The following is a 55,544-nucleotide window of genomic DNA, read 5'->3' on the forward strand; positions in this document are numbered from 1 at the left end:
CCCGGCACCGGTTGTGGATGCTCGTACGCTTGAACTGGTCCAGACAATGATCGTCGAGCCGATGCTGTCCGGCATGGCCGATGACGACATGCCATATCAGGGTGTTCTCTATGTCGGGATCATGGTGACGCCGTCCGGCCCGAAAGTGGTCGAGTTCAATGCGCGGTTCGGTGATCCGGAATGCCAAGTCCTGATGGCAGGGCTGCCCGGAGATATTGTACCGGCGCTTCTGGTCTGTGCGACGGGCGGGCTTGTCAGCAGCCATGCGGCTCTGTGTGAGATGATGGGCCTGTCGGAATTCAGGCCAAGCGCCACGGTGGTCATGGCCGCGAACGGGTATCCGGGCGCCGTGAAGAAGGGCTCCGTCATCGCCGGTGTCGACAATGCGGATGCGATCGACAGCGTTACAGTGTTCCATGCCGGCACGGACATGAATGAGAAAGGCGAGCTGATTGCAGCCGGTGGGCGCGTCCTCGGCGTGACGGCGACGGGCGACGATCTCAGGCAGGCGGTCGATCGCGCCTATCATGGAGTGGCCGCGATTGATTGGCCGGAAGGCTTCTATCGCAGGGACATCGCCCACCGGGCGCTTAAATAAATGTAATCTGTACAGGTTGCAGGCAACCGGCGGGCGGCAAGGTCGTTTCTGTTCCATCACCTGATATGATGGAGAAACCTCATGACCAATCACAATGTTGATGCCCTGAATGATGTTACGAAGACCCTGATCGATAGCCAGAAAGGCTATGAAAAGGTGTGCGAAATGTCCGATGACAGCCATGCTCTGCGCAACAAGTTTCAGACGCTTGCCGCTGAACGAGCCGATTTGATCCAGAGCTTTCAGACCCAGGTGCGCACTTATGGCGCCGAACCGGCCACATCAGGCGGGGTCGGCGGATCGCTGCACCGCGCCTGGGCCGACTTTACGTCGTTGTTCCAGGATGACGAAAAGGCGGCATTGGAAGCGGTGGAGGATGGCGAGGAATACCTGGCCAAACAAGTGGCGTCGAAACTTGATAGCAAGGATATCGACCTGCCGACACGCGAACTGCTTGAGCGCGCCCAGGCGTCTGCCCTACATGGGGAGCGATTTGCCGACATGACCGAAAAGGCAAGGTTCTAAAGCCCCGCATGATAAGATGAGAGCGACCGTCTCCCCGGAGGCGGTCGTTTCTTTTACCCAAGCAAACACATTGCTGGCCGAAGGCGGGATAGCAGGCTATCTCGATGTGGCGATTTGACCCTGCGATAAGCTTGTAGCCGCACCTGCAAGCGCTAGGGTACGCTTCAACAGATATCGCAGGGAGCAGAACATGGCAGAGGCCGAAAACGCGCAGGAAATGTTCACTGGTACGAAGGAAGTCGCCGAGAGCCACAGATTCGATGAAAGCAGACTGGCCGAGTGGATGGAGGCCAATGTCGAAGGCTATCAGGGACCGCTGACTGTCAAGCAGTTCAAGGGCGGACAGTCCAACCCGACCTACAAGCTTTTCACGCCAGACAAGGTCTATGTGATGCGTCGCAAGCCGCCCGGCAAGCTCCTGCCATCGGCGCATGCAGTGGACCGGGAATTCCGCGTGATCAATGCGCTCTACCCAACGGGCTTCCCGGTCGCGCGTCCTTATGGTCTGTGTGCGGATGAAGGCGTCATAGGCACCATGTTCTATGTGATGGATTGTGTCGACGGACGCATTCTCTGGGATGGCACGCTGCCGGACTATGAGCCAGCGATGCGTCGCCAGATCTATGAGGCCAAGGTCAAGACGTTTGCGGACCTGCACAATACGGACTGGAAGGCTGCAGGGCTGGAAGGATTCGGTAAGGAGGGCGATTATGTCGCCCGTCAGATCCATCGCTGGACAAAGCAGTACAAGGCGTCCGAAACCGAGCATATCGAGGATATGGAGAAGCTGATCGAATGGCTCCCGGAGAACATTCCTCCGGGCGATACGACGACGATCGTTCACGGCGATTACCGGCTGGACAATATGGTCCTGCACCCGACCGAGCCGAAAGTCATCGCGGTGCTGGACTGGGAGCTTTCAACGCTTGGTGATCCGCTTGCGGACTTTTCCTATCACCTCATGAACTGGGTGATGCCGAGCGGTGACGAGACGCGCGGGTCGCTCTCGTCAATTCCGGACCTGAAGGCGCATGGAATCCCCACCATGCAGGAGTATGTCGATATGTATTGTGAGCACACTGGCCGCGATGGTCTGCCGCAGCTCGACTATTATTTTGCCTACAACGCCTTCCGGCTGGCCGGCATCCTGCAGGGCATAGTCGGCCGGGTTCGCGATGGAACGGCATCAAACGCCAACGCTGCCAAGAATGCTGACCGTGTGCGCCCGCTCGCGGCGTTTGCAGCGGAACGTGCACGCATGGCCGGGATGAAGGATTAGCATCATGTCGAAGATCATCGAGGGGCCACTCCGCAAGCCGGCTCAGATGCTGGCCGACCAGTCCTATGACGGCCACAAGTCGCTGCATGATGACAGTGAAGCCGAAAAGCTCGGTATCAAGGCTGGACCTATTGAGGGGCCGACGCATTTCAGCCAGTTTTCGCCCTATTTGGTTGACCTGTTCGGAAAAGACTGGTTCGAACGCGGATGCTTTTCAGCGCACTTCCAGAACATGGTTGTCGAGGGCGAGGCGGTTCGCGTGTTCGTGGAGCCAAAGTCCGAAACCTCGGCCTACTGTCGGGCCGAGAAAGAAGACGGCACGCCAGTCCTCGAGGCCAGCGCAACACTCGGTCCGGACCATGGCCAGACGCTGTTGGAAGCGCGCCAGGCGAAGCTGCGCCCAGCGGGCGAGCTGGTCATCCTGGCCGACATGGAAGTCGGGATGAAAGGGCCGGACAATGAGATCGTCCGCATGGACCCCGATCAGCATATGGGCAATCTCTACCCCTTCTCCCTGAACGACAAGCTCCGCAAGATCACCGAGCCGATGGACTGGTACTCGGACGCGGCTGCCTCGCCATGGGGCCGGGCGATCATCCCGACAGAGATGGTATCCGTTATCGGAAACTATACGGGCGGCATGATCAAATGGCCAATCAAGCGCCCGTCAATCGGCCTGTTCGCCGATCTTGAAATCCGCATGGTCAGTGGTCCGCTCTTCGTGGGGGAGACCTATCGGCTTAAGCGCGAAGTCGTCGCGCTGTCCCAGAGCCGCCGCGTGGAAAACTACTGGGTGCTGACAAGCTTTTTCGATGAGAGTGGCAATGAGCTGAAAGCGCAGATGCTGCTCAATCACGGGATCATGAAGGCAAGCTATCCAGATTACCCGAAGGAGCTGCTGCCCAGCTAGCTAGTCTGATGCGGTGCAGACAGCGTCGTCATAGTCGCGTTCGAAAATGTAGGTCTGGTCTGCAATCGGGACAGTAACGCTTTTGTACACCTTGTTTGCCGGGTCGTCCCAGGTCTGGGCGAAGGCTTCCATGCGGGTGATCCGGTCGCCAAGAAAGGTCCTGAGGTGGGCGGCGTCGATCATGCCCCAATAGGCATTCGGGTCGACGCGGCAATCATGGTCGAGGGCATCGGATAGGATGCGGTCACTGATGGTCCGGATGTAATCGACGTCTACATCCTGTCCTTTCAGGTGCTCGACCATGTGGTCCTGACCGGATTTATGCAACGTGTACGGAAAATTGTAGCCGAGGCCCGCGACCAGCTTGTCGCGGCTCGATGCCTTGGCGCCAGTCTGTAGCCAACCAAACCACTGGTCAAAGCCCATCATAACAATGCCGTGCACGGATAGATGTGCGCTATGATGGATTGTGAGATCGTCAGCACCGGGAACCAGAACCATTGCGCAAGCCGACATGCACTGCCCGGCGATAATGATGGGCTCGTTACGCTGGTCGAGAATGCGGCTCATCATGCGCGCTGTAGCGACGTTTCCGCCAGGGCTCGTAATGATGATGCGGCTGGCCGGCGCCATGTCGGCGAGCTGCAGGAACTGTCCCGGAAAGATGGCGGCGTTGTAGCAGATTGTCTGCGTGTCCGGCAGGACGGACACTCCTCCGGCGGCGAGACAGGCCTCGACTTCGGCATCGAGGCTGGCGGATGGTGCGTCGAACGCGATCTCCTGCGCGTCGGCACTCAGAAACGTCGCCTCCATGAGAGCATAAACCAGGGCGGCGCTTGCCAGTCTGGAGCGAAATCTGTTGAACATCGCTGGACCTTCAGTGAAAATTGCACAGTTCCTGCATCGAAGCTTAGACTGGGTAAGGATACGGTAAAGAGAAGATTGGGCGGGCGGAGACAGACCATGCGGCATCAGGCGACAATTCATAAGTGTGCAGCAGCGCTGATCGTGTCGGCAATGCTCGGCGCGTGCGGATCGAACACGGCTGCACCCGAGACCAACATGGTCTCGACGAGCGCCTGTGTCGAGATTCCGGATGGCTATTATCTGTTTACTGATGGTCAATTCACGCCAACCAGCGAAGACATGGCAATCGACCTTCCGGCGCCGGTCAGCCAGATTGAGGTCGCATGGGTGGACGATGTTACCGATCATGTGAACGAGATGGGCTATGACTGGCTCGCGGTTCGCGTCGCAGGACGAGTGGCGACGCTTGTAGGCACAGCGCCGGATGAAGACACGAAGGAGGCGGCTTATTCGGCCGGCCGGAATGCGGTGCTGTCCAGCCCTGCCGGCGCGCAGAATATCGATCTCGTTGTCGACGGCATTTCAGTGCAGGGCGGAGACTCAGGCGTGGGCGCTGCCCTTGCGGGCCTGAATGACCGACCAACGCCGGAAGCGTGCCAGGCCACTTTGACGGCTGTGATGGACGGCCGCAATGTAGAGTTTGAAAGTGGGAATTCCAGCATTTCCGAGAATAGCACCCGCCTTCTGGATGCCGTGACGGGGGCTGCGCTGATCTGTTCGGCCTACACAATCGAGATTGGCGGGCATACGGATGCGCGCGGCGCAGATTCCTTCAATTTGCGCCTGTCGCAAGAGCGCGCGGATGCGGTCAAGCAGTATCTGGTCGACCACGGGGTCGCAGAATCAAAGCTGACCGCAGTGGGATATGGTGAAAGCCGGCCGCTCGATTATGCGCAGACGACTGAAGCCTATGCCCGCAACCGGCGTACGGAATTCACGGTGCACGGCTATTGATGATGGCGCGGTTTGGAGGGCGTGCGGCGCTGTCCGGCCCTCTGGCCGCCGCGTGCGCGCTTCTGGCTGGGTCTGCCAGTCGGTTTCCGTGCGGGCAGATAGGACCCGAGCAATTCGTTGAGCTGTGAGGGGAGGACTTCCTCGACCCCGCCCGGCGGGAGGTCGCCCAACTCGAATGGGCCATAATGGGTGCGGATCAGGCGGTTCACTTCCAGTCCCACTGCTTCAAGGGCGCGTCGGACTTCACGTTTCTTGCCCTCGGTAAGCGTAACGCGGATCCAGTTATTGGTGCCGGTTTCCCGTTCCAGTTCTGCAATGATGGGTGCGTAAGTGACCCTGTCGACCGTGATGCCGTCCGCCAACTCTTTCAGTTTCTCAGGCGTGACCTTGCCATGGGCGCGGGCCCGGTAGCTGCGCTGGAACTCGTTTCGCGGCAGTTCGAGCGTGCGAGCGAGTTCACCATCATTGGTGAGGAGGAGCAGGCCTTCAGTGGTCAAGTCGAGACGACCGACTGTCATCACGCGCGGCAGGTGTTTGGGCAGTTCGTCAAAAATAGTCCGGCGACCCGCAGGGTCGATGGTCGTGGTGATCAGTCCGGACGGCTTGTGATAGCGCCAGAGCCGTGTGGCCTCAGGCTGTTTCACCTTTTTGCCGCGGACCTGGATGGTTTCGTTCCCCGTCACCTTGAAGGCGGGAGATGTGAGTTTCTTGCCATTGACCGTGACAAGGCCCTTTTCGATCAACGCTTCGCTTTCGCGGCGTGAGGCGATGCCGGCGCGTGCGAGCCATTTGGCGATGCGCTCACCTTCGCTCCAGTCATCAGGTGCGGTGTGTTTCGATTTGGGCGAACTGGTCCGTCTTGCGGGCCGGGGCGTCTCACGACGATCCGTCATTTCTGGCTGTCCTTTAAGGGCGTCAGCCTATGTGAAGGACGGGGCAGGCGATTGCAAGGGCAAGAGCGAGTTCGAGCGGGATCCAGACCGGGATCATCCCGGCGGCGCGGTTCTCTTTCGTGTCGAGCAGCAATGACAGGGACCGTCCCAGCCCCGCGCCGAACCAGCCGGCGGCGACCGGCATGATTGCAAACAGGGAATAGAACCCGCCAACCTTGAGCAGGATCACCAGCGCGGTCATGTGCACCATGAACAGCAGGCCGCCATATGTGGCGCGGAATTCGGAATAGCCGCCGGGCCTCGCCGGGTCCGGATCGGGGACGAGGCGGACCACGCCCTGCGCCCATCCGGGGGCAAAGAGTGCGCCGAGGCCCATCAGGGCACCTGCGCCAAGGGCAAGGGCGGCAATGATTGTGAGAACGCTCATCTGGTCTCCTTCCGGGTGCGGCCTGACTTTTAGTGTAGATCGAGGCGCGTCACCGGCGAGTTAAGAGCGGATCAGACGCCGGCGGCCTTCCAGGCGGATTTTGGCCAGCGCCGATGCTGCCAGAACCATTGCTCTGGGTTAGCGCGGACCTCAGCCTCTATGAATTCTGTAATCTTGAAGACGCAGTCCTTGACCGCTTCGTCGCCTTCAAGACCCGGTTCAGGCCGGATCGGCTCATGAATGGTTACACGAAACCGGGCCGGGCCCGTGCGTAGCGTCGAGACCGGAATGATGGGGACATCATATTTGAGCGCGAGCCGGGCCGGGCCGGGTGCCGTCATGGCATCGTGCCCAAAGAAAGGGGCGGCGAGGCCCTTGTTGAACTTCTGATCGTTCATGAGCGCCACAGAGCGACCCGCCGAGAGCGCCCGCATCAGCTCACGCGTGCCGAGGCCCTTGGGTGTCAGAACGCCAATCCCGTATTCGTGGCGCACCTTGTTGATGCGCCGGTCAATGTGCGGATTGTTCAGCGCGCGATAGGTCACCAGGCAGTCGACCGGGCGGCGGCAGATGACGGCGGCCATGACTTCCCAATTCGCGAAATGGCCGGAGATGAAGACCGCGCCATTGTCGCTGTTCTCGACGGCGTCGAGGCGCTCTGGGTACACGGTTTCTACCCGGTTGCCTTCATAGGGATGGATCTTTGGCAGGTGAGGGAGTTCGCCCGCCGTGCGGCCGACGCTCTCCCAGCTGGCTTTCGCGACGCGATCAACTTCGGCTTCATCCCAGTCCGGAAAAGCCATGCGCAAATTGCGTTTCACGGTCTTGCTCTGGCTGAGCAGCGGCGCGATACGCTTGACGATCCAGCCAGCAGTATTGGATGCGCGGTCTGGCCCGAGCAGTTTCATCGGCCACCAGTAGACCAGGTCCCAGGCGATCGCTTCCAGCCGCCAGGCGACGCGCTGGCCGAAAGTGGAGCGCTCATCGATGTCCGTCGGGCGGATATATTGTTCGGTATCGCTCATTTGGCCTGTCTTGCCCGTTGGACCAGTGGTTCCAGCAGATGGTCCAACACGTCGTCATTTTCAAATTCTGCCCTCACCGGGAACGCTAGAATGCCTGTGCGTTGAGAAGCGCGCAGGCGAACAAAATCCTTCTCGGTGGTAATGAGCGTCGCTTCGCGCTTTTCTGCCAGCGCTTTGAGGTAAGTGATGTCGCTGTCGGTGTAGACGTGATGGTCCGGGAAGGGCACGGTTTCGGCGATGCTGGCGCCGCATTGCTCAAGTGTGCTGAAGAACTTTTCAGGGCGTCCTATGCCGGCAAAGGCGACATAAGTTCTGGGCAGGTTGGCGGAGCGTGGCACGAGATGGCTCTGGATGATGGGGAGGGGGCAGGCGTCCAACTCCTCGGGCATATCGCCGGATCCGGTCAGCACGATGGCATCGGCGCGTGACAGCCCGACGGCAACCGGTTCGCGCAGGGGGCCCTTGGGAATGACGTGGCCATTGCCGAAGACGGACTGGCGATCAACCACGATCAGCGAGAGGTCCTTGTGCAAGCCTGGGTTCTGGTGACCGTCATCCATGATGATGAGATCGACGCCGTCCTGTTCCATGGCTTGCCCGGCTAGCGCGCGGTCCGCACCGATCCAGGCTTCGCCGGAGCAGGAAAACATCAGGGCTTCGTCACCGACATCGCCGGCTGTGTGCACCGTGAAGTCGACCTTGAGAGGCCCCTTCGAAGAGCCGCCATAACCGCGTGACAGCGTTGCGATCCGGGCGCCCGGCAACTGCGCGGAAAGGCGGTCGCGGAGCGCGGCGGCGACGGGGGTCTTTCCGGTCCCGCCCACGCTGATGTTTCCGACACAAATGACAGGGATGGTGAGCGTGTGCGGGTCCGCCTGAGCGATCCGCCGCTTTGTCATGCCAGCATAGATCGCTGCCAGCGGCGTGAGGAGGATGCGCGTCAGCGACGCGGCCTCGCGCGATTTCGGGTCGACATCGCGGTCCCAGAAGCGAGGCGAACGCATCATGACTTTGCCGCCGGAAGAATGTTCAGTAGTGCCGCCACCGTCTCGTCCATTGGCTTGCGCGTGCGTTCATTAAGGAAGGCGCGCATGTCGTCGGTCGGTTGGGCGGCCGGGAAGTTGTCTGCGAGATCCTGTGGAGCTTCGACGATGTCAAAGCCGCCCTTGCCGGAGAGTTCTGCGGCAATGTCCTGGAAGTTGAAGAGGTCCGGGCCGGTCAGCACGGGCGTACCAGTCTGCAGGATTTCAATGGGATTGTGGCCACCTATGCCGCCTGCGTGTCCGCCGCCGAGGTAGACGGTGTCGGCAAGCGCCGCGAACAGGCCCACTTCGCCGAGCGTATCGGCGAGCAGCACATCGACAGGGCCGGAGGGGGGCTTGCCGGTTGAGCGCTGATGATAGGTGAAGCCGCGCTGTTCGAGCAGCGCGATGATGTCAGGTGCGCGTTCAGGGTGCCTCGGCACAATCACGCAGAAGGGGCGTTCGGGCATTCGGTCCATAGCGTCGAGAACAAAGGCCTCTTCTTCGGAATGAGTCGAGATCGCCGCAAGGCACTGGCGCATGCCTTTGAATTGGGACTGGAGCCGTGCCAACGCGTCTGGGTCGAAGGTGGGGGCGGGCAGGGAGGATTTGAGGTTGCCAGGCTCGAGAACCGATTGCGCGCCGAGTGTGGCAAGGCCGGAGGCTGTTTTCGCATCAGCGGCAAGGATGACATCAAACTTGCCGAACAGTTCGCGAGCAAAGCCCGGCCATTTCTGCCAGCCGGCTATGCTGCGCTCGGTCATGCGGGCGTTGACCAAGGCTGTCGGTATGTTTGCCGTGTGTAATTCAGTCAGAAGGTTTGCCCATACTTCGCCTTCGGCAAAGACTGCCGCCGCTGGTTGCCAATGGGCGACGAAACGCCTTGCAATCGAGGGCGCATCGATTGGCGCGAACTGATGGATGGCGCGGTCCTTCAGGGCGGTGCTGTTTTCGATGGATTTTGCGACCAACTGCGCCGAGGTGCGGGTCTGGCTCGTGCACAGGAAGCTGAACTCGGGCCGCTTTTCATGCAGGGCTTCGGCCAGGGCCAGCAACAGGCGGGTCTCGCCGATACTGGCGCCGTGCATCCAGATCACCGGCCCGGGACCAGGCTTGGCGTCAAACTTCGCGAAGCGTTCTGCGGTACGTTCGCCGTCTTCCTTGCCCGTGCGCACGCGGTGCGAAATCAGCAACCCTAGAAACGGGTGCACGGCGCGTGTCGCAGTTCGGTAGAGAGTTCGGCCCAGACTCATGGCGTGTCTTCTAACGGGAAAATTCCTGTCCGTCGCCCGTAACGGTCAGTCTTTACGACCAATCAATTCCGCCGCGCGTGTATAGGCGGCCTCCATGGCGTAACCGACCTGCTGGATGGAGGCTTCGCTTTCCTGCGACTTGTCGACGAAAATCGGGGCGCCGATGACCATCGCCCCTCGGGCGAACGGAACGGGTATCATGAAGCGATCCCAGGTGTTCAGCCGCTTTACGGGTGCGCAGTCGAGTGCGTATGGCACGATGGCCGCGCCCGTCCGCTGGGCCAGTACGATGGGGCCGGGCTGGACGGTCTCTGCAGGGCCGCGAGGTCCGTCCGGCGTGATGCACATTACGCTGCCTGCGCGAAGCCGTTTGCTGGCTTTGGCGAGCGCGGCCAGCCCGCCCTTGTCCTTTCGTTTGCGCTTGTGTGTGGACGAGCCGCGGACCGATTCCAGTCCAAGGTGCTCAATTGCCTTCGCGACCGCTTCACCATCTCGTGACAGCGATATCAACATGGCGGTGGGGTGGGCCTTTGAAGGGAGCTTGCGGGCGATCCTGCTCCAGATCGTTGGAAGCAACATGATCCGCGAATGCCAGGCTGCCACGATCAGGCCATTATCGGCCTTCCAGGCTTCACGGAACCTGTCTTCGCCTTCCACCGTCCAGCGGATCGTGCGGGCGCACAGGACCATATAGGCCCAGATCAGGCTGCCCAGCACGGACGAGACAATCGGATGGCGCAGGAGGGATTTCATCGAAGCCGTCCTTTTAGGAGGCGTTGTCGCAATAGGCAAAGGCCAAAAACAAGCCGCGCCCTGTTGAGCTGCGCTCAGGGCCTAGTGGCAGAACACCCTGACCGGGTTTTTCAAGACGGGAAAGGTTTCGAAGACGTAAGGGGCTACTTGCCGTATCCGCTGGACGAGATTGCGCCAATTGTGTGAGGCGGTGCCGAGGTGGACCGTGCATACTCGATACAGTTGATAGGTGACGAATAGCGAACCTGGGGAGCGCGCCTAGGCCTATTTGTGCAAAATATTGCAAGCCATCTGAAGGTGGTGGGCGATACTGGGATCGAACCAGTGACCCCTGCCGTGTGAAGGCAGTGCTCTACCGCTGAGCTAATCGCCCGATATCAGGAGGAGCGGTCATAGTGAGACAGGCTCAACACGTCAAACGAAGAATGCAGAGCGGCTGAGCAAGGGCCAATGTGTATCTTTAAGTGCAAAGCAGACATGCAAAGTAGCATGAGTTATTTTTCGAAAAGTTAGAGGTCAAATCTTTCGCGTCAAAGTGTCGCCCAATCAGGGGACGTGAGCTAAATGTTGCCACAATTTGATTATTGCATATGAAATCAACAGGCTGAAGGCGATCGACCGCAAGGCAGGCCTGAATGGCGCAAAATACCGCGCAAAGATGAACAGATATTCAGAATGAACAGCTGTTCATAAAAGTCGCTAAATCAAATTTCATCGAGATTAGCCCTTGAGATTTGCCCAAAGAGCCGTCATCTAAGCGTCACGAACGGCGGAACGTTATTGAGTCTGTCGTTATGAAAAAAAATAGCAAACAGAAGGGCAGGTTTGCTGGAGGTCCCCCTCCAAGCACCCCTCATTTAGCCTGGAGAGATTGAAATGAAAGACTGGTGTAACAATGAAGGTGCAAAACGCCTTCGCGAAAAGATCCGTGAGTACTGGGCAGAGCGTGGCTATGAAGTCGACGTCGACCTCGTAGATGCTGGCTTTGTGCCTGCGATGCGCAGCGCCCGTACCGACCTTCGCAGCAATATGGTGAACGGCATGCCGCGTCGCCGCGTTGCAAAGGCCCAGGAAGATGTTCGCACGTCGTATCGTCCAGCCGACGCCGCGACTGAAGCGGCCTAGGCTATGATCGCCCGGATCAGTCCGGGCAGTTCAGAGTAAGTCTCGCATATTCCTGAGACCTCTGACAGATCGGTCGGCGACGGCCCGTATCCAAACGGTACAAACACGAAAGGCAGTCCGGCATTCCGGGCTGCCTTTTCATCTGTCTGGCTGTCACCAATCATGATGGCGCAGTTCGTTGTGCCGCCCGCGCGCAGGACCGCCTGGATAATGTGGTCGCCATCCGGCTTCTTGCTGGGGACGGCATCAGCGCCGACAATGCTCGCGAACCGGTGAGAAATGCCAAGACCTAGCAGAACGGCCTCCGACAGGGCTTGCGTCTTGTTCGTGCAGACGGCGCAGATGGCGCCAGCATCCGCGAGCTGGGCAAGGGCGGCATCGGCGCCGGGGTAAAGCTCGCTGAGATTGCAGATATTGCGCCGGTAATGATCGAGAAAATCGTCCCAGAGTGAGTCAACGGCCGCGTCCGCATTGTCCACTTTCTGATAGGCCAGCCCCTTCCGGATCATGGCCTTTGCGCCTTCGCCAATCATTCCGCTGATCAGCTCGAAAGGGACGGGTCTGAAACCGGCGCGCATCAGGCAGTGATTGAGCGCTGCGTGGAGGTCTGGCGCGCTGTCGACGAGTGTTCCATCAAGGTCGAAGACAATCGTCCAGCCCTGCAGGTCGCGTGTTTCCATCAGTTTGCTCCAAATGGCTCGCATCAATTCGTCAGATGGTTTAGGCGAGAAGTCAAAGCAGAACGAGTTGGAAAGTCATGTCGGAAAGAGCCGCAATCATTCTGGCCGCAGGACAGGGGACGCGGATGAAATCCTCCCTGCCGAAGGTGCTGCATCCGGTTGGCGGACAATCCATGATCGACTGGTCGATACAACTGGCGAGACGGGTCGGCTGCGAGAAGATCATTACGGTTGTGAGCCCTAATTCTGATGCGCTCAAGTCGCATGTCACGGCGGCTCTCGGTGACAGTGCCATTGCCATTCAGGACCCTCCGCTGGGGACAGGGCATGCCGTGCGGGCTGCAGAGGCGGCACTGTCCGGGTTCACCGGCGATGTCATCGTCCTCTATGGCGATACGCCGCTCATTCCGTCGACGGCGGTTGAGGCGCTGTTCGGAGAACTTGAGCAGGGCACCGGCGTGGGCGTGCTCGGCTTTCATGCGCGCGAGCCCGGTGCCTATGGCCGCCTTGTGACAAATGGTAATGACGAGCTCGAAGCCATTGTCGAGGCCAAGGACGCCTCGCCCGAACAGCTAAAGATCGATATTTGCAATTCAGGCGTGATGGCTGTGCGGTCGGACCGGCTCTTCCGCCTGCTGTCCAGGGTCACCAATGACAACAAGAAGGGCGAGTATTATCTCACCGATATTGTCGGGCTGGCGCGGGACGAGGGCGCGACCTGCAAGGTTGTGACCTGCCAGGAAGCGGATGTGATGGGGGTGAATTCGCGGGTCGAGCTTGCCGTCGCCGAAGCCGCATTCCAGTCCCGCAGGCGCCAGGAACTGCTCGAATCAGGCGTCACCATGACGGCGCCGGACACTGTCTTTCTCGCCCACGACACCATCATCGAGAATGATGTGGTCATCGAGCCGCATGTCGTGTTCGCGCCGGGGGTGCATGTCCGCAGTGGCGCGGTCATTCGCGCGTTCAGCCATCTTGAGGGAGCGATCGTGGACGAAGGCGCGCAGATTGGGCCGTATGCGCGGCTTCGGCCGGGTGCGAGGATTGGAGAAGGTGCGCGGATCGGCAATTTCGTTGAAGTGAAGAAAACGCGCGTTGGCAAGGGCGCGAAGGCCAACCATCTTGCATATCTCGGCGATGGCGAGGTCGGCGCGAATGCCAATCTCGGCGCGGGAACCATTTTCTGCAATTATGATGGTTTCCTCAAATACACGACCAGGATCGGCGAAGGGGCGTTTGTCGGCTCCAACAGTGCGCTCGTTGCGCCGGTGTCGATCGGGAAGGGCGCCTATGTAGGGTCTGGCTCTGTGATCACCGAAGACGTGTCTGCGGATGCGTTGGCGATAGGTCGTGGTCGGCAGGTGGAGAAGGCCGGATGGGCGGCGCATTTCCGCGTTGAAATGGCCGAGAAAAAGAAACAGACACAGACATAAGGGTACCGGGCGATGGCATTCGAGAAAGAAAAGGAAAATGCGGCCGCAGCAGCGATCGAGTTTGTCGAGGACGGCATGACGGTCGGACTGGGAACGGGCTCGACGGCGAAGTTCTTCGTCGAAATGCTGGCCGAAGAGATTGCTGACGGGCTGATGGTGAAAGGTGTTCCGACCAGTGAGGATACGCGCCGGCTCGCCGAGTCGCTCGGAGTTCCGCTTCTGCCTATCGAACACGTCGACCGGATCCACCTGACCGTGGACGGAGCCGATGAGGTGGATGGCGACGCGCAACTGATTAAAGGCGGCGGCGCGGCGCTTCTGCGGGAAAAGATTATCGCAAATGCCAGCGATCTGATGGTTGTGATTGCCGACCCGTCGAAAGTGGTGGACGTGCTCGGCGCTTTTCCGTTGCCCGTTGAAGTGACGCCATTCGGCTACACCATCACCGCCAAGAAAGTCTTCGACGCGCTGAAAGCGGCAGGTGTTATTCGTCCGAAGATTGACGTTCGTACCGCTGGCGGCAGCAAGCCGCTCGTCACCGATGGTGGAAATTACATTCTTGATTGCCAGTGCGGGGTCATTCCCGATGCGCCGAAAGCAGCTGCGCTGCTATCGAACGTCCCCGGCGTCGTAGAGCATGGATTGTTCATCGGAATGGCACGTACTGTCATTGTCGGAGACGAAGATGGCGCTTCGGTGATTGAACACTGACCGTTACGGGCCATGTAAGGGCGCAACAACGACAACAGCACCCGAAGGACGCCCCGAATGGCCGATACGCAATACGATTATGATCTCTTTGTCATTGGAGCCGGCTCGGGCGGGGTGCGCGCAGCCCGGATCGCTGCCCAGGCGGGTGCGAAAGTGGCGATTGCCGAGGAGTACCGTATTGGTGGCACATGCGTGATCCGCGGCTGCGTGCCGAAGAAATTCATGGTCTATGCGAGCGACTACGGCAAGAAGATCAATGAAGCGGCGCAGTATGGCTGGAAGGTCGAGGAGGCCGGCTTTGATTTTCCGAGATTCATGTCGAACATGCATGCTGAGGTCGACCGCCTTTCGGCCATCTATATGCGCAATCTCGCCAATGCTGGCGTAGAGGTTTTTGAAGAGCGTGCCGAATTGGATGGACCGAACAAGGTGTTGCTGAAAGAGACAGGCAAATCCTTCACCGTCGACAAGATCCTGATCGCGACGGGAGGAGAGCCGTGGCGACCATCGCCTGATGAGCTTCCGGGCGTTGAACACACAATTACCTCGAACGAGATCTTCCAGTTGAAGGCGCTGCCGAAGCGTATCGTGATTGCCGGCGGCGGTTATATCGCGTGCGAATTTGCGCATGTATTTGCCGGTCTCGGAGTCGAGACCTGTCTCGTCTATCGCGGGGACACTGTCCTCAACGGGTTTGACTATGATGTTCGCACAGCCGTGCATGAGGGCCTCAAGGAGGCGGGCGTACGCGTCATCACCAATTGCATCTTCGACCGGATCGATGAGGTTGAAGGCGAAATTTGCCCCTATAAGGTGGCGTTGAGCGATGAGACGGAAATCATGGCGGACGTGATCGTCATGGCAGTTGGCCGTCGTCCCTCAACCCGTGGCCTTGGATGTGACAAGGCGGGGGTCGAACTCGAGCAGAAGGGCGCCGTCATCGTCGATGATGCCTCGCGCACGAGTGTGCCGAACATCTTTGCGGTTGGCGATGTTACTGACCGGATTGCGCTGACCCCGGTCGCCATCCGCGAAGGCCATGCCTTTTCTGACAGTCTGTTTGGGGACAATGAGTGGTCCTTTGACCATGACAATGTCGCCTCGGCCGTATTCGTCCAGCCGGAAGTTGGCACAGTGGGTATGACAGAGGCGCAGGCCCGCAAGGCATTCGGCGACGTGGACATCTACAAGACGCGTTTCAAGCCGATGAAGGGCGCACTTCTCGAAAAGACAGAGCGTGTCCTCATCAAGCTTGTCGTCAAGCAGGATGACCAGAAAGTGGTCGGCGTTCATATTGTCAGCCCGGATGCCGGCGAGATGATCCAGATGATCGGCGTTGCCGTGAAGATGGGGGCCACAAAGGCTGATTTTGATCGCACTTGCGCCGTCCATCCGACCATCGCCGAGGAGATTGTGACGCTTCGCCAGAAATGGGTGCCGGAAGTCGAACCGGCCTAAGGCGCAGCCACCAGATCATGGATCTCATTCGCTGAGGCCTTCAGGGCCTCGCGGACGGCTTTCAGGCCACCGCCGCGTCCCTTGTGGATGACCAGGCTTTTCCACGGCGCCTCATCCGGCTCTGGCGCGCGGACCGTGAGATGTCCACTTTTTGGCACTGCATGTTGAAGCAGAGCTTCGGACAGCTTGAAGCCTGCCCGCTGGTCGTGCGCGCCATTGCGGGCATCGGCCTCGAAGGATGACTGTTCGTTGCGGGCAACCCGGTTGAAGAGAACCGACAGGGCCGGGCGTACGTCCTCTGCAATCTGCTCGTTCAGGACCAGATTGAGCAGCTTTACGCCGCGCAGGGAATACATGTCCGGATGCATGGGCGCGATGACGCGGTCGCTGGCCTCAAGGGCGCATTTGGTGAGGAAGGTCGCATTGGGGTTGGTATCGAACACGATGAGATCATAGGCGCTGCGCAGGTGGTCGATCATGCGCAGGAAATTATCGCGAATGGCCGCAAGCGCAGCGGCGTCCGTCGCGAAGGCGTATTTGGATATTTCAAACTGGCCGGAAATCAGGTCCAGGACACCGCCCGGCGCGCCTTCCTCCATGAGCGGATGCGCAATCTCTTCAGGGGCGGGCGCCGGGAAAGGCTCGACAGAGAGGCTGCTCCACGTTTCGGCGGGAGAGGTAGCATCGCTCGCATGCAGGCGGCTTCTCTCGAACAGTGAAATGACGGACTTGTCGCTGATGGCGCTGCGGTCGGCCGCTTCCATGTCGAAGAAGGTCTGGGTGAGATTGTACTGGGGGTCGAGGTCGATCAGCAGAACGCGTCCGCCAAGCGTGGCCTGCCAGGCACCAAAGACCTGTGAGGATATGGTGGTCTTTCCGACGCCGCCTTTGAGGTTCATCACTGAAAGGACCGGGCATTTTCGGCGATATCGGCGGCGCACATCACTGACCAGCTTTTCGAGACCGCCTTCGTCCATCAGGCCGGTCGTCAGACTGCTGGCGAGCTCTTTCTTGAAGACACCTGATAGGCGGGCATTGTCGGTACGAAACGGGAAGATGGTGGTGCCGCGAGCAATGGCGCGCTCGATCTGGCCTTGTGCTTCGCGTGAACGCACGCTGCTTGCTGATACGAGCACAATCATGGCGAAGGCCTTGTCGATCGCCTCCGATATGGTGGCGCGACTTTCCTCGGTGTCCGCGCCAGGCGCGTCATACCAGACCGGCACGCCTGCCTGGCGCAGCGCTTCATGCACTTTCAGAAGGCTGTCGACATCTTTCAGACCGTGGACGATGAAGGCGTGCGACATGGGAGGTTCCGCTTTCTTTTGGCTCTCTGGGTACGGCAAAGGTGGTGATTCCGCCACACAAACTGCCCAAGAAATGTGGTAAAACTTGTGCGACAGCCGCCATTATGATTAAGACGCGCGCCTGAGGAGTAGAGACATGACCTGGACACCAAGCAGCTGGAGAGCAAAGCCTGCCAAACATATTCCGGAAGATTATCCGGATGTTGCGGCGCTTGCTGACGTGGAAACCCGCCTGAAAGCGTTTCCGCCGCTGGTGTTTGCTGGCGAGGTGCGCAAGCTCAAGCAACAATTGGCATCTGTTGCGGCGGGCGATGCCTTCCTGCTGCAGGGCGGCGACTGCGCTGAGAGCTTCAAGGAATTCAGTGCCGACAATATTCGCGACACGCTGCGCGTGATGCTGCAGATGGCGGTGGTGCTGACATTCGCGGCGTCCAAACCCGTCGTGAAGGTTGGACGCCTCGCGGGCCAGTTCGGGAAGCCGCGCTCGTCTCCGACCGAAACGATTGATGGTGTCACACTGCCATCCTATCGCGGTGACAATATCAATGGCATGGATTTCACTGAGGAAGCCCGGCTTCCAGACCCGGAGAGGCTGATCAAAAGCTATTCCCAGGCGGCCTCGACGCTGAACCTCGTTCGCGCCTTTTCGCAGGGTGGCTACGCTGACCTCGCCAACGTGCATCGCTGGATGCTCGGCTTTGTGGACCGCTCACCCCAGGGCGAGCGTTACGAGGCGCTGGCCGATCGCATTTCGGACGCGCTGTCCTTCATGAATGCATGTGGCGTGAACTCGAAGACGGTGCCGCAGATGGCGCAGGTCGATGTGTACACCTCGCATGAGGCGTTGCTGCTCGGCTTTGAAGAGGCCATGACGCGCGTCGATTCAACGTCTGGCGACTGGTATGACACCTCGGCGCACATGCTCTGGATCGGTCATCGCACGCGCCAGGTCGACCATGCGCATGTCGAGTTCTGCAAGGGCATCCGCAACCCGCTTGGTATCAAGTGCGGACCCGGCATGGAGACAGACGAACTTGTGCGCCTCATCGAGACGCTCAATCCAAAGGACGAGGCTGGGCGGATCACTCTGATCGCCCGTTTCGGGTCTGAAGGTGTCAAGGAAGGGCTTCCGCCGCTCGTGCGGGCGGTCAAGAAGAGCGGGCGGAATGTCGTCTGGTCTTGCGATCCGATGCACGGCAACACGCTGAAGACCGATAGCGGCTTCAAGACACGTCCGGTTGACCGGATCCTGTCCGAAGTGCGTCAGTTCATCGAAATCGTGTCATCGGAAGGTTGTTATCCGGGCGGTGTCCATTTCGAGATGACCGGACAGGATGTCACCGAATGTATTGGCGGAGCTCAGGCGATTTCCGAAGCGGACCTGTCGTCTCGATACCACACTCACTGCGATCCTCGTCTGAATGGCGAACAAGCGCTTGAGTTGGCCTTCCTGATCGCAGAGAAGCTCCAGCACATGAAAGCCGCCGTCAGCGCTGAGACGCGCGCCGCGAGCTAAGAGGGAGACGAGCCATGCGTCGCAGGCGGGTCTGGCCCGCCTGGGCGAGGCCATCCGACATTGCAGACCTATTGCGGCTGTCAGGGCCGATCGCTGTCTCGCGCGCCGCGATGATGCTGATGGGCCTGACGGACGTGATCGTACTTGGCCAGAACGCGCCGGGAGAGTTGCCCTTTGTCCTGAACTCGTGGCTGCCAATTGGTGTATCTCTGGGCCTGACCATGGGCCTGCTAATGGGCGTATCCGTCCTGACGGCAGAGCTGGCCGGTGTCGGCAACGCGCACAATAGCGGCCGCATTTTCAGGCGAGGGGTGAGGTTTTCGCTGTGGTTCGGAGCGGTCCTGACACTGCTCATCCTGCTGATTGCGGGGCCCATGTTCCGGATGTTCGGATTTGAAGCACATGTGGCAGAGGGCACTGCTTCCGTCACGCGCATTCTCGCCATCGGGCTGATCGGCCATATGCTGACGCATGTGGCCGGATCTTACCTTGAAGCCTTGCGGCGTCCCCTGATTGTCACGGCAATCATGTATGCCGGCGTGATCATAAATCTTGTCATCGACCTCGCTGTTGTCGCCGGCTGGTGGGGCATGCCCAAGATGGGCGCGGACGGTGTTGCCATTGCGACGACGGGTACGCGCTGGGTGCTGGTCATCTTCTTTCTCGTGGCTGTCTGGAAGCTGACGCCGGCATTCAGGCCGTCGGCTGATGGCCCTCCAAGGGAGGCGAAGCGGCAGTTTTCAGTCGGCTATGGCACGGCCGTGTCAAACGTGGCCGAGTGGGGCGGGTTCAATTCGACCTTTATTATCGCAACGCTGATCAGCACGGCTGTGAACACGATCTATGGCATGGCGGTGCATGTGATCGGCTTCTGCTTCATGGCGTTTCTCGGTCTTGGAACAGCGACCAGCGTGCGCGTGGCGGAGGCCTATGGCAGGAAGAATACCGATCAGGTGCGCGAAGCGTCGCGTCTGGGCGTCGTGGCGACGGTGATGATTGGTATTGCCCTCGGCGCGCTGGTCTGGATTTTCCAGGTGCCGCTCGCCTCGATCCTCATCAAATCGGATGCGGAGATTGCCGGCGTCGCCATCCATGAAGCGCTCGTTCCGATTATCGGGTTCACCTCGTTGGTGATCGTGTTTGACGGCTTGCAGAATGTCGCGTCCATGGCGATGCGGGCGCAGAATGTGATCTGGCCGCCGACTTTCATTCACCTCGGCTCGTATTTCGTCATTATGCTGCCACTGGCCTGGTATCTCGGTATGGTGCAGGACGGTGGAGCCATGGGCATGATGCAGGCTGTTCTGATTGCATCGCTCTTTGCAGGGCTGATGCAGACCATGCTGCTGGAAATGACAGCGGCGCGCCGGTTGAAACCGACGCGCCGCCAAGTGATCTAAGATTAGTCAGGAAGCTTAGATGTCTTTCAGAGCCGAAGCTGGCTTGAAAGCGCCTGATGTCTTCTCAGGAATCTGGATCGTTTCGCCCGTTGCTGGGTTACGACCCTCGCGTGCGCCACGGGTTTTTGCGTGGAACGTGCCGAAGCCGGCGATTGCCACCTGCTTCCGGCTCTTCACCGCACCTGAGATGGTGTCAAAAACTGCGTCTACCGCCTTGCCGGCGTCTGCTTGAGACATGCCAGCAGATTCTGCGACGGCTTTTGTAAGTTCACCCTTGTTCATTGGGCTCTCCTTTTAGCTTACGGCGATGTCTTGCCGCTTGTGTCTTCTACACGATTCGGAAGGGGTAAATAGCCCGAAAACCCAATAGCCACGGGCTATTTCAGCAGAATCCAGCCTTCTTCTGTGGTTATTTGCGCAATTTCCGTGCTTTCCAGCCCTGCGGGAGGACCAAATAGCGGGCCCAGTTTGCCAGCCTCGTCGAGACTGTAATAATGGTGGGCGAGTGCGCGAACCTGAGCCTGGTCGATCACTTCGCCTGCTTCCGGGCGAACCTCTACCAAGGATGGATAAATTTCCGCGAAGACGATATCGGTCCCATCAAGGGCCTCGCTGTCCAGCGGCTGAAGCCCGGTTTCGAATGGCCAGACCTTCGAATTCGGAAGCATTTCCGAGAGCGCGTTCACAGTCGGAATGCCCAAGAGCGACTGACTGCCGACCGAACCCGCCCCATAGAGTTGCCAGACCGATTTCGGCTTTGCCTTGAAGGTCTTTCGAACATAGGCCTCAGCAATGCGGTATTCGGCGAGAGGTAATTCTGCAAAATCACCCTTCTTGCCGGAAAGCGTCGTAATCTGGTCGCGAGCCGGAGCACCCCAGAAAGGCTGAGGCCCTTTCGAGATTGCGTAATTGATCCCGGCGGCAATCGCGAACCGCCGATTGGAGTTGTCTTCCTTGTCCTTCAGCTTGGAAGAAAGGTGATTGAACATGCTTTTCCAGGCGGGCTCACCCGCCTTTTCCAGCCCGGCTGCCTTAGCGGTGCCGGCGGGATAGCCAAGGCTGAAGTCAAAACCGACAAGCACCTTGTCGCCGCGCGCCGTAAAACGCTCGGCGAGGCTGGCAATCATGTCGCGCGCCTTGAGACGAGTGGAGGGGTTGGCCGCCTGAAACTGGAATTTCAGTCGAGCATCCCGCGCGAGGGCGCCAATCCAGATCGAATTGGCACCCTGCGCAGGTTTGCTGGCCGCGCTCCAGTCAACAATGATGTAGGCATCGAAAAGCCGTGCCATCCCCAACCTCAATCGTAATGTGCCGGCTAGCCCAGCTTGACGAGCATCTTGCCCTTGTTGCGACCCTGGAAGAGACCAAGGAAAGCTTCTGGAGCGGCTTCGATCCCCTCCATGACGGTTTCCTCGAATTTCATCTGGCCTGACTGGATCCAGCCTGCCATGTCTTGCAGGAATTGCGGCTGCATATCAGCATGGGTCGACACGATGAAGCCCCGAATCGACAGTTGCTTGCCAACCACCTGTATAATGTTTCGAGGCCCCGGCGTGGGTTCGGTCGCGTTATACTGGCTGATCATGCCGCATTCAGCAAAACGGGCCATGGGGCGAGCGCATTCGATGGCCGCTTCAAGGTGGTCGCCGCCGACATTGTCGAAGTAAACGTCAATCCCTTTTGGTGCTGCTGCTTTCAGCGCACCGAGGAGGGATTCGTAGGAATTATGCTGTTTGTAGTCGATGACAGCATCGGCGCCCAGTGACTTGACGAGATTGCATTTTTCCGTGCCGCCTGCCGATCCGATGACAGTGCACTTCTTGATCTTGGCGATCTGGACGACGGTGGAGCCGACAGCGCCTGCCGCGCCTGATACAAAGACCGTGTCGCCCTCCTTGAGCGCCGCGACGCGGAGAAGTCCGGCATAGGCGGTCAGTCCCGGCATCCCCGCGACGCCGAGAAGGGCGGAGTCGGGCAGCCCCGTTTGCGGAACCTTGTTCGCCATCATGGCATCTGGAGCCGCAGTCCACGCTTCGCGCCAGCCTGCCATGGACGTGACAAGGTCGCCGACGGCGTAGTCAGGGTGAGCAGAGGCGGTGACCTTGCCTACGGCGCCGCCTGTCAGCGTCTCTCCAATCTGGAACGGGGGCACGTAGCTTTCGCGGTCATACATGCGGCCTCGCATGTAAGGATCGACCGACATCCAGCTATTGCGAACCTGAATCTCGCCATCCTTCGGATCGGTTGCTTCGGCTTCGCTCATGGCGAAATCCGAAAGTTTCGGCATGCCGACCGGGCGCGCTGCGAGCGCCCATTGCTTTGATTTCTGTGTAGCCATTCAAGTGTCCTCCTGGTTTATCTATGGCCAGACACATGGGCTGCGGCGCGTATCCTGTGAAGGGTCCGGCGAAAGAATTCGCAAGACTCTTTGATCGGCTTGTATGTCCGGCAGGCTTGTTCTCGTGTGCAAACCGGTGCGAAGGGAAGCCCAGCAAGGTGGAGTATCCAATGTCATCTCTGAAAGTGGGGCTGGTCGGCGCAGGCGTATTCGGCGGATATCATGCCGGCAAGGCAGCTGCATCGGGACGTGCCGTATTTGCAGGCGTGTTTGATCCCGATACGGATCGCGCGACAGTACTGGCGGATAAACACGGCGTGCCCGCCTTCAAGAGCGAGGAAGACCTGCACGGCGCAAGCGATGCTCTGGTTGTCGCGTGCCCGGCGACCTATCATGCGGATGTCGTGCGCAAGGCGCTTACGGCCGGTCTGCATGTGCTGGTTGAAAAGCCGCTTGCGCTTACCGGAGAGGCTGCGCTCGAACTGGCCAGAATTGCCGACGACAAGTCGCTTGTGTTGCAGGTCGGCCATCAGGAGAGACTGGTTCTGGAGGCAATGGGATTCTTCGATATTGCCGAGGCGCCGCTCTCAATCGAGGCGGTGCGCGAGGGCCCGCCAGCACCGGATGGGCGGGCCGGGGACGTCTCGGTAATCTGGGACCTGATGACCCATGACCTTGATCTGGTCGCGCGCCTGATGGGAGGCGGTGCGACGGCGACGGGACGCGGGCAGATTCACCATACGGAACATATCGATCAGGCCGACGCGCGCCTGGTCTTCGACGATGCGAGAACGGCAAGAGTTTCGGCGAGCCGTGCCGCTCCGGAGCGACGCCGGAACATGACGGTGACCTATCCGTCCGGCTCGATCCATGTGGATTTCCTGACCCGCAAGGTCGAAAATTCCACGCGCCATGTTATCGAGGCTGACATTTCGGGCAGTCTGCCGGACCCGCTTGGCGCGGCCGATGAAGCCTTCTTCGCCGCATGTCTTGGCGAGCGTGAAACCCCTATACCCGGACGTGAAGCTGCCGAAGCGGTGCGGCTTGCCGAACAAGTCGAACAGTCCGCCCTAGAGAAGATTGGAGCCTGAACCATGGCCGCTGCCCTTAATGCACTTCCCGGCGATGCGCCGATCCAGTTCTTTGACCTCAAGGCCCAGCAGGCCTCGATCCGTCCGGCACTCGAGCAGCGCTGGCTGACCATCCTCGATCATGGCCGGTATATCGGCGGACCGGAAGTCGATGAGTGCGAACAGAAACTGTGCGAGTTTACAGGGGCTGCGGACGCTGTTGCTGTGGGCTCCGGGACGCAGGCGCTGGTCATGCCGCTGATCGCGCTTGGTTACGGTCATGGCGACGCGGTGTTCATTCCTGGCTTCACGTACAATGCGACGGCGAATGCTGTGTTGCTTGCCGGTGCGACCCCCGTCCTGGTCGATATCGATCCGAACACATTCAACATGGACGTTGAGGACCTGGAGCGGAAAATCCAGCGCGTGAAAGGCACGCGCAACCTTCGCGCGCGAGCTGTCATCCCTGTCGACCTTTATGGTCTCGCCGCTGACTACAAGGCCATTCAGGAGGTCGCTGATGCGCATGGGCTCGTCATTGTGGGCGACGGTGCGCAGGCCTTCGGTGCAAAGCAGGACGGCAAATGGCTCGGCACGCTCGCAGAGATTACCGCGACCAGCTTCTACCCGACCAAGACGCTTGGCGGTTATGGCGACGGCGGCGCGATCCTGGTGCGTGACAAGGAGATGGGCGATTTGCTTCGCTCGATCCGCTGGCACGGGACGGGTGACAATCGCAAGGAATCGATCCGGGTCGGGATCAATGGCCGTTGCGACTCGATCCAGTGTGCGGTCGTGGCGGAAAAGCTCGGCATCTTCGAGGGTGAGCGCCAACGCCGTATCACGGCCGCGTCGATCTATAATCAGCGCCTCGAGGGCAAGGTGGAGGGCCAGACTGCCTCGCAGGCCGATGAGCACGCATACGGGCTTTACACGGTGCGTGTACCAGACCGCGACGCGATTCGCGCGAAACTGCAGGACGCTGGCGTTCCGACCGCAATCTATTACGACACGCCGATCCACCAGATGCCGGCCTTTGAACAGTTCGCGCCTGCGCGCGGACTGCCGGAATGCGAGAAGGCGTCTCGGGAGGTTCTGAGCCTGCCGATGCACCCTTATCTGTCTGAAGATCAGGTCCATCGCGTCTGCGACGCACTTCTGGGGGCTTTGCAGCGCTGAAAACGCACCTTAAGTCAGCGCCATGGCAGACACGCTGAAGATACTGGTCGCGCAGCTCAATCCGATTGTCGGAGATATTGACGGCAATCTGGAAATGGCACGCGCGACGCTGAAGGAAGGCGCAGACAGAGGCGCTGATCTCGTCGTCTTTCCGGAGATGTTCCTGCTGGGATATCCGCCTGAAGACCTCGTGCTGAAGCCGAGCGCGGTTGAAGACTGCATGAAGGCGGTGAAACAGATCGCCGAAGAGAGCGCCGGTCTTCCTGACTTTGTAATTGGTTCGCCGTGGGCGGACGATGGCGGGCTGTACAATTCCGCTCTATTCTGTACCGGCGGCAAGATAGGCGCGCGCTACGACAAGCAGGAATTGCCGAATTACGGTGTCTTTGACGAGCAACGCCTCTTCACCAAGGGACGCTCACCGGCCGTCATCATCGAGGTGAAGGGGGTGAAGATCGGTCTCGCCATCTGCGAGGATGTCTGGTTCGAGCGGGTGCCGAATGCGGCGCGGGCAGCGGGCGCTGAACTCCTTGTCATTCCGAATGGGTCTCCCTGGCGCCGCAGCATTCATCAGCAGCGCGCTGAAGCCTTTGACCGGTGGAGCCGGCTTGGAATGCCCTACCTTTTCGTCAACCAGGTTGGCGGGCAGGATGAGCTTGTGTTCGATGGAGCGTCCTACGCGACCAATACAACGCATGCGGAACGCTGCGGGCTTGTCGGGCAATTCGTGACGGGCACGGAGATTGTCGAGTTCGATCTCGAGGCGCGAAAGCTGATCCTGAAGGATAAGGGCTGCCGGCTCGATCATGATGGCTGGCATATGGAATACCGCGCGGCGATGCTGGCGCTCGGCGACTATGTCAACAAGAACAGGTTTCCGGGCGTCGTTCTCGGCATGTCCGGCGGGATCGACAGCGCGCTGACGGCAGCGATTGCCGTGGATGCGCTGGGCGCGGACCGCGTCTGGTGCGTGATGCTGCCATCGAAATATACATCGTCCGATAGTCTTGAAGACGCGAAGGCCTGCGCCGAAGCCCTCGGCGCGCGTTATGACATCATCAATATCCGGCCGGGTGTGAATGCGCTGGATGAGATGCTGGCCGAGCAGTTTGCCGAAACTCAGCCGAACACGACAGAAGAGAACATCCAGTCGCGTCTTCGGGCCGTGACCTTGATGGCGCTGTCGAACAAGTTCGGCCACATGGTCGTCACGACCGGCAACAAGTCTGAAATGGCGGTCGGCTATGCGACGCTCTATGGCGACATGTGCGGCGGCTACAATGCGCTGAAGGATTTCTACAAGACGGAAGTCTTTGAGCTCTGCAAGTGGCGCAACCTCAACCATCCGTCTGGTGCGCTCGGGCCGAAAGGCGAAGTGATTCCGGAGCGGATCATTACGAAGCCGCCTTCTGCTGAACTGCGTGAGGACCAGAAGGACGAGGATTCGTTGCCGCCATATGACAAGCTCGACGATATACTGCGCGGGCTGGTCGATGAGGAAGAAGACATTCGCGATATCATGGCGCGCGGCCATGATGAGGCAACTGTAAAGCGGATCGAGCATCTCTTGTATCTTGCCGAATACAAGCGTAGGCAGGCGCCGCCCGGCGTGAAGGTCGGTGGCAAGAATTTTGGCCGCGACCGGCGCTATCCGATTACCAACCGTTTCAGGGATGATTGATGACTTCTCCCATCGTTAGATTCGCTCCATCGCCGACCGGCAAGCTGCATGTCGGCAATGTCCGCACGGCGTTGATCAACTGGCTGTTCGCGAAAGGGCAGGGTGGCAAGTTCATTCTGCGCGTCGACGATACGGATACTGAGCGTTCGACGAAGGCCTATGAGGATCAGATCAAGGCGGACCTCACATGGCTCGGGCTGGAATGGGATGACACGTTCAACCAGTCTGGCAAGTTTGCGCAGTATGATGCGGCGGCGGACAAGCTGCGCGAGATGGGCCTGCTTTATGCGGCGTATGAGACAGCAGACGAGCTGGACCGCAAGCGCAAGATTGCGCTCTCGCGGGGACGTCCGCCCGTCTATGACCGGTCGGCGCTGAACCTGTCCGACGAAGAAAAGGCGAAGCTGGAAGCCGAAGGCCGCAAGCCGCACTGGCGGTTCAAGCTGTCCGGCAATCGTGTCGAATGGAAGGACCTCGTCCGCGGGCCTCAGAGCATTGACACGTCGAGCGTTTCCGACCCGGTCCTCATCCGTGAGGACGGCTCCTATCTCTACACGCTGCCTTCCGTCGTCGATGATATCGACGCCGGCATCACGCATGTGGTGCGCGGCGAGGACCATGTGACCAATTCAGGCGCGCAGATCGAGATCTTCAGAGCGCTCGGCGGGACTGCACCCGAGATGGCGCACACACCGCTCCTGGTGGATGCTGAAGGTGGGGCGTTCTCGAAGCGTCTGGGGTCTCTGGACATGGGGACGCTGAATGGACGCGGTATCCTGCCGATGGCAATCCTGTCGCTGCTGGCCAAGCTCGGCACGTCTGACAATATTGAGGTGCGTGAGACGCTTGATGCGCTCGCCGCCGATTTCGACTTTTCGAAGATTGGCCGTGCGCCAGCCAAGTTTGATGAGCGCGACCTGCTTGCACTGAACGCAACACTGGTTCACGCCATGTCGTTCGATGCCGTAAAGGATCAGCTTGCGGCAATATCCCCAGAGGCTGCGAATGAGGCGTTCTGGATGGCTGTGCGTGAGAATTGTCAGACCGTGCAGGATGCAAAGCCCTTCGCCGACATCGCCTATGGCCGCATCGAATCCCTGATTGATGATGAAGATGCCGCCTTCATTGCCGAAGCGAAGATGCTGCTGCCGGCTGGTGAGGTGACGGGTGAGTCCTGGGGCGACTGGACTAGCGCGCTGAAAGAGAAGACCGGGCGTAAGGGGCGAGGGCTTTTCATGCCGTTGCGCAAGGCCCTGACCGGTCAGGAACACGGACCCGACATGGGCACGATCCTTCCACTAATCGGCCGGGAAGCAATTGAACGGCGTCTGTCGCGCGCCTAATCGTTCATCACCACGATCCGGTCATTGAGCGCCGCGATTGCTGCCTCTGGCGTACTCACATGGACAAGGCAGGACTTGAACTCTTCCGGTGTGAACTTGCCTTCGATGATGTGATCCATCAGTTCGAAGAAAGGTGACCAAAATCCGTCCTCGTCAAGGAAGGCCATCGGTTTGGCGTGAAGGCCCAGGCGTGCCCAGCTGAGCATCTCGACGGCTTCTTCAAGCGTGCCGATGCCACCGGGCAGGACAATGAACGCGTCCGATTCATCGAACATCATCTGTTTGCGGGTGTGCATGTCATCCACGATGACGTGCTCAACGTCTTCGAACACGCGCTCTTTCTGAAGCAGGAAGCGCGGCATGACACCGAGCACCTCGCCGCCGGCTTCGTGGACCGCGCGGGCGCAGGCCCCCATCAGGCCAACACCGCCACCACCATAGACGAGGCGCAGATCCTTCTGCGCCATCTGGCGTCCCAGTGCACGCGCAAGTTCCAGATAGCCCGGCTTCACTTCATTTGAAGAGCCGCAATAGACGCAGATCGATTTCAGCTTGGGCATTCAATTTCCTATCGTGTAATCCACCGGGCATTTAATGGCTTGGGCAGATTCGCACCAGAGCTGCCCTGTTCGAAACTGGTTTCCTCCCCATATGGCGCAAATGAGTGACACACACACGACGCAGTCGGACAAGGACCAGATCGAAAGCGCGGATGGCGGCCTCGGCGGTGCCATAGTGCGGATCCTGAAACTGCTGGCGCGCCCGGAACTGTCAAAATGGCGGCCAGTCATGCTTGTCGCAATCATACTCACGCTGGCGGCTGCGGTTCTTGAAGTGGTCTCTCCGATCATTCTCGGCGATGCGATCAACAAGGTTGCGGCTGAAGGGACTGGCGCGGCGACGCTCACGGTTGCCGTCTTGTGGATCGCACTGGCTATCGGCCTGCGCTTTCTTGCAGCGGCGCTGCCTCAGGCGCGAGATGCACTGTTCAGTCCTGTCAGCCAGGATGCGCAACGAATCGCGTGCGTGGACGCTTTTGGGCACGCGCAATCGCTCTCGCTCGGCTTTCATCAGACGCGGCGGTCCGGCGCGCTCAATCGCGTCATCGAGCGCGGTGCCAGCGCGATTGACTACCTGATCCGGTTCCTGGCCTTCAATATCGGGCCGACATTCGTCCGGTTGGCGCTGGCGTCGATTGCGCTCGGTGTCGCTTACGATTATCGTCTGTCGCTGATCGCAGTGGTTACAATCGTCATCTACGTCATCGCGACCGTGGTGATTACAGAGTGGCGCGTGCGCCAGCGGCGGCGGATGAACAAGGCGGACACAGAGCTGCGCGCCGTTTCCATCGACACGCTGACGAACTTCGAAACCGTGAAGGCGTTTGCCGCCGAAGAGCGCGAGACGCTTCGGTATGATGGCGCGATGCAACGCTACAACAAGCGCTATGTTGAGGCGGTTCGCAGCATGTACCTGCTCAATGGTGTCCAGGCTTTCGTGATGAATGCTGGGCTGCTGGCCGTGCTCGCGCTGTCGGCCTGGAACTACAAGCAGGGCACGATGGAGATCGGTGACCTCACCGCCGTGATGATGGTGCTGCTGAGCCTTTATGCGCCGCTGAATATTCTTGGCTGGGCATGGCGGGAAATCAAACAGGGCGCGGTGGACCTTGAAAAGCTGCACGGCCTTCTGAACATGAAGCCGGAAGTTGCCGACGCACCGAATGCGCGCGAGCTCGAGCAGCCAGAGGGGCGGGTCGTATTCGACAAGGTTTCCTTCACGCACGATGGCCGGGCTGTCGGTGTACAGGACATCTCGTTCACAGTGGAGCCCGGTCGCAAGATTGCGTTCGTGGGTACATCCGGCGCCGGCAAGTCGACGCTGCTGAAGCTGCTTTTCCGCTTCTACGACGTCGAAGGCGGGGCGGTGAAGGTTGACGGCATTGATGTGCGCGGCCTGAAACAGGCATCGCTGCGCGGCGCGCTGGGACTCGTGCCGCAGGATGTCGTCCTTTTCAATGACACGATCCGCGCCAACCTCTCCTATGCACGACCGGATGCGACGCTCGATGATCTTCGCGATGCGGCGAGACGCGCACAGCTCCTGCCTTTCATAGAGGCACTGCCGGAAGGTTGGGACACGCGTGTCGGCGAACGGGGGCTGAAGCTTTCAGGCGGTGAGAAACAGCGCGTCGGTATCGCGCGGGTGATCCTCGCCGACCCTGCTGTTCTGGTGCTGGACGAAGCGACGTCTGCGCTGGACAGTGCGACCGAAGCTGCGGTGCAGGAGGCACTGGACGAAGCATCTCGGGGGCGCACCACGCTGATGGTCGCGCACCGGCTGTCGACCGTGCAGAACGCTGATGAAATCATCGTGCTGGAAGCTGGACGTATCGTTGAACGTGGCTCTCATGCTAAGTTGATGCAACAGGATGGCGCCTATGCCCGTATGTGGGAGCGCCAGATTGCGCGCGATGAACTCGCCGCCGTCGCCGAATAGAAAGGGGTTCGCATGGCTAAACGTGGAAAACCGATGACTGAGCGCTCGCTGCCCTGGTTGCAGAGTGGGTTCGATCTTGAAGGGATTGTGGGTTTTCTCGCTGGCTGGCTTATCGGCATCCTGCTCGGCATGTTGTGGGGGCCGCTATTCTGGATCGGCTTCATTCCAGGCGTCGTAATTCTCTTCGCGACGCGGACGGCAGAACGGGTCAGCCCTGAAGACGGGGCCTTGATCCTGGCGCCCTGCGACGGCGCAGTGGTCTCGATTGAAGAGGCGGACCCGCCGGAGCCACTCGGCCTGGTCGGGCCACACAGACGAATCCGGATTTCTTCGTCTCCGTTTGCAGCGAACAATATTCACGCGGTGACTGAAGGGGCGATCGAACACACGGAGCGGGAGATGGGCGCCGCGGAAAACTTTGCAGCGCTGCGGCCGGACACGCCGGGCCTTGAAGTGTTGTATTTCAGCCTGACCGGAGCCATCGGAAAGGTCGGCATGCGGGTCGCGACGGGCGGTCTGGGCCCGCGACTGGTATCAAAGGCGGATGCCGGAGACCACGTGCCTGCTGGCAAGACCATAGCGACGCGACGCTTGGGCGGATGGTGTGATGTTTATGTTCCATTGGGCGGGGCGCCGCAGGTCGAGCCCGGTCGGACACTCGTTGGCGGCGAGACAGCCATCTGGCGATATGGAGCAGTAGCGGCAGTGCCGGAACCTGACGTCGTCGAAGAAGAGGAACCGACCGAACTCGATGCTGACTATTTGGCGACGCCGGATACCACACCGCCGGAGGTGGCCGAGGACGTCGAAGAGGAAGTGAAGGCAAAATCGGCCAAGCCAGAGGACCCGGCTGAAATGTTTGCTCGCCTGCGCCGCGAAGCCAGCAAGTTATCCGGCGAGGACGATCAGACCTGATCGGATGGAGGCTCTGCCCGGTTCATCCAGCGCAGCAGGGGACGAAGCGGAATGATCCACGCCACGCCGGCGAAGATGTAGAAGCCAAGCTGCAGCCAGTCATTCTTTGTGGCGAGCCATGAGCCGATCGTGCCGGCAAGGAAGATCCAGAGTGCGATGAAAGCGAGCAACACCAGGCCGGTGACAATCTTTCTCATGGTCGATAGTCCTTTGCAGCTGCACATGCGACGCCATGGCGGCTTGCCTGTCAGGCGTCTGCAGTCAGATAGAGAGCCATGAGACAAATGGCAAAGACCGAAACTGCGACGCTTTGGGTGCGCCGCTGGCTGATCCTGATAGGGCTCATGGTGTACGCCATGATCCTGATTGGCGGGATGACGCGGTTGACCGATTCCGGTCTGTCGATTACCGAATGGGACCTGATCAGCGGCGCGCTTCCCCCGTTCGGCGCGGACGCCTGGGCGAGCGAATTTTCCAAGTACAAGCAGACTGCGGAGTTCCAGCAGCAGAACTACAATATGACGCTGGCCGAGTTTCAGTACATTTACTGGTGGGAATGGGGGCATCGCCTGTTCGGGCGACTGATCGGGCTGATCGCCGTTGGCGGATTTACGGTCTTTGCCATCCGGAAATGGATCGGGGGCACGCTGGCGATGCATCTTCTCGCGCTGATCGCGCTGGGCGGGCTTCAGGGAGCAATCGGCTGGTGGATGGTGTCGAGCGGCATCGGCGAGACAGACCGGCTTGATGTCGCGCCATACCGTCTGGCGACACATTTCGTGCTGGCGCTGGTAATTATCGGCTACACGGCGTGGCTGTGGCTGGATATCGGCAAGAAGGAACGTCTCTCGATTGGGCCTGCTGGTCGATGGCTCGCGATAGTTCTTCTCGTGCTGATTTCAGTGCAGATGGCGAGCGGCGCCCTTGTGGCCGGGCTCGATGCGGGGCGGACCTATAATGACTGGCCGCTTATGTCGGGTGAGTTTATTCCGTCATCCTACATGCCCGCCGAACTGGGCATTCGCAGCCTTTTTGAGGGGCGAGCCGCAACCCAGTTCAACCATCGCATGATCGCCTATCTGATCTGGTTTGTCGCATTGGCGGGAATCGCCCTGATGCGCGGCAAGGACGGGTGGCGGGAAACGGGCACGATGGCCGTCCTGGTGACGGCTCAGGCCGCGTGGGGCATTCTGACGTTGGTCAGCAGCGCCCCACTTGGCCTGGCTATCATCCATCAGGCGCTCGGCGTTGTGCTCTTTGTTGCCGCCGTGCGCTTCGTCTGGCTTACCGGCCGCCCGGCGGGATCGGGATTGAGGATGCCGTGATCCGCTTTGGATCTACAAGGATGGCGCGATGGTCGCTATTGCCGATAGTGCCGCCCAGAATGATCAGTCCATCCGGGTAACCTCCGCCTCGCGGATCACCCGTTGCGGCCAGCGAGGTGAACATGTCGGGGACCCGGACCGTAATGCCCGGAGTGATGTCGAAGGCCTGCTCCTCCCCGTCGCCGAACAGAACGCTGAGCCCGCCGGCCTCAGACAATGTGAGAAGCGTTTCGCGGCCCCTATGGCGCAGGTTCGACGACTCCGCGATGGAGTCGCCATAAACCTCTATGCCGGCAAAAGTGAAGGTGCAGGCCCCGATCAATTGTCCGGTTTCGATGTCTTCGACAGAAGACCAGGCGAGTTCGCCATCACTCTCATTGATTTCTCCGACCAGCAGTGTGGTTGATCCGGCCGTCCAGTAGGCCAGCCTGTGCAGCGCTTCTGATCCGGGAGCAGGGGGCGCGGCACAGAGCCCTTCAGCGCGGCCGGACTGACTGATCTGCAACTCGTATGGAATGGCCTCGCGCAGATTGCCGCCGTGGATCCAGACGGTGATATCGCCGTCGCTGTCAATGCCGGGGAAGAACGTGACCGGCGTGCCGGACAGCATGGCATATCGGCCCTCCGCCAGCGCCACGACATCCGTATCGGTTACATTGGTGACGCGGTCGGCATTGAAGTCGAAAATCTGCAAGCCACCCCCTTCATAGGCGACTGCAAAGGTCGAGCTCGCGCCGCCCGCAATGCCCAGACTTCGAACCGGGAAATCCAGCGCATCCGTGGACCAGACGGCGGGAAGCGTATCCGCGGCGGACTCAGGCTCAACCGGCTGTTCGGAGCTGCTGTTTTCCTCTATGGCTGGCTGTTCCGGTTCTGGCTCTTGCGGTCCACTGCAGGACGCGGCATAGAAAAGCAGGAAACCGGCGATCCCTGCGTTGACAGGGAAGGTCTGCGCGCTTAAACGCGGGCGCTTGAACATATTCCAACACTCCGATTGAGAGGCTCCCGAGGAGCAATGAAGACTTATAACGCACCAGCTGACGTGGAGAACAAGTGGATCGTTATCGATGCGACGGATGTCGTTGTCGGTCGCCTTGCTTCATATGTCGCCAAACGCCTGCGGGGCAAGCACCGTGCTGATTACACGCCGCACATCGACACCGGCGACCATGTCGTCGTGATCAATGCTGAAAAGGCTCGTTTCACCGGAAACAAGCTCCGCGACAAGACCTATTACCGCCATACGGGCTATCCGGGCGGGATCAAGGAAACCACTGCCGGGAAGATCCTGTCGGGCCGTTTCCCAGAGCGTGCCATCGAGCTTGCTGTAAAGCGCATGATGCCGGGCGAGAGCCCGCTTGCGAAAGCGCAGTACTCGAAGCTTCGCGTCTATGCCGGCGCCGAGCATCCGCACGAAGCCCAGAAGCCTGAAGCCGTCGACTTCGCGTCGATGAATGCCAAGAATCAGAGAGCCGACTAAGTATCATGTCTGACACTGCAAATTCTCTTGAAGACCTGAAAACCGTGACCGGCGGTGAAGCAGCAGAGACGGAAGTCGTTGCCGCTGAACCGAAGATCGACGATCTCGGCCGCGCCTACGGCACCGGTCGCCGCAAGTCGGCTACAGCTCGCGTCTGGATCAAGCCGGGCACTGGCAAGATCACTGTGAACGGCAAGGATCAGGAGCAGTATTTTGCTCGTCCGGTTCTGCGCATGGTCATCGAACAGCCGCTCGTCGAAGCTGACCGCCGCACCCAGTTTGACGTGATCTGCACCGTCAAGGGCTCTGGCCTGTCTGGTCAGGCCGGCGCTGTGCGTCACGGCATTGCCCGCGCGCTTGTCAACTATGAGCCAGGCCTGCGCAGCGTGCTGAAGCCGTTCGGCTTCATGACCCGCGACCCGCGTACCGTCGAGCGCAAGAAGTATGGCCGTGCAAAAGCACGCCGCAGCTTCCAGTTCTCGAAGCGCTAAGACGCGATTTCAAAACAGAATTTTGGAACGGGGCGCTTCTTTTCGGGGAGCGCCCTTTTTCTTTGCGCCGAGGCGTGAGAGGAGAGCCCCATGACACAGAAAACTTTGAAAGCCGCCGTTCTTGGCGCGTCGGGCTATACCGGCGCGGAAACGGTCCGCCTCCTGCGGAACCATCCTCATGTTGAGGCTGTTGCCGCCACCGGAAATGCGCTGGCTGGGCAGAAGCTCTCCAGCATTTTTCCGCACCTTGGCGGACGCGGTGACCTCGACGTCATCAAGGCAGAAGATGTTCGCTGGGATGAGATAGATGTTGCGTTCGGCTGTCTGCCACACGGTACCAGCCAGGATCTGATCGAGACATTGCCGTCCAATGTGAAAATTGTAGACCTGTCATCGGATTATCGTTTTCGTGACCCGGTTGCCTATTCAAAGGCCTATGGCCGCGAGCACATTGCGCCGGAGCGGACCGCCAGTGCCATATACGGGTTGAGCGAGCACGCAGCCGAATCATTGAAGGGGGCCGACCTCGTCGCCTGCCCGGGGTGCTATCCGACGGCGATCCTGATGGTCTTACTGCCGCTCATGTCACCGCTGATCATCGATACCGATTCGATCATCATCGATGCAAAGTCCGGCGCGTCCGGTGCGGGAAGGGGCCTTAAGGAAGGTAATCTCTTCTGCGAAGTGACAGAGGGCACCCATGCCTATGGTGTCGGGACGCACCGCCATACGCCGGAAATCGAGCAGGAGCTGAACCTTCGCGCTGGGAAGAGTGACATCGAAGTGACGTTCACGCCGCACCTTCTTCCGATGGCGCGGGGCGAACATGTGACCTGCCATCTGCGCGGGGATGTCCACGACGTCCAGGCCGCGCTGGAGGCGGCCTATGCGAATCAGCCATTCGTCACAGTGCTGCCACTCGGCTCCCCACCCCCGGACACACGTCATGTGCGCGGGACAAACGATTGCCGCATCGCTGTCTATCCGGACCGCGTAAAGGGCCGCGTGATCGTGATCGGCGTGATCGACAATCTGGTCAAAGGCTCAAGCGGTCAGGCGATCCAGAATCTCAATCTCATGATGGGATGGGATCAGGCTTTAGGCCTCGACGTGCTGGTGCCGCTCTTTCCCTGACGCTTGGTCGAAGTCTTCCTGGCGGCCGAAGACTTTGATGGTGTTTTTGATTTCGCCGCCGCTGGTTTCCTGGCGGTGGCTGACTTCGTGGATGCCGTCTTCTTTGTCGCAGACGTCGACTTGCTCGAGGCAGCCGTCTTCGGCTTCGCCGCACCATTGGCTTTCGCCTTGGATTTAGTGCGGGTAGCCGGTGTCTTCTTGGCCGCCGCAGCGCGCTTCGCTGGTGTTTTTTTCGGCGCCGCGCTGGTCGTCTTCGCAGACTGGGTGGCAGTTGGCTTTTTCGGCTCTGGCACCGATGCAGGTTTTGACGTGATCGCCGAAGGTCTGGAGTATTGATCCGACGGCTTTTCACCGGCTGCAATCGCATCAAGGCGCATCTTTACATAGCTGCCGGGGGCATTGCCGAGGCCAGCATCTGCGACGGGCTCTGCGGCCTTCAATGGGCCGGATTTCGGCTTGAGCCAGGTCCACCAGGTTGGCCACCAAGAGCCTTTGGTTTCTTTCGCGTCGGCCAGCCATGCTTCGGGTGTGCCGGGGAGCGAATTGTTGGTCCAGTGTTGGTATTTCTCCGCATTCGGATGATTTACCACGCCAGCGATATGTCCGGATCCGGCGAGAATGAAATTCACGTCTCCGCCATAGCGCTGGGCACCGCGATAGATGGAGTGCCAGGGGCAGATATGGTCTTCGCGGCTTGCCTGAATGGTCACCGGAATCTCGATATCCTTCATGGATATGTTCTCTCCCAGCACCTTGAAAAGGCCGTTGCTCAGCTTGTTCTCGCCGTAAAGGTCATTCAGGTAGGTATGGTGAGTCCTGCCGGGAATGTTTGTCTGATCAGCATTCCAGTACAGAAGGTCGAATGGGCGCGGCTTCTTGCCTAGCATGTAATTGTCAACGACATAGCGCCAGACAAGGTCTACCGGCCGAAGCCAGTTGAAAGTGTCGCCCATCATTTCGCCGGGCATGATGCCATTATTGACCTTGATGACTTCGTCAATGTTGCGCCGGGACTCTTCATCGGTGAACACCATGAGGTCACCGGCGTCGGAAAAGTCAGACTGGGACGCGAAGAATGTGGCCGAGGCGATGCGCCTGTCATTCTTCTTGGCCATGTGAGCGAGGGCACCTGTGAGGAGAGTGCCGCCAATGCAATAGCCCACAGCGTTGAGATCATCGCTTCCGGTACGAGCGAGGACTTCATGCGTCGCCGCCATGACGCCCTGTTCGATATAATCATCCCAGGTGTAGTCGCGCGTGACCTCATCGGCGGACCGCCACGATACAACGAAGACAGTCAGTCCCTGGCTGACCAGCCAGCGGATCATCGAGTTCTCTTCGCGAAGGTCGAGAATGTAATATTTGTTGATCCATGGCGGGAAGATCAGAAGCGGGCGGGCGTGCACCTTCTCGGTGGTCGGTTCGAACTGGAGGAGTTCGATCAGCTTGTTGCGGAAGACGACTTTGCCGGGTGCAGTGGCGACGTTCACGCCCACCTCGAAAGGTGTCTCGTCTGTCTGGCTGATGGACAGCCGGCCGTGGCCTTTCTTGATGTCGGCACGTGCATTGCGCAGCCCATCGACCAGGCTCTGGCCGCCGGATTCCACCATGGCCTTCAATGCTGCGGGATTGGTCGCAAAGAAATTGCTGGGCGAAAGCGCATCAATGGTCTGGCGAGTGTAGAATTGTGCCTTGCGCTTCTCGGCCGTGGTCAGTTCGCTGGCGGAGTCGAGCAGGGAGAGCATCCAGCTTGAATTCAGCTCATAGGCCTTGCGCATGAACTCAAAGGCGGGGTTTGCCGACCAATCAGGATCGGAGAAGCGGCGATCGCGAGATTCGCTGACCTCGCCGAGCGTGAAATCCTTCCAGAGGTTCACCCAGCCCATCCATAATTCGATGTTGGCGTTGATCAGGGCCTGAGGGTTCGTGGCAAGGGACTGGCCGAGACGCCCATAGGCGCCCATCATGCCGAACGGATCACTTTTCTCGGACGACTTGATTCGCGGACGGCTGCTGGACATCACTTCAGTGAGAAGCGCCTGCGATTCAGCGGCGGCTTCTGCAAGCGAAATTCCAATCGCCTGCAACTGGGCTGGCGACTGCTCCGCCAGGATTTCGTTCAGACTGCGATTTTCTCTATCTGCCATGTGTTTAGGCTTTTCATCACCTTATTCTCGCCATTCTACACGAACACGTATAGGGAAGAAACGTTTCGAGAATCATGAAGACGTGCGGTAATTTCACGGTATGCGGCCTTTTTTGCTCTTTTTCGGTGTCCTTCTGACCGGTTGTGCCGGTTCGATGGACAAAATCTCCGATATTCGAGAGGTCGCGCCCGATTGGTATGAGGCGCGCAAGACGGAGCTCGCCGGCGAAGGCTATCCGAGTCTTGCGAACATTCCGCAGAATACCACCTATCGTCGTCAGCAGGCCGCCATGGTGCTTTCCCGAGAAGAGCAGAACGCGCTGCTTACTGCATTCGAGGAAGACCCGCGCTCAGCGCCTGCCGACCAGACGCCTGAGGAGATCCTCGCCTGGAGCCGGCAGCTGCGTGCACGCGTGGATCAGCAGCTCACGCAGGCCAGCTTTCTGTCCGATGCGGACATTGCGCGCTTGAAATCGCTATTTGACCGGCCGCGAGCGCGCCGTTAGGCGTCTTCCCTTTAGGCAATTCCAAGCAGGAGTAGAGGCCCATGTCGGGCGAGTTTTACAAGATCAGACGACTTCCTCCTTACGTGTTCGAACAGGTGAACCGCAAGAAGGCGGCCCTGCGAGCGCAAGGCGCGGATATCATTGATCTTGGCATGGGAAACCCCGACTTGCCGACGCCCAAACATATCGTCGACAAACTCTGCGAAACGGCCCGCAAACCTGACGTAAACGGATATTCGGCCTCCAGAGGAATTCCGGGGCTGCGTCGTTCGCTCGTCAATTATTACAAGCGCCGCTTTGATGTGGAGCTCGACAAGGACCGGGAAGTCATCGTGACGCTGGGCTCCAAGGAGGGATTTGCCAACCTTGCGCAGGCGATATCCGCGCCGGGTGATGTGATCCTCGCGCCGGATCCGTCCTATCCACTACACTCATTTGGCTTCATCATTGCTGGAGCGTCCATTCGCGGCGTACCTGCCCAGACACCTGAGCAGTACCTCCAGAACATTGCCAACGCGATTCAGTACAGCGTCCCGCCGCCAACGGCGATGGTGCTCTGCTATCCGTCAAATCCGACCGCGGCTGTTGCTGATCTCGACTTCTACAAGGAGGCCGTGAAGATCGCGAAAAAGCATGGCCTGTGGGTGCTGTCGGATCTGGCTTATAACGAGATCTATTTCGACGATCCGCCGCCCTCGATCCTTCAGGTCAATGGCGCAAAGGATATTGCCGTCGAGACGACGACCATGTCCAAGACCTATTCCATGGCAGGCTGGAGGATCGGGTTTGCCGCAGGCAATGAACGGCTGATTGGCGCGCTTGGCCGGGTCAAGTCGTATCTCGATTATGGCGCCTACACACCAATCCAGGTAGCGGCCTGCGCCGCACTCGACGGCCCGCAGGATTGCGTGGAAGAGATGCGGCAGATTTATCGGTCGCGGCGTGACACGCTTATCGAGAGCTTTGGCCGTGCGGGCTGGAAAATTCCCGTGCCGTCGGCTTCCATGTTCTGCTGGGCGCCCATTCCGGAATCGTGCAGGCACATGGGAAGCCTTGAGTTTTCATTGCAGCTGATCAATGAGGCCAGCGTCGCGGTGGCGCCGGGGGCAGGATTTGGGGAACGTGGTGACGGATTTGTCAGAATTGCCCTGGTTGAGAACGAACAGCGCATTCGACAGGCCGCTCGCAACATCAAACGGTTTCTTCTCACGAAGGAAGCTGATAGCAGGTGCGCCGTCTAGTTAAGTCGCACCGGAGGGTCTGGGTTTGAAAACACTAAAGCTCGGTATCGCCGGCCTGGGCCATGTTGGGTGCGGGCTGATCGATCTCGTTCAGCGCCAGGACTCTCTTCGGCTGCCTGGAAGGGTAGAGGTCGCCGGCGTGACGGCGCGCAATCGCTCTCGCAACCGGCCGGTTTCGACCGATGGCTATGAATGGTTCGATGACGCCGCCAAGCTCGCTGCAGACGATGGCATCAATGTGTTCGTTGAGCTGATTGGCGGCTCGGATGGCCCCGCAAAGGTGGCGGTTGAAACGGCGCTGAAATCAGGCAAGGCCGTGATCACGGCCAATAAGGCGCTGATAGCGATGCATGGTCAGGAACTCGCCGAGCTAGCGCGTGAGAACGGCGTAGACCTTTTGTTCGAGGCCGCCGTTGCTGGCGGCGTACCGGTCGTCCGTGTGCTCAGAGATTCGCTGGCCGGTGTTGATGTCCGGCGGGTGACGGGCATCCTGAACGGGACCTGTAACTTCCTCACCACTGAAATGCTGACAACGCGGCGGCCGTATGAAGTGGTGCTGGCCGAAGCGCAGCGGCTTGGATATGCGGAGTCTGATCCGACATTAGATGTGTCCGGCATGGACGCGGCGCACAAGGCAGCCATTCTCGCCGCGATAGCGTTCTCGGCTGATCTAGATTTCTCCAAGGTGTCCGTGCGGGGCGTCGATGAGGTCGAATTGCTGGATCTCGATCTTGCCGACCGGCTTGGCCTGCGCATCAAGCTGATCACTGAAGGCAAGATCACGAATGATGGTGTTGTCTGCCGGGTCGAACCCATGGCACTGCCTGTCGGTCATCCGTTGGCGCGAGTGAACGGTAGCCTGAATACGGTCAGGGTAGAGGGTGAGCCGCTGGGCGCGGTCACACTCACCGGTCCGGGCGCCGGACCTGGGCCAACCGCAAGTGCGGTGATGGGGGACGTCGCCAAACTCTTCAATCCGATTGCGCGTCCGGCATTTGGCCGCGCTGACCACCATGATGTGCGCGCATTCGTTTATGCAGAGAGCGACGAGAAATCGGCATTCTTCTTGCGTGTCCGGCTGGCTGACCGGGCTGGGGCGCTTGCGGAGCTGACTGAAGCGCTCGCCGAGAGTGGCGTGTCCGTCGACAAGTTGCTGCAAGATTCTGCAGATGAAAACGGTGCCGCGCCGGTCGCAATCGTGACGCATGTGTGCGCGCGCAGTGAGATTGAGCAAGCCAGGGAGCGCCTGCGTGCTCTGGATTCGAATATAGGGCAGCCGCAGATCATGGCGATCGAGGCTTCAACTGACTAGAAGGGCCGGCCGTCTGCATGGCCGAGTAAGAAGATAGATGTCTGATAGTGTTCTGGTACCGCACCTTTCCGACGCAATGGTTCGCGTCACCGAGATCGCTGCAATTGCGGCTCACAAAATGGTTGGCCGAGGCGATGAGAAGGCCGCTGACCAAGCGGCGGTCGATGCCATGCGGCGGGCCTTCAACTCTGTCGACTTCCAGGGACGAATCGTCATCGGTGAGGGCGAACGTGATGAAGCGCCGATGCTGTATATCGGTGAAGAGGTCGGCACAGGTAATGGTCCAGCAATCGACATTGCCCTCGACCCGCTTGAGGGCACTACGCTGACCGCCAAGGCGATGGCAAATGCGCTCGCTGTCCTTGCGATTTCGCCGCGCGGCGGCCTGCTGCATGCGCCGGACACCTATATGGACAAGATTGCGATTGGTCCGGGCTATCCCGAAGGCGTCGTTGACCTTGATGAGACGCCTGCCGCCAACATCACGGCCATGGCGAAGGTCGCTGGGAAACCGGTTGAAGACATGACGGCGTGTGTGCTCGACCGTCCTCGCCATGCTGATATCATTGAAAGCCTGCGGAGTGTCGGTGCACGTATCTGCCTGATCTCTGACGGCGACGTCGCAGGCGTCATCAACACGACCAACTCCGATACCGGAATCGACCTGTATGTCGGTCAGGGCGGTGCGCCTGAGGGTGTGCTTGCGGCTGCGGCGCTGAAGTGCGTTGGCGGACAGATGCAGGGGCGTCTTGTCTTCCGCAATGAAGACGAACGTGGCCGTGCCAGCCGGGTCGGCATTACTGATTTCGACAAGAAGTACGCACTGAGCGAGCTGGCAAGCGGCGAAACCGTGTTCTGCGCGACAGGCGTGACGAAGGGCGGCCTGGTTGACGGTGTCGTCGTCGGCAAGGGCGTAACAGTTACCGACACTTTGGTCATGAGCTCGGCTGACGGCATGGTCCGCAAGATTACGTCCCGCCACCGCTCGGCCTGACGGCATGGGGGAGGACTGCCTCTACAGCGTTTCGGACTCGCTGTCCGGACGCTTCTGGACGCTCCAGCCCACCGATGAAGCTGCGGTCCGAAGAATGTCGCAGAGTGCTGGGGTGCCCGACATTCTGGCCCGTCTTCTGGTCAGCCGGAATGTGACACCCGAAACGGTCAGCTCGTTTCTGGAGCCGACGCTGAAAGACCTGTTTCCGGACCCGTCGACATTCCAGGACATGGAGAAAGCGGCGACGCTGATTGTCGATGCTCTGCTGGATGGCCGCAAGGTTACGGTCTTTGCCGATTATGATGTGGATGGCGGAACGTCCTCTGCGCTCCTGGCGCGGTATTTCCGTTCCTGGGGGCGGGAGCTTGGCCTCTATGTGCCGGACCGTCTGACAGAGGGCTATGGGCCGTCTCCGGCGGCATTTCGATACCTGAAGGATCAGGGCGCAGACCTCGTCATCACGGTTGATTGCGGCGCGGCGGCAACGCCCGCACTCCAAGAAGCGGCGCGGATTGGCCTGCCGGTGATTGTCGTCGACCACCACCTGATGGGCAAGGAACTGCCGGTGACGGCGGCGCTGGTCAATCCGAATCGGCCTGACGACCGTTCGGGCTATGGGCACCTTGCTGCAGCTGGTGTCGTGTTTGTCCTGCTGGCTGCGCTGAACAGGGTGGCCAGGGAAAGAGGTGTAGCCCCCGAGGGCGGATTGCCGAATATCATTCCGTGGCTCGACCTGTGCGCGCTCGGCACGCTTTGCGACATGTCACCGCTTCGCGATGCCAACCGGGCCTTCGTGCGCCAGGGGCTCAAGATCATGGCCCGCAGCACGAATACGGGACTGAGAGCGCTCGCAGATGTGGCTGGGATCGGCGCGATCGAGTCGGTGTATCATGCCACCTTCGTACTCGGGCCGCGGCTGAACGCTGGCGGCCGGATTGGCGATCCGTGGCTGGCTGCAAAGCTGCTGGCGACGGATGACCGCCAGGAGGCGATTGAGCTGGCCGAACGGTTGCACGGCCTCAATGACGAACGCAAGGCCGTCGAGGCGGCGATTCTCGAAGCCGCGACGAACCAGGCTGAAAAGCAGATTGAAGCGAATCCGGATCGCGGCGTGATCATCGCTTCGGGAGAGGGCTGGCATCCCGGCGTGATCGGTATCGTTGCAGGCCGGATCAAGGACCGCTTCCATCTGCCGACGATCGTGATTGGCTGGGGCGATGATCTCGGACCGGTCGCGAAGGGATCAGCCCGGTCGGTCAAGGGCGTGAATATCGGCGACGCGATATCCATGGCGGCGAGGGAAGGGGTGTTGCTGTCAGGTGGTGGGCACGCGATGGCTGGAGGGCTCAGCGTCGACCCTGAAGGGATCGACGCCTTCGACCGGTGGATAGTGGAGCATATGGACCAGTTTGCTGAGGAACGTGCCGAGGCGCGACGGCTGGACATTGATGCGGTGGTTTCGCCGGGAGCGGTCACGCCGGAATTTTTCGATCAGCTTGAGACGCTCGGGCCGTTCGGGCAGGGGGCTCCGCAGCCGGTCTTCGCAATGCAGAGGATCAAACCTGTGTCGGCGCGCCGGATCGGACAGAATCATGTCCGCTTTTATGCGGAGGATCCGACCGGCAGGGTCGAATGCGTATCCTGGCGCACAGCGGACATGGAAATTGGCCAGGCGCTGTTCGCCGGAAGGATGTTGCACGTGGCCGGGCGTTTGAAGGCGGATGAATGGAATGGCCGTCGGCGGGCCCAGTTTGAGCTGATTGATGCTGCTGAAACGGGAGATAACTGACAAAAACTGGTCTTGGTGCTGAAAGGCGACTTGAACAGCCCGTAAAGCCCCGCTATACGCACGCCTTCCAACCGAGCGCTCCCTTCGTCTATCGGTTAGGACGCCAGGTTTTCAACCTGGAAAGAGGGGTTCGATTCCCCTAGGGAGTGCCAGTTTCGCAACATTCTCGCTTTTATAGTGAATAAGTCTCCCAAAAAGGGATGACTTTGGAAGGTTGCTTACCTACTCTTTGTCATTGGGGTTGATAATAAATGACGGCTGTAAATTCAAAACATGAGACACCGGAACCTTCTGCGATGGTCAGGGTAATTGGCCACGTCAAATGGTTCGATGTTGCCAAGGGCTATGGTTTCATCGTTCCCGCCTCTGTGAGCGAAGCTTCGCTCAATGCTGATGTCATGCTGCACATTTCCTGTCTGCGCACATTTGGTGAGCCTTATGCCGATGAGGGCGCGCGCATTGTATGCGACGCTGTCCGCGGTGACCGGGGATGGCAGGTCGAGCACATCCTGGAGATGGATCGTCCCAAGGCCGTTATAGCCAAGGAACAGGGGATTGCTCCTGAGCCAGAGACGGTCATTGTCAAATGGTTCAACAACACGAAGGGATTCGGGTTTGTGAACCGGCCGAATGATCCCGATGATATATTCCTGCACATCTCCGTCCTGCGGCGTGCGGGTATCGAGACCACGGAGACAGGAACGATTCTCGATGCGACGGTAGAAGTGGGCCCCAAAGGGGCCCATGTAACCAGTGTGCAGGCGAAGTAGGCATCGCACCAATTGTGTTGCGGCGCCAGGCGCGAGGCGCTAGATGACCTTCATGAGAAACAGACTGTCTTATCTGATTGCGGCGGCTGCAGCGCTGCCGCTGTGCGCCCTTTCACAGTCCCTCGAGACCGGCAATCTGACTATTGATACTGGCGAGCAAACGCATGCCTTTTCGATAGAGATTGCTGACGAACCAGAAGAAATCTCTTTCGGCCTCATGGAGCGCGAATCGCTGGATCCGGATGCAGGAATGCTGTTCGACTTCGGCAATCCTCGCGAGCCTTCGATGTGGATGAAGAATACGCTTATTCCACTCGACATGCTGTTTGTTTCGAGTGACGGCACCATCCAGATGATCGCACGTAACACTGTTCCAGGATCGCGGCGCACGATCAGTCCTGGCATGCCGGTGAAAGGCGTGCTCGAGATCAATGGTGGCAGGGCGGCGGAGCTGGGTATAGAGCCCGGCGATACGGTCAATCACCCGATCTTCCAGACTGATGCCGGCTGAGTCCGCTGTCGAGGCGGACGTTCCCGCGGGGTTTGAACGGTCCAAGTCGCGCGGACCCTTCACCACTCATAACGGACCAGTCTACCGCGCTACCGCGCCCGGTGACCTGCGGAGCGGTATTCGTGTCCTTGAACGCCACTGCAACAGCATGGGCTTCATGCATGGCGGCATGGTGAGTTCCTTTGCAGATGGGGCGTTGGCGTGGGCAGTATGGGATGCCACCCGCAAGATGTCCGTGACGTTGAAACTGACAATCAGTTACTTCGATACGATTCGTCCCGGTACCTGGCTGGAGGCACATCCCGTGGTCGTGTCTTCCGAGGACGGAATCGTCCATGTCTGCGCAGATCTGCTCATTGATGGGGAAAAGTTGGGCGCCCGCGCAGACGCAACATTCAGATCACTGCGCCGCACAGCCAAATAGGGCTTGCTCAACGCGAAAGCCCTGCATAGAAGGGGCGTCCGATGTCGGAGCGTGGCGCAGCCTGGTAGCGCACCTGATTTGGGATCAGGGGGTCGGAGGTTCGAATCCTCTCGCTCCGACCATCGGTTAACCGGACAAGCCGGAGGCTTTTAATGGACGCTCGCATCTTCAAGCCCAGAAAATCTGCCATGCAGTCCGGCCGCGCAAAGACCCAGGAATGGGTTCTGGAATTCCGCTCCGAAGACGCGCGCTTCTCTGATCCTCTGATGGGCTGGACGAGCATCAACGACACGACGGGGCAGGTGCGCCTGCATTTCGAGACACGCGAGCAGGCGATCGACTATGCCAAACGCGAGAAGATCACCTTCACAGTCGAAGAGCCGAGAGAACCCAAGCGCCTCGTGAAATCCTATTCGGAAAACTTTTCCGCCAATCGCAAACAACCCTGGACCCACTAGGCGTCCGCTTCCGGCCCCTTAGCTCAACTGGATAGAGCACCGGACTTCTAATCCGACGGTTACAGGTTCAAGTCCTGTAGGGGTCGCCATTGCCGGTTGTTTGGTTATCCTCCGAGGCAGGAGGAGTGACGCATGAAATTGCCAGAACGAGGACGGCCGTGGCCCGACATCGAAGCAGAGATGCTGTCGCGTGGCTCAAAGGATGCCAAATGGCGTGACGGAAAGACGGCGGTGTACGTCTTCAATGCGGGTGAAGACATCGCCGAGGTGCAGAAGCAGGCCTATGCGGCCTTCATGTCGGAAAATGGGCTTGGTCCGCTGGCGTTTCCGTCGCTGGCGCAGATGGAGAAGGACGTCATTTCCATGGCGCTCGGCCTGCTGCATGGGCCTGAGGGCGCGACCGGCGCGATTACATCGGGCGGGACTGATTCGATAACGATGGCGCTGAAAGCGGCGCGTGATTGCGCTCGTGCGTGCGGCAAGCTGGACGGGGCGGGGAATATCGTGCTGCCCCAATCGGCGCACCTTGCCTTCGACAAGGCCGCGCACCTCATGGACATCGAGGTCCGCAGGATTGCGTTGAAGCAGGACGGTTCCTATGAAGCAGACGCATCCGCCATGGGAGAGGCCTGTGATTCCTCGACCGTGATGGTGGTCGGTTCAGCGCCCAACTTTCCTCACGGAATCATCGACCCGATTGAAGAGCTCGCAGCGGTGGCTGAAAAGCGCGGTGTCTGGCTTCATGTCGATGCGTGCGTTGGCGGTTATTTCGCGCCCTTCGCGCGGATGAATGGCCTGCCGGTGCCTGCTTTTGACTTCGAGCTCCCGGCCGTTCATTCGATGAGCGCGGACCTGCATAAATATGGCTACGCCGCCAAAGGTGCGTCGACGGTCCTGTTCCGGTCAGAAGAGCTCTACTCCCACATGCCGTTTGATCTTGCGGGCTGGTCGGGGGCGCCGATGAAGACACCGACGCTGGCCGGCACGCGCCCCGGGGGGGCCATTTCGGCAGCGTGGGCGGTTATGAATTATCTCGGCGAAGAGGGGTATTGCCATCTTCAGGGCAGGGTTTGCGCAACGCGTGAAAAGATCGAGGACGGCGTAAAGGCGCTTGGCTTTGAAGTGCTCGGCAACCCGATGCTGGGCTTGATGGCGTTTCGGCATCCCGAACTGCACGCATTCGCGATTTATGGTGAAATCTACCGGCGCGGCTGGTTTACCTCAGTCACAAAGGAACCGCCGAGCCTTCATCTCATGCTCTCACCCAAGCATGCAGACGTTGCCGATGACTATCTTGCCGATTTGGGCCAGGCTTGCAACGCGGTTCGGAACGGCGAAGCGGCAAAGAAAAAGCCGGTGGACGCGCGCTATAGCTGAGGACTGGCGGGGCTTGCTGCAAAAACTTCAAAAAGGGGATTGGACAAGGCCTCTCAGCAGGGCTATGACGCCGTTTCCCCACGGCCCGCCCGGGTAGCTCAGGGGTAGAGCAGCGGATTGAAAATCCGCGTGTCGGTGGTTCAAATCCGCCCCCGGGCACCATTTTCCTTTCGACATCTGTGTTGCTGGTCAGGTTAGCGGCAGGCGCCGGGGCATGCGTGTCACCACGCCGCATGCTGCAGACGCGAAATCCTGTGTTGAAACCGTTATAAAGGGTGAAGCTGGCCTGTTGCCATTCCGGTGAAAGCGTCCTAGTCCGGCGCTTTCAGCCGCTAGCTCTCGGGAGTTGATCTGAGATGACAGAAATCGAACGGTTCGCACTCGACTATCTGCCCGTCATTCTGTTTCTGGGGCTGGGCGTGATCCTGTCGCTGCTTTTCATCATCGGTGCAGCAATACTTGCGCCGTCGAATCCCGACCCTGAGAAGAATTCGGCATATGAGTGCGGTTTCAACGCATTCGACGACGCGCGCATGAAATTCGATGTTCGATTTTACCTGGTCTCGATCCTGTTCATCATCTTCGACCTGGAAGTCGCCTTTCTGTTCCCTTGGGCTGTCAGCCTCGGAACGATCGGGGTCTTTGGCTTCTGGTCGATGGTCGTGTTCCTCGGGGTCCTGACTGTAGGCTTTATTTATGAATGGCGCCGCGGCGCGCTGGAGTGGGAATAATGGCCGACGATTACAAGCCATATGCACTAGGCGCAGGCCGCGCCGGCGTTGAGGGCGGTCATCAGGTTCGCGCCGATGATCCGTTTTTCGCTGGTCTGTCCGACCACCTCGCCGACAAGGGCTATTTTACCGCCGCGGCGGATGACCTGATCGCATGGGCGCGCACCGGCTCGCTGATGTGGATGACGTTCGGTCTGGCCTGCTGCGCTGTCGAGATGATGCAGGCGGGCAATCCGCGCTATGATCTTGAGCGGTTTGGCATGGCGCCGCGTGGGTCACCCCGCCAGTCCGATGTGATGATCGTGGCGGGAACGCTGACCAACAAGATGGCGCCGGCGCTTCGCAAGGTCTACGACCAGATGCCTGAGCCGCGTTACGTCGTGTCGATGGGCTCGTGTGCGAATGGTGGCGGCTACTACCATTATTCGTATTCGGTCGTGCGCGGCTGTGACCGGATCGTGCCGGTGGATATCTATGTTCCCGGCTGTCCTCCGACAGCTGAAGCATTGGTCTACGGCATGCTGCAATTGCAGAAGAAGATCCGCCGCGAAGGCTCGATCGAGCGATAGGCGAGAGGGATGAAAGACATGTCTGAAGCCCTGAAAGATCTCGGCGCCCATATCGGTGGCGAATGCGCTGATTCCGTGAAGGAATTTTATGTGCGGCATGGCGAGCTGACCATTATTGCCGAGCGCGATTCGATCCTGAAACTCGCGAAGTTCCTGAAGGATGACAATCAGTGCGTCTTCGAGACCCTGATTGATATTTGCGGGGTCGACTGGCCGGAGCGCAATCAGCGCTTTGACGTCGTCTATCACTTCCTCTCCATGCGGTTGAATCAGCGTATCCGGGTGAAGATTGCGACGAATGAGGCGACGCCTGTTCCAAGCCTGATCGACCTGCATCCGAGTGCGGACTGGTTTGAGCGCGAAGCGTTCGACATGTACGGTATCCGCTTTTCTGGTCATCCAGACCTGCGCCGTATTCTCACCGATTATGGTTTTGAGGGCTATCCGCTGCGCAAGGATTTCCCGCTCACCGGCTTCACCGAAGTCCGCTATGACGACCTTGAAAAGCGCGTCGTGAACGAGCCTGTAACGCTGGTGCAGGAATACCGGAATTTCGATTTCCTCTCGCCATGGGAAGGCATGACCAAAGAACTTCCCGGCGACGAGAAGGCTGAGAAGGAGCAGGCAGATGGCTGATGACGCAACGCCTGTTGACGAGCGCAAGTTCACACTGAATTTCGGGCCGCAGCATCCTGCGGCTCACGGTGTGCTGCGCATGATCATGGACCTGGATGGCGAGGTCGTGGACCGGATCGACAGCCATATCGGTCTCTTGCACCGCGGCACTGAAAAGCTGCTGGAATACAAGACCTACCTGCAGGGCCTGCCTTATTTCGATCGGCTCGATTATGTGGCGCCGATGAACCAGGAGCATGCCTGGTGCCTTGCGATCGAACGCCTGCTGGGCCTTGAAGTGCCACGCCGTGCAAAGTTCATCCGGGTTTTGTACTCGGAGATGGGCCGCATCCTTTCTCACATGCTGAACATCACCACGCAGGCCATGGACTGCGGTGCGCTCGCTCCGATTACCTGGGGCTTTGAGGAGCGCGAAAAGCTGATGGGATTCTATGAGCGCGCGTCCGGCTCACGCATGCACTCGGCCTATTTCCGGCCGGGCGGTGTACACCAGGACCTGCCTCAGGATCTGATTGATGACATCATGACCTTCTGTGATGAGTTCCCGATAGCGATTGCGCATATTGAAGGCCTGATCACCGAGAACCGCATCTTCAAGCAGCGCAATGTCGATATCGGCGTCGTTGACGAGAAGACGATCATGGAATGGGGATTTTCCGGCGTGATGGTTCGCGGCTCCGGTCTCCCATGGGACCTGCGCCGCTCGCAGCCCTATGAAATCTATGACGAAATTCCGGGCGATGTCTTCAAGGTCGTGGTCGGCAATAATGGCGACAATTACGACCGTTATGTCTGCCGCATGGATGAGATGCTCATCGCCAATGACATTATGAAATGGTGCATTGAAAACATGCCGACAGGCGAGGTCCTGCTTGCGGGATCGAAGGTTTCACCGCCGCGCCGCGGCGACATGAAGCGCTCCATGGAAGCGCTGATCCATCATTTCAAGCTCTACACCGAAGGCTTCCACGTGCCGGAAGGTGAAGTATACGCGGCCGTGGAAGCGCCGAAGGGCGAGTTCGGCGTCTATCTGGTCTCTGATGGGACCAATCGGCCTTACCGCGCCAAGATTCGCGCGCCAGGCTATCCGCATCTAGCGGCCATGGACCACCTCTGCAAAGGCCACATGCTCGCAGACGTTTCGGCCATTCTGGGCTCGCTGGATATCGTGTTTGGGGAGATTGACCGCTAATGGCCCTGCGCCGATTTGATATTGAAGCCGGCGGCGACAGCTTTGCCTTCAAGCCGGAAACTGAGCCGACCATTGCGTTCTGGCTCGGCAAGTATCCCGAGGACAAGAAGCGTTCGGCGGTGATCCCGCTGCTCTGGCTGGCCCAGAAGGACAATGCTGGCTGGCTGTCCGAACCTGCCATGCGCGAAGTCGCGGACCGGCTCGAAATGCCGTATATCCGCGTCTACGAAGTCGCGACCTTCTATACGATGTTCCGCCTCCAGCCGGTCGGAAAACACCATATCCAGCTTTGCGGGACGACGCCCTGCATGCTGCGCGGGGCGAATGACCTCAAGAAAGTCTGCGAGAAGAAGATCGGCAAGAAGATGGCGGTTACCGATGATGGCCGCCTGTCCTGGGAAGAAGTTGAGTGCCTCGGCGCGTGCGTGAATGCACCCATGGTCCAGATCAACGACTATTATTACGAAGATCTCACGCCAGAAAGCTTCGAGGAGATCCTCGGCAAGCTCTCCAACGGGGTTGACGTGGCGCCCGGAACATTTGTCGACCGGATCAATAGCGCGCCGGAAGGCGGCGTGACGTCCCTGAAGGACGATGCCTGCTATGACGGCAGCCGCAACAGTATCGCCAGAATTCCGAACCTGCCCGAAGCGACCAAAAGCGAAGAGCCGCCTGCCGAAGCTGCTGGCAAGCCCGACCGGCCCGCGCCGACAAATGTCGACCGCGAAGAGCCGACCAAGCAAGAGGTCAAGGCCGACAGCAAGGTGGTTGAGCAGGACAACGCTGAAAAGGCTGGCTCCGCTGAGGTGCCCGAAATCGAAGGTGACCGGCCTGAAGCGGCGTCCGTGACGGCCGGCGAAGAAGACAATCTCAAGCGCATCAAGGGTATCGGCCCCAAGAATGAGGACCAGCTCAACGAGCTTGGCATCTACAAGTTCGCGCAGATTGCAGCCTGGAGCGACGAGAACGTCAAATGGGTCGAGGGCTACCTCGCATTTCGCGGCCGTATTTCGCGCGAGGACTGGATTGGTCAGGCCAAGGCGCTGGCCGCTGGCGAGGACACCGAGTTCTCCAGACGCGTCGATGCGGGCGATGTTGAATCGAGCCAGGAAGAGGGCGGGAACTGATGCTACAGGACAAGGATCGGATCTTTACCAATCTCTACGGCGTGCATTCGCCCGGCCTTGAAGAGGCAAAGAAGCGGGGCGCGTGGCACCTGACGCGGGAAATGCTTCAGCAGACGCCGGAATGGATCTGCGACCAGATCAAGGCATCCGGTCTTCGCGGGCGCGGCGGTGCTGGCTTCCCGACAGGCCTGAAGTGGACCTTCATGCCGAAAGAGGTGCGCGATCGCCCGCATTACCTCGTCGTGAACGCCGACGAATCGGAACCGGGCACCTGCAAGGACCGTGAAATTATGCGCCACGATCCGCACCTGCTGATCGAAGGCTGCATGATCGCATCCTATGCGATGCGGGCACATGCCTGCTACGTTTATCTGCGCGGCGAATACATCGCGGAGCGCGAGGCGCTCGAGAAGGCCGTCAGGGAAGCCTATGAGGCTGGCCTGATCGGCAAGAACAACAAGAATGGCTGGGATTTCGATCTCTACGTCCATCACGGGGCAGGGGCCTATATCTGCGGCGAAGAAACAGCGCTGCTCGAAAGCCTCGAAGGCAAGAAAGGCCAGCCGCGCCTGAAGCCGCCATTTCCGGCAAATGCGGGTCTCTATGGCTGCCCGACAACGGTCAACAACGTTGAATCTATTGCGGTCGCACCGACCATCCTGCGCCGCGGCGCCGAATGGTTTGCCGGCTTTGGCCGTCCGAACAATACGGGCACCAAACTGTTCTGCATCTCCGGCCATGTGAACAAGCCGTGCAATGTCGAAGAAGAGATGTCGATCACGTTCAAGGATCTGATCGATACCCATTGCGGCGGCATTCGCGGTGGCTGGGACAATCTCAAGGCTGTCATCCCGGGTGGTTCATCGGTGCCAATGGTGCCGGCCGAACAGATCATGGACGCTTATATGGATTTCGACACGCTGCGAGACCTGAAGTCAGGCCTTGGTACTGCGGCCGTGATCGTGATGGACAAGTCGACCGACCTGATCAAGGCAATTGCTCGCATCTCATACTTCTACAAGCATGAAAGCTGCGGTCAGTGCACGCCGTGCCGTGAAGGTACGGGCTGGATGTGGCGTGTGCTGGAACGCATGGCCAAAGGCGAAGCTGAGCACAATGAAATCGACATGCTGCTGGATGTCTCAACGCAGATTGAGGGACACACGATTTGTGCGCTTGGCGATGCGGCGGCCTGGCCGGTGCAGGGCCTCATCCGCCACTTCCGCCACGAAATCGAAGACCGCATCACCCAGTACCGGGCGCCGCGTGCGCTGGTTCAGGGCGCTGTTGTGGCGGCTGAGTAGAGGGAAACAGGGCTGGGCATGAACCTTTTGCGCAACATACTGACTGCGATCTGGTGCGCGGTGATCATTGGGCTGAACGTGTTCGGCCTGATCACGCTCATTCAGGTAGTGGGTCTGGACGGCGCGATCTCGGCTGGTGCCTGGCTGTGGACGGCGAAACTCGCACTGATGGCGGTTCTGGGTGTCATGTCACTCGCCTCCACCAAGTTTCTCTGGGCGGTTCTCGCTGTTGCTGTGCTCTGGATGTTGCTGGGTGTGTCTTTCGACCTGTTGGCGCAGCGAACCTGGCGCTCCGGCGGCCTGCAGGGTGCGCTTTTCACTATCATCCCGACCTATTTGCTGGCGCGCTGGAACTCCGCTGTGCGCAAAGCCGAATTCAATCCCGTGAAAGAGTTCTGATTCATGGCTGACGATCTATTCAAGCTCAACATTGATGGCAGGGACATTGAGGTTCCAAAGTCCTACACGCTGATGCAGGCGTGTGAGGAGGCCGGCGCCGAAATCCCGCGCTTCTGTTACCATGAGCGCCTGTCGATCGCTGGTAATTGCCGCATGTGTCTCGTCCAGTGGAAGGGCGCGCCGAAGCCGATTGCGAGCTGCGCGCAGACCGTGGGCGAGATGCGGATGAATCCGGATGGCACGCCGCCGAACATTCTCACCAAGGGTGACTATGTAGAAAAGGCGCGCAATGGCGTCATGGAATTCCTGCTCATCAACCACCCGCTGGATTGCCCGATCTGCGACCAGGGGGGCGAATGCGACCTGCAGGACCAGGCGATGGCCTATGGCCGTTCTGGTTCGCGCTATGACCTCAACAAGCGCGCGGTCGAAAACAAGAATATGGGTCCGCTGGTCAAGACGATCATGACGCGCTGTATCCAGTGCACGCGCTGTGTCCGTTTTGCGGCGGAAGTCGCGGGCGTTGAAGAAATCGGTATGATCTCGCGCGGCGAAGACGCCGAAATCACAACCTATCTTGAAGAGTCGCTGACGTCGGAGCTGTCTGGCAATGTCATCGATCTCTGCCCGGTCGGCGCGTTGACCTCCAAGCCTTATGCGTACAATGCGCGCCCCTGGGAGCTGCGCAAGACCGAGTCGATCGATGTGATGGATGCACTCGGCTCGGCGATCCGCATCGATGCCAAGGGCGATGCCGTCATGCGCATTATGCCGGTCATCAATGAAGAGGTGAACGAGGAGTGGCTGTCAGACAAGTCGCGCTTCATCTGGGACGGCCTTGGCCGCCAGCGCCTCGATAAGCCGTACATTCGCGAGAATGGAAAACTCCGTCCTGCAAGCTGGGGTGAAGCGCTGTCTGCCACTGCAGAGCTGCTGAAAGGCGACGCGTCCAGAATGGGCATCATTGCTGGAAACCTGGTTGAAGTCGAACAGGCGAAGGCCGCGCTCGACCTAGCGCGCAGCCTTGGCATCCAGTCCACGGACTGTCGGCCGGCAGGGGCGAAATACGGTCTGGACGGTGTGCGTGAGCGCTACATACTCAACCCGACCCTTATGGGTGTGGAAGAGGCCGATGCGCTGCTCTTGATCGGGGTAAACCCGCGCGTGGAAGCTGCCGTCTGGAATGCCCGCATCCGCAAGGCGTGGCTCTGGAATGATCTCAAGGTGGGGGTCGTCGGTGAGCCGGTCGATCTCACTTACGACTATGAGCATCTCGGTATTGGAGCAGACAGCCTTGCCGGACTCTTCAGCCGCGACAGCGTCTTCATGGAGGCGTTCCGCAATGCAAAACGGCCGATGGTCGTTGTCGGTGAACAAGCACTGCTCGGTGATGCCGGTCTAGATGTGCTGAATGCTGCGCACGATCTCGCGCTTGAGGCTTCTGCGATCAGCGAAGACTGGACTGGCTTTGGTGTTCTTCACAATGCGGCAGGTCGGGTTGGCGCACTGGATGTCGGCTTTGTGCCGGGTGAAGGCGGGGCCGATACGGCTGAAATGTTAAGTGGCGGCGTCGATACGCTGGTCCTGCTTGGCGCCGATGAGCTTGACCTCTCCGGTCTTGGAAGCACCAAGACGATCTATGTCGGCCATCACGGCGATGCCGGTGCTTCGAAGGCAGACATCATCCTGCCATGCGCAGCCTATTCGGAACTGGATGCGACCTATGTAAACACGGAGGGGCGCGTGCAGATGACGACCCAGGCCGTTCAGCCCAAGGGAGAAGCGAAAGATGGCTGGGCCATCTTCCGGGCGCTGTCCGACGTTCTCGGCAAGACGTTGAGCTACGATTCGGACGCTGAGCTTCGTCAGGTGCTTCGCGAGCAGAATGAAGTGTTTGCAGGACTGGGATTTGCGCCCGGTGCGTCTGGCCACGCTGCGCTGAAGGAAGCGCCAGCGAAGCCGCAAGGCCTTGTTAAGGCGCGGCCTTTTGAAGCGCCATTTGCAGATTTCTACCTGACCAACCCGATTGCCCGGGCATCGAAGACAATGGCTGAGTGCTCGCTGATGAAGCGTGGCCTTGAAACGCCGGTAGCAGCGGAGTAGGCGAGCGCCATGAGTGCATTCATCCAGGAACACGGACTGTTGTTTGGCTGGCTGACCGTGATCGGTCAGATCCTGCTGTTCACCATTGTCCTGCTATTGTCGCTGGCCTTCCTGCTGCTGATGGACCGGAAGGTCTGGGCGGCTGTGATGATGCGCAAGGGGCCGAACGTTGTTGGCCCATTTGGCCTGATGCAAAGCTTTGCCGATTTCGGAAAGTTCCTGCTGAAAGAGATCATCATTCCGGCGGGTGCCAACAAGACGGTGTTCCTGCTCGCGCCGATTTTGTCTCTGACACTGGCTTTCGCGTCATGGGCCGTCATTCCGGTCGCACCGGGCTGGGTCGTGTCTGATCTCAATGTCGGCA

At 59.5% G+C, this 55,544-nt stretch carries 56 protein-coding genes and 5 tRNA genes (2 of these 61 running past the window's edge); 44 read left to right on the forward strand and 17 right to left on the reverse strand.

Annotated elements, in window-relative coordinates; genetic code table 11:
• The 4 genes from purD to B8746_RS10595 form a co-directional block, all read left to right on the forward strand.
• Positions 1-598: the 3' portion of a phosphoribosylamine--glycine ligase gene (gene purD / locus B8746_RS10580; protein WP_084393651.1), read on the forward strand. It extends 692 nt beyond the left edge of the window; only the last 598 of its 1,290 coding nucleotides appear in the window; the start codon falls outside the window, past its left edge; the stop codon is at positions 596-598.
• 81 nt (positions 599-679) lie between these two features.
• The gene (locus tag B8746_RS10585; protein ID WP_084393652.1) at positions 680-1,123 is read left to right on the forward strand and encodes a PA2169 family four-helix-bundle protein; all 444 of its coding nucleotides are present in this window, start codon (positions 680-682) and stop codon (positions 1,121-1,123) included.
• Positions 1,124-1,313: 190 nt separating this feature from the next.
• Complete coding sequence (locus B8746_RS10590; protein ID WP_084393653.1) at positions 1,314-2,402, forward strand: phosphotransferase family protein; 1,089 nt, start codon at positions 1,314-1,316, stop codon at positions 2,400-2,402.
• 4 nt (positions 2,403-2,406) lie between these two features.
• Entirely contained in the window at positions 2,407-3,312 is a 906-nt protein-coding gene (locus B8746_RS10595; protein ID WP_084393654.1) for a hypothetical protein, read from the forward strand.
• On the opposite strand, the gene B8746_RS17140 is transcribed toward B8746_RS10595, so the two are convergent.
• Positions 3,313-4,179 carry a hypothetical protein gene (locus B8746_RS17140; RefSeq protein WP_158084602.1) on the reverse strand — a complete coding sequence of 289 codons (867 nt, stop codon included), beginning with the start codon at positions 4,177-4,179 and terminating at the stop codon, positions 3,313-3,315. It lies immediately after the preceding gene.
• 96 nt (positions 4,180-4,275) lie between these two features.
• Here B8746_RS17140 and B8746_RS17145 point away from each other — a divergent pair, with 96 nt between their 5' ends.
• Positions 4,276-5,133, forward strand: coding sequence for an OmpA family protein (locus B8746_RS17145; RefSeq protein WP_158084603.1), 858 nt, complete (start codon positions 4,276-4,278; stop codon positions 5,131-5,133).
• Here the strand turns inward: B8746_RS17145 and B8746_RS10610 are convergent.
• The 7 genes from B8746_RS10610 to B8746_RS10640 form a co-directional block, all read right to left on the reverse strand.
• On the reverse strand, positions 5,127-6,026 hold the full coding sequence (locus tag B8746_RS10610) for a pseudouridine synthase (protein ID WP_084393657.1): 900 nt from the start codon (positions 6,024-6,026) through the stop codon (positions 5,127-5,129). The two genes, B8746_RS17145 and B8746_RS10610, sit on opposite strands and share 7 nt — an antisense overlap.
• A gap of 22 nt (positions 6,027-6,048) precedes the next feature.
• Positions 6,049-6,453 carry a hypothetical protein gene (locus tag B8746_RS10615; protein WP_084393658.1) on the reverse strand — a complete coding sequence of 135 codons (405 nt, stop codon included), beginning with the start codon at positions 6,451-6,453 and terminating at the stop codon, positions 6,049-6,051.
• Between the two features lie 71 nt (positions 6,454-6,524).
• Positions 6,525-7,478 carry a lysophospholipid acyltransferase family protein gene (locus tag B8746_RS10620; protein ID WP_084393659.1) on the reverse strand — a complete coding sequence of 318 codons (954 nt, stop codon included), beginning with the start codon at positions 7,476-7,478 and terminating at the stop codon, positions 6,525-6,527.
• Positions 7,475-8,485 carry a tetraacyldisaccharide 4'-kinase gene (gene lpxK, locus B8746_RS10625; RefSeq protein WP_095380869.1) on the reverse strand — a complete coding sequence of 337 codons (1,011 nt, stop codon included), beginning with the start codon at positions 8,483-8,485 and terminating at the stop codon, positions 7,475-7,477. The genes B8746_RS10620 and lpxK overlap by 4 nt, the downstream gene beginning before the upstream one ends.
• Positions 8,482-9,753 (reverse strand): 3-deoxy-D-manno-octulosonic acid transferase, encoded by a 1,272-nt coding sequence (locus tag B8746_RS10630; protein ID WP_084393660.1) that lies wholly within the window; start codon positions 9,751-9,753, stop codon positions 8,482-8,484. The genes lpxK and B8746_RS10630 overlap by 4 nt, the downstream gene beginning before the upstream one ends.
• 45 nt (positions 9,754-9,798) lie before the next feature.
• Positions 9,799-10,506, reverse strand: coding sequence for a lysophospholipid acyltransferase family protein (locus tag B8746_RS10635; RefSeq protein ID WP_084393661.1), 708 nt, complete (start codon positions 10,504-10,506; stop codon positions 9,799-9,801).
• A 298-nt stretch (positions 10,507-10,804) separates the two neighbouring features.
• Positions 10,805-10,879, reverse strand: a tRNA-Val gene (locus B8746_RS10640).
• 503 nt (positions 10,880-11,382) lie between these two features.
• Here B8746_RS10640 and B8746_RS10645 point away from each other — a divergent pair.
• Positions 11,383-11,631: a hypothetical protein gene (locus B8746_RS10645; RefSeq protein ID WP_084393662.1), complete on the forward strand. Its 249-nt coding sequence runs from the start codon at positions 11,383-11,385 to the stop codon at positions 11,629-11,631.
• On the opposite strand, the gene B8746_RS10650 is transcribed toward B8746_RS10645, so the two are convergent.
• On the reverse strand, positions 11,628-12,311 hold the full coding sequence (locus B8746_RS10650) for an HAD hydrolase-like protein (protein WP_084393663.1): 684 nt from the start codon (positions 12,309-12,311) through the stop codon (positions 11,628-11,630). The genes B8746_RS10645 and B8746_RS10650 overlap by 4 nt on opposite strands.
• A gap of 77 nt (positions 12,312-12,388) precedes the next feature.
• Here B8746_RS10650 and glmU point away from each other — a divergent pair, with 77 nt between their 5' ends.
• Genes glmU through gor form a run of 3 tightly spaced genes read left to right on the forward strand, consistent with a single transcriptional unit; the run spans position 12,389 to position 15,913 of the window.
• A complete protein-coding gene (gene glmU / locus B8746_RS10655; protein ID WP_084393664.1) occupies positions 12,389-13,744 on the forward strand; it encodes a bifunctional UDP-N-acetylglucosamine diphosphorylase/glucosamine-1-phosphate N-acetyltransferase GlmU in 1,356 nt (451 codons plus the stop codon).
• 12 nt (positions 13,745-13,756) lie between these two features.
• Positions 13,757-14,455 (forward strand): ribose-5-phosphate isomerase RpiA, encoded by a 699-nt coding sequence (gene rpiA, locus B8746_RS10660; protein WP_084393665.1) that lies wholly within the window; start codon positions 13,757-13,759, stop codon positions 14,453-14,455.
• A 57-nt stretch (positions 14,456-14,512) separates the two neighbouring features.
• Entirely contained in the window at positions 14,513-15,913 is a 1,401-nt protein-coding gene (gor, locus tag B8746_RS10665) for a glutathione-disulfide reductase (protein WP_084393666.1), read from the forward strand.
• Here gor and B8746_RS10670 read toward each other — a convergent pair.
• Positions 15,910-17,220 (reverse strand): AAA family ATPase, encoded by a 1,311-nt coding sequence (locus B8746_RS10670; RefSeq protein WP_084393667.1) that lies wholly within the window; start codon positions 17,218-17,220, stop codon positions 15,910-15,912. The two genes, gor and B8746_RS10670, sit on opposite strands and share 4 nt — an antisense overlap.
• Before the next feature lie 136 nt (positions 17,221-17,356).
• On the opposite strand from B8746_RS10670, the gene B8746_RS10675 reads away from it, so the two are divergent.
• Both B8746_RS10675 and B8746_RS10680 read left to right on the forward strand, forming a co-directional pair.
• Positions 17,357-18,736 carry a class II 3-deoxy-7-phosphoheptulonate synthase gene (locus B8746_RS10675; RefSeq protein ID WP_084393668.1) on the forward strand — a complete coding sequence of 460 codons (1,380 nt, stop codon included), beginning with the start codon at positions 17,357-17,359 and terminating at the stop codon, positions 18,734-18,736.
• 14 nt (positions 18,737-18,750) lie between these two features.
• The gene (locus B8746_RS10680; RefSeq protein ID WP_084393669.1) at positions 18,751-20,136 is read left to right on the forward strand and encodes an MATE family efflux transporter; all 1,386 of its coding nucleotides are present in this window, start codon (positions 18,751-18,753) and stop codon (positions 20,134-20,136) included.
• 15 nt (positions 20,137-20,151) lie between these two features.
• On the opposite strand, the gene B8746_RS10685 is transcribed toward B8746_RS10680, so the two are convergent.
• The 3 genes from B8746_RS10685 to B8746_RS10695 all read right to left on the reverse strand — a co-directional run bounded on the left by B8746_RS10685 (position 20,152) and on the right by B8746_RS10695 (position 22,474).
• Positions 20,152-20,418, reverse strand: a complete 267-nt coding sequence (locus tag B8746_RS10685) for an HU family DNA-binding protein (protein WP_084393670.1) — start codon at positions 20,416-20,418, stop codon at positions 20,152-20,154.
• Positions 20,419-20,513: 95 nt separating this feature from the next.
• Positions 20,514-21,425 carry a hypothetical protein gene (locus tag B8746_RS10690; RefSeq protein WP_084393671.1) on the reverse strand — a complete coding sequence of 304 codons (912 nt, stop codon included), beginning with the start codon at positions 21,423-21,425 and terminating at the stop codon, positions 20,514-20,516.
• A 26-nt stretch (positions 21,426-21,451) separates the two neighbouring features.
• Positions 21,452-22,474, reverse strand: a complete 1,023-nt coding sequence (locus B8746_RS10695; protein WP_084393672.1) for an NADP-dependent oxidoreductase — start codon at positions 22,472-22,474, stop codon at positions 21,452-21,454.
• Between the two features lie 170 nt (positions 22,475-22,644).
• Here B8746_RS10695 and B8746_RS10700 point away from each other — a divergent pair, with 170 nt between their 5' ends.
• Genes B8746_RS10700 through gltX form a run of 4 tightly spaced genes read left to right on the forward strand, consistent with a single transcriptional unit; the run spans position 22,645 to position 27,747 of the window.
• Positions 22,645-23,565 (forward strand): Gfo/Idh/MocA family protein, encoded by a 921-nt coding sequence (locus tag B8746_RS10700; RefSeq protein WP_084393673.1) that lies wholly within the window; start codon positions 22,645-22,647, stop codon positions 23,563-23,565.
• 3 nt (positions 23,566-23,568) lie between these two features.
• Positions 23,569-24,723: a DegT/DnrJ/EryC1/StrS family aminotransferase gene (locus B8746_RS10705; RefSeq protein WP_084393674.1), complete on the forward strand. Its 1,155-nt coding sequence runs from the start codon at positions 23,569-23,571 to the stop codon at positions 24,721-24,723.
• A gap of 22 nt (positions 24,724-24,745) precedes the next feature.
• Complete coding sequence (locus tag B8746_RS10710; RefSeq protein WP_084393675.1) at positions 24,746-26,404, forward strand: NAD+ synthase; 1,659 nt, start codon at positions 24,746-24,748, stop codon at positions 26,402-26,404.
• Complete coding sequence (gene gltX, locus B8746_RS10715) at positions 26,404-27,747, forward strand: glutamate--tRNA ligase (protein WP_084393676.1); 1,344 nt, start codon at positions 26,404-26,406, stop codon at positions 27,745-27,747. Before B8746_RS10710 ends, gltX begins: the two co-directional genes overlap by 1 nt.
• Here gltX and B8746_RS10720 read toward each other — a convergent pair.
• Positions 27,744-28,307 carry an LOG family protein gene (locus tag B8746_RS10720; RefSeq protein ID WP_084393677.1) on the reverse strand — a complete coding sequence of 188 codons (564 nt, stop codon included), beginning with the start codon at positions 28,305-28,307 and terminating at the stop codon, positions 27,744-27,746. The two genes, gltX and B8746_RS10720, sit on opposite strands and share 4 nt — an antisense overlap.
• A 91-nt stretch (positions 28,308-28,398) precedes the next feature.
• On the opposite strand from B8746_RS10720, the gene B8746_RS10725 reads away from it, so the two are divergent.
• On the forward strand, positions 28,399-30,246 hold the full coding sequence (locus tag B8746_RS10725; RefSeq protein WP_084393678.1) for an ABCB family ABC transporter ATP-binding protein/permease: 1,848 nt from the start codon (positions 28,399-28,401) through the stop codon (positions 30,244-30,246).
• A gap of 12 nt (positions 30,247-30,258) precedes the next feature.
• Entirely contained in the window at positions 30,259-31,161 is a 903-nt protein-coding gene (locus B8746_RS10730; RefSeq protein ID WP_143434581.1) for a phosphatidylserine decarboxylase, read from the forward strand.
• Here B8746_RS10730 and B8746_RS10735 read toward each other — a convergent pair.
• A complete protein-coding gene (locus B8746_RS10735) occupies positions 31,152-31,358 on the reverse strand; it encodes a DUF2842 domain-containing protein (RefSeq protein ID WP_084393680.1) in 207 nt (68 codons plus the stop codon). The two genes, B8746_RS10730 and B8746_RS10735, sit on opposite strands and share 10 nt — an antisense overlap.
• A gap of 87 nt (positions 31,359-31,445) precedes the next feature.
• Here B8746_RS10735 and B8746_RS10740 point away from each other — a divergent pair, with 87 nt between their 5' ends.
• On the forward strand, positions 31,446-32,486 hold the full coding sequence (locus B8746_RS10740; protein WP_084393681.1) for a COX15/CtaA family protein: 1,041 nt from the start codon (positions 31,446-31,448) through the stop codon (positions 32,484-32,486).
• Here the strand turns inward: B8746_RS10740 and B8746_RS10745 are convergent.
• Entirely contained in the window at positions 32,446-33,465 is a 1,020-nt protein-coding gene (locus tag B8746_RS10745) for a hypothetical protein (RefSeq protein WP_084393682.1), read from the reverse strand. The two genes, B8746_RS10740 and B8746_RS10745, sit on opposite strands and share 41 nt — an antisense overlap.
• Before the next feature lie 36 nt (positions 33,466-33,501).
• Between B8746_RS10745 and rplM the strand changes: the two genes are divergently transcribed.
• The 3 genes from rplM (at position 33,502) to argC (ending at position 35,591) form a co-directional block, all read left to right on the forward strand.
• A complete protein-coding gene (rplM, locus tag B8746_RS10750) occupies positions 33,502-33,966 on the forward strand; it encodes a 50S ribosomal protein L13 (RefSeq protein ID WP_084393683.1) in 465 nt (154 codons plus the stop codon).
• 5 nt (positions 33,967-33,971) lie between these two features.
• Positions 33,972-34,457: a 30S ribosomal protein S9 gene (rpsI, locus tag B8746_RS10755; protein ID WP_084393684.1), complete on the forward strand. Its 486-nt coding sequence runs from the start codon at positions 33,972-33,974 to the stop codon at positions 34,455-34,457.
• Between the two features lie 90 nt (positions 34,458-34,547).
• Complete coding sequence (gene argC / locus B8746_RS10760) at positions 34,548-35,591, forward strand: N-acetyl-gamma-glutamyl-phosphate reductase (protein WP_084393685.1); 1,044 nt, start codon at positions 34,548-34,550, stop codon at positions 35,589-35,591.
• Here the strand turns inward: argC and B8746_RS10765 are convergent.
• Positions 35,549-37,738, reverse strand: a complete 2,190-nt coding sequence (locus B8746_RS10765; protein ID WP_084393686.1) for a class I poly(R)-hydroxyalkanoic acid synthase — start codon at positions 37,736-37,738, stop codon at positions 35,549-35,551. The two genes, argC and B8746_RS10765, sit on opposite strands and share 43 nt — an antisense overlap.
• A gap of 154 nt (positions 37,739-37,892) precedes the next feature.
• Here B8746_RS10765 and B8746_RS10770 point away from each other — a divergent pair, with 154 nt between their 5' ends.
• The 23 genes from B8746_RS10770 to nuoH all read left to right on the forward strand — a co-directional run.
• Complete coding sequence (locus B8746_RS10770; protein WP_143434582.1) at positions 37,893-38,243, forward strand: hypothetical protein; 351 nt, start codon at positions 37,893-37,895, stop codon at positions 38,241-38,243.
• A 41-nt stretch (positions 38,244-38,284) separates the two neighbouring features.
• Positions 38,285-39,484 carry an LL-diaminopimelate aminotransferase gene (locus tag B8746_RS10775; RefSeq protein ID WP_084393688.1) on the forward strand — a complete coding sequence of 400 codons (1,200 nt, stop codon included), beginning with the start codon at positions 38,285-38,287 and terminating at the stop codon, positions 39,482-39,484.
• Between the two features lie 25 nt (positions 39,485-39,509).
• Positions 39,510-40,796 carry a homoserine dehydrogenase gene (locus tag B8746_RS10780; protein ID WP_084393689.1) on the forward strand — a complete coding sequence of 429 codons (1,287 nt, stop codon included), beginning with the start codon at positions 39,510-39,512 and terminating at the stop codon, positions 40,794-40,796.
• A 37-nt stretch (positions 40,797-40,833) separates the two neighbouring features.
• Positions 40,834-41,790 (forward strand): class II fructose-bisphosphatase, encoded by a 957-nt coding sequence (gene glpX, locus B8746_RS10785; protein WP_084393690.1) that lies wholly within the window; start codon positions 40,834-40,836, stop codon positions 41,788-41,790.
• A gap of 4 nt (positions 41,791-41,794) precedes the next feature.
• A complete protein-coding gene (recJ, locus tag B8746_RS10790; protein ID WP_084393691.1) occupies positions 41,795-43,579 on the forward strand; it encodes a single-stranded-DNA-specific exonuclease RecJ in 1,785 nt (594 codons plus the stop codon).
• Positions 43,580-43,656: 77 nt separating this feature from the next.
• Positions 43,657-43,731, forward strand: a tRNA-Glu gene (locus B8746_RS10795).
• Between the two features lie 144 nt (positions 43,732-43,875).
• Positions 43,876-44,349: a cold-shock protein gene (locus B8746_RS10800; protein ID WP_233124168.1), complete on the forward strand. Its 474-nt coding sequence runs from the start codon at positions 43,876-43,878 to the stop codon at positions 44,347-44,349.
• 52 nt (positions 44,350-44,401) lie between these two features.
• Complete coding sequence (locus B8746_RS10805; protein ID WP_095380880.1) at positions 44,402-44,860, forward strand: DUF192 domain-containing protein; 459 nt, start codon at positions 44,402-44,404, stop codon at positions 44,858-44,860.
• Positions 44,850-45,284 (forward strand): PaaI family thioesterase, encoded by a 435-nt coding sequence (locus B8746_RS10810; RefSeq protein ID WP_084393694.1) that lies wholly within the window; start codon positions 44,850-44,852, stop codon positions 45,282-45,284. The genes B8746_RS10805 and B8746_RS10810 overlap by 11 nt, the downstream gene beginning before the upstream one ends.
• Before the next feature lie 45 nt (positions 45,285-45,329).
• Positions 45,330-45,406 (forward strand) — tRNA-Pro (locus B8746_RS10815).
• Between the two features lie 30 nt (positions 45,407-45,436).
• Positions 45,437-45,742 (forward strand): ETC complex I subunit, encoded by a 306-nt coding sequence (locus B8746_RS10820; RefSeq protein ID WP_084393695.1) that lies wholly within the window; start codon positions 45,437-45,439, stop codon positions 45,740-45,742.
• Between the two features lie 12 nt (positions 45,743-45,754).
• Positions 45,755-45,831: transfer RNA gene (locus B8746_RS10825), tRNA-Arg, on the forward strand.
• Positions 45,832-45,874: 43 nt separating this feature from the next.
• Positions 45,875-47,119: a pyridoxal phosphate-dependent decarboxylase family protein gene (locus B8746_RS10830; RefSeq protein WP_084393696.1), complete on the forward strand. Its 1,245-nt coding sequence runs from the start codon at positions 45,875-45,877 to the stop codon at positions 47,117-47,119.
• 87 nt (positions 47,120-47,206) lie between these two features.
• Positions 47,207-47,281, forward strand: a tRNA-Phe gene (locus B8746_RS10835).
• A 194-nt stretch (positions 47,282-47,475) separates the two neighbouring features.
• Positions 47,476-47,850 carry an NADH-quinone oxidoreductase subunit A gene (locus tag B8746_RS10840; RefSeq protein WP_084393697.1) on the forward strand — a complete coding sequence of 125 codons (375 nt, stop codon included), beginning with the start codon at positions 47,476-47,478 and terminating at the stop codon, positions 47,848-47,850.
• Positions 47,820-48,419 (forward strand): NuoB/complex I 20 kDa subunit family protein, encoded by a 600-nt coding sequence (locus B8746_RS10845; RefSeq protein WP_188657370.1) that lies wholly within the window; start codon positions 47,820-47,822, stop codon positions 48,417-48,419. Before B8746_RS10840 ends, B8746_RS10845 begins: the two co-directional genes overlap by 31 nt.
• A gap of 18 nt (positions 48,420-48,437) precedes the next feature.
• Positions 48,438-49,055 (forward strand): NADH-quinone oxidoreductase subunit C, encoded by a 618-nt coding sequence (locus tag B8746_RS10850; protein ID WP_084394212.1) that lies wholly within the window; start codon positions 48,438-48,440, stop codon positions 49,053-49,055.
• Positions 49,048-50,247 (forward strand): NADH-quinone oxidoreductase subunit D, encoded by a 1,200-nt coding sequence (locus B8746_RS10855; protein ID WP_084393699.1) that lies wholly within the window; start codon positions 49,048-49,050, stop codon positions 50,245-50,247. The genes B8746_RS10850 and B8746_RS10855 overlap by 8 nt, the downstream gene beginning before the upstream one ends.
• Positions 50,247-51,374: an NADH-quinone oxidoreductase subunit NuoE gene (nuoE, locus tag B8746_RS10860; RefSeq protein WP_084393700.1), complete on the forward strand. Its 1,128-nt coding sequence runs from the start codon at positions 50,247-50,249 to the stop codon at positions 51,372-51,374. The genes B8746_RS10855 and nuoE overlap by 1 nt, the downstream gene beginning before the upstream one ends.
• Positions 51,374-52,678, forward strand: a complete 1,305-nt coding sequence (gene nuoF / locus B8746_RS10865) for an NADH-quinone oxidoreductase subunit NuoF (protein WP_084393701.1) — start codon at positions 51,374-51,376, stop codon at positions 52,676-52,678. The genes nuoE and nuoF overlap by 1 nt, the downstream gene beginning before the upstream one ends.
• Positions 52,679-52,696: 18 nt before the next feature.
• Positions 52,697-53,077 (forward strand): hypothetical protein, encoded by a 381-nt coding sequence (locus B8746_RS10870; protein WP_084393702.1) that lies wholly within the window; start codon positions 52,697-52,699, stop codon positions 53,075-53,077.
• A gap of 3 nt (positions 53,078-53,080) precedes the next feature.
• Positions 53,081-55,180, forward strand: a complete 2,100-nt coding sequence (gene nuoG, locus B8746_RS10875; RefSeq protein WP_084393703.1) for an NADH-quinone oxidoreductase subunit NuoG — start codon at positions 53,081-53,083, stop codon at positions 55,178-55,180.
• A 9-nt stretch (positions 55,181-55,189) separates the two neighbouring features.
• Positions 55,190-55,544: the beginning of an NADH-quinone oxidoreductase subunit NuoH gene (nuoH, locus tag B8746_RS10880; protein ID WP_084393704.1), read on the forward strand. The gene runs 722 nt beyond the window's last position; only the first 355 of its 1,077 coding nucleotides appear in the window; the start codon lies at positions 55,190-55,192; the stop codon falls past the right edge of the window.

Origin of the sequence: Henriciella pelagia, from assembly GCF_002088945.1 — a bacterium.
Lineage (GTDB): Bacteria > Pseudomonadota > Alphaproteobacteria > Caulobacterales > Hyphomonadaceae > Henriciella > Henriciella pelagia.

Excerpts from the sequence above, each read along its gene's own strand:
- nuoG (WP_084393703.1), top strand. The coding sequence starts at position 53,081 with ATGGCTGACGATCTATTCAAGCTCAACATTGATGGCAGGGACATTGAG.
- B8746_RS10705 (WP_084393674.1), top strand. The coding sequence starts at position 23,569 with ATGGCCGCTGCCCTTAATGCACTTCCCGGCGATGCGCCGATCCAGTTC.
- B8746_RS10840 (WP_084393697.1), top strand. The coding sequence starts at position 47,476 with ATGACAGAAATCGAACGGTTCGCACTCGACTATCTGCCCGTCATTCTG.
- rpsI (WP_084393684.1), top strand. The coding sequence starts at position 33,972 with ATGTCTGACACTGCAAATTCTCTTGAAGACCTGAAAACCGTGACCGGC.
- B8746_RS10610 (WP_084393657.1), bottom strand. The coding sequence starts at position 6,026 with ATGACGGATCGTCGTGAGACGCCCCGGCCCGCAAGACGGACCAGTTCG.
- B8746_RS10730 (WP_143434581.1), top strand. The coding sequence starts at position 30,259 with ATGGCTAAACGTGGAAAACCGATGACTGAGCGCTCGCTGCCCTGGTTG.
- gor (WP_084393666.1), top strand. The coding sequence starts at position 14,513 with ATGGCCGATACGCAATACGATTATGATCTCTTTGTCATTGGAGCCGGC.
- rplM (WP_084393683.1), top strand. The coding sequence starts at position 33,502 with ATGAAGACTTATAACGCACCAGCTGACGTGGAGAACAAGTGGATCGTT.
- B8746_RS10850 (WP_084394212.1), top strand. The coding sequence starts at position 48,438 with ATGTCTGAAGCCCTGAAAGATCTCGGCGCCCATATCGGTGGCGAATGC.
- B8746_RS10720 (WP_084393677.1), bottom strand. The coding sequence starts at position 28,307 with ATGCCCAAGCTGAAATCGATCTGCGTCTATTGCGGCTCTTCAAATGAA.
- B8746_RS10830 (WP_084393696.1), top strand. The coding sequence starts at position 45,875 with ATGAAATTGCCAGAACGAGGACGGCCGTGGCCCGACATCGAAGCAGAG.
- rpiA (WP_084393665.1), top strand. The coding sequence starts at position 13,757 with ATGGCATTCGAGAAAGAAAAGGAAAATGCGGCCGCAGCAGCGATCGAG.
- gltX (WP_084393676.1), top strand. The coding sequence starts at position 26,404 with ATGACTTCTCCCATCGTTAGATTCGCTCCATCGCCGACCGGCAAGCTG.
- B8746_RS10870 (WP_084393702.1), top strand. The coding sequence starts at position 52,697 with ATGAACCTTTTGCGCAACATACTGACTGCGATCTGGTGCGCGGTGATC.
- nuoE (WP_084393700.1), top strand. The coding sequence starts at position 50,247 with ATGGCCCTGCGCCGATTTGATATTGAAGCCGGCGGCGACAGCTTTGCC.
- B8746_RS10620 (WP_084393659.1), bottom strand. The coding sequence starts at position 7,478 with ATGAGCGATACCGAACAATATATCCGCCCGACGGACATCGATGAGCGC.
- B8746_RS10670 (WP_084393667.1), bottom strand. The coding sequence starts at position 17,220 with ATGTCGCACGCCTTCATCGTCCACGGTCTGAAAGATGTCGACAGCCTT.
- B8746_RS10615 (WP_084393658.1), bottom strand. The coding sequence starts at position 6,453 with ATGAGCGTTCTCACAATCATTGCCGCCCTTGCCCTTGGCGCAGGTGCC.
- B8746_RS10810 (WP_084393694.1), top strand. The coding sequence starts at position 44,850 with ATGCCGGCTGAGTCCGCTGTCGAGGCGGACGTTCCCGCGGGGTTTGAA.
- nuoF (WP_084393701.1), top strand. The coding sequence starts at position 51,374 with ATGCTACAGGACAAGGATCGGATCTTTACCAATCTCTACGGCGTGCAT.
- B8746_RS10770 (WP_143434582.1), top strand. The coding sequence starts at position 37,893 with ATGGACAAAATCTCCGATATTCGAGAGGTCGCGCCCGATTGGTATGAG.
- B8746_RS10680 (WP_084393669.1), top strand. The coding sequence starts at position 18,751 with ATGCGTCGCAGGCGGGTCTGGCCCGCCTGGGCGAGGCCATCCGACATT.
- B8746_RS10800 (WP_233124168.1), top strand. The coding sequence starts at position 43,876 with ATGGTCAGGGTAATTGGCCACGTCAAATGGTTCGATGTTGCCAAGGGC.
- B8746_RS10650 (WP_084393663.1), bottom strand. The coding sequence starts at position 12,311 with ATGGAAACACGCGACCTGCAGGGCTGGACGATTGTCTTCGACCTTGAT.
- B8746_RS10735 (WP_084393680.1), bottom strand. The coding sequence starts at position 31,358 with ATGAGAAAGATTGTCACCGGCCTGGTGTTGCTCGCTTTCATCGCACTC.
- glmU (WP_084393664.1), top strand. The coding sequence starts at position 12,389 with ATGTCGGAAAGAGCCGCAATCATTCTGGCCGCAGGACAGGGGACGCGG.
- B8746_RS10635 (WP_084393661.1), bottom strand. The coding sequence starts at position 10,506 with ATGAAATCCCTCCTGCGCCATCCGATTGTCTCGTCCGTGCTGGGCAGC.
- B8746_RS10710 (WP_084393675.1), top strand. The coding sequence starts at position 24,746 with ATGGCAGACACGCTGAAGATACTGGTCGCGCAGCTCAATCCGATTGTC.
- lpxK (WP_095380869.1), bottom strand. The coding sequence starts at position 8,485 with ATGATGCGTTCGCCTCGCTTCTGGGACCGCGATGTCGACCCGAAATCG.
- B8746_RS10585 (WP_084393652.1), top strand. The coding sequence starts at position 680 with ATGACCAATCACAATGTTGATGCCCTGAATGATGTTACGAAGACCCTG.
- B8746_RS10700 (WP_084393673.1), top strand. The coding sequence starts at position 22,645 with ATGTCATCTCTGAAAGTGGGGCTGGTCGGCGCAGGCGTATTCGGCGGA.
- B8746_RS10845 (WP_188657370.1), top strand. The coding sequence starts at position 47,820 with ATGGCGCCGCGGCGCGCTGGAGTGGGAATAATGGCCGACGATTACAAG.
- B8746_RS10630 (WP_084393660.1), bottom strand. The coding sequence starts at position 9,753 with ATGAGTCTGGGCCGAACTCTCTACCGAACTGCGACACGCGCCGTGCAC.
- B8746_RS10675 (WP_084393668.1), top strand. The coding sequence starts at position 17,357 with ATGACCTGGACACCAAGCAGCTGGAGAGCAAAGCCTGCCAAACATATT.
- B8746_RS10645 (WP_084393662.1), top strand. The coding sequence starts at position 11,383 with ATGAAAGACTGGTGTAACAATGAAGGTGCAAAACGCCTTCGCGAAAAG.
- B8746_RS10855 (WP_084393699.1), top strand. The coding sequence starts at position 49,048 with ATGGCTGATGACGCAACGCCTGTTGACGAGCGCAAGTTCACACTGAAT.
- B8746_RS10595 (WP_084393654.1), top strand. The coding sequence starts at position 2,407 with ATGTCGAAGATCATCGAGGGGCCACTCCGCAAGCCGGCTCAGATGCTG.
- B8746_RS10725 (WP_084393678.1), top strand. The coding sequence starts at position 28,399 with ATGGCGCAAATGAGTGACACACACACGACGCAGTCGGACAAGGACCAG.
- B8746_RS10820 (WP_084393695.1), top strand. The coding sequence starts at position 45,437 with ATGGACGCTCGCATCTTCAAGCCCAGAAAATCTGCCATGCAGTCCGGC.
- B8746_RS10775 (WP_084393688.1), top strand. The coding sequence starts at position 38,285 with ATGTCGGGCGAGTTTTACAAGATCAGACGACTTCCTCCTTACGTGTTC.
- B8746_RS10690 (WP_084393671.1), bottom strand. The coding sequence starts at position 21,425 with ATGGCACGGCTTTTCGATGCCTACATCATTGTTGACTGGAGCGCGGCC.
- B8746_RS17145 (WP_158084603.1), top strand. The coding sequence starts at position 4,276 with ATGCGGCATCAGGCGACAATTCATAAGTGTGCAGCAGCGCTGATCGTG.
- B8746_RS10695 (WP_084393672.1), bottom strand. The coding sequence starts at position 22,474 with ATGGCTACACAGAAATCAAAGCAATGGGCGCTCGCAGCGCGCCCGGTC.
- B8746_RS10765 (WP_084393686.1), bottom strand. The coding sequence starts at position 37,738 with ATGGCAGATAGAGAAAATCGCAGTCTGAACGAAATCCTGGCGGAGCAG.
- B8746_RS10590 (WP_084393653.1), top strand. The coding sequence starts at position 1,314 with ATGGCAGAGGCCGAAAACGCGCAGGAAATGTTCACTGGTACGAAGGAA.
- glpX (WP_084393690.1), top strand. The coding sequence starts at position 40,834 with ATGTCTGATAGTGTTCTGGTACCGCACCTTTCCGACGCAATGGTTCGC.
- argC (WP_084393685.1), top strand. The coding sequence starts at position 34,548 with ATGACACAGAAAACTTTGAAAGCCGCCGTTCTTGGCGCGTCGGGCTAT.
- B8746_RS17140 (WP_158084602.1), bottom strand. The coding sequence starts at position 4,179 with ATGTTCAACAGATTTCGCTCCAGACTGGCAAGCGCCGCCCTGGTTTAT.
- recJ (WP_084393691.1), top strand. The coding sequence starts at position 41,795 with ATGGGGGAGGACTGCCTCTACAGCGTTTCGGACTCGCTGTCCGGACGC.
- B8746_RS10685 (WP_084393670.1), bottom strand. The coding sequence starts at position 20,418 with ATGAACAAGGGTGAACTTACAAAAGCCGTCGCAGAATCTGCTGGCATG.
- B8746_RS10740 (WP_084393681.1), top strand. The coding sequence starts at position 31,446 with ATGGCAAAGACCGAAACTGCGACGCTTTGGGTGCGCCGCTGGCTGATC.
- B8746_RS10805 (WP_095380880.1), top strand. The coding sequence starts at position 44,402 with ATGAGAAACAGACTGTCTTATCTGATTGCGGCGGCTGCAGCGCTGCCG.
- B8746_RS10745 (WP_084393682.1), bottom strand. The coding sequence starts at position 33,465 with ATGTTCAAGCGCCCGCGTTTAAGCGCGCAGACCTTCCCTGTCAACGCA.